This window comes from Kitasatospora sp. NPDC057940, assembly GCF_042887425.1.
In the GTDB taxonomy this organism is placed as follows: Bacteria; Actinomycetota; Actinomycetes; order Streptomycetales; family Streptomycetaceae; genus Kitasatospora.
Genome location: NZ_JBHVPH010000035.1, coordinates 1 through 57,671 on the forward strand (window position 1 = coordinate 1; position 57,671 = coordinate 57,671).

42 protein-coding genes (1 of these 42 running past the window's edge) are annotated in these 57,671 nt (G+C 73.6%); 9 read left to right on the forward strand and 33 right to left on the reverse strand.

Features of this window, described 5'->3' with window-relative positions; all coding sequences use genetic code 11:
- Nucleotides 1-306: 306 nt before the first annotated feature.
- From ACFVTF_RS34065 to eccD, 9 genes are all read right to left on the reverse strand, one after another.
- Nucleotides 307-1,992 (reverse strand): ribonuclease J, encoded by a 1,686-nt coding sequence (locus tag ACFVTF_RS34065; RefSeq protein WP_350887423.1) that lies wholly within the window; start codon nt 1,990-1,992, stop codon nt 307-309.
- Nucleotides 1,993-2,163: 171 nt separating this feature from the next.
- Nucleotides 2,164-3,063, reverse strand: a complete 900-nt coding sequence (dapA, locus tag ACFVTF_RS34070; protein ID WP_387817920.1) for a 4-hydroxy-tetrahydrodipicolinate synthase — start codon at nt 3,061-3,063, stop codon at nt 2,164-2,166.
- 228 nt (nt 3,064-3,291) lie between these two features.
- Nucleotides 3,292-4,023: an FAD-dependent thymidylate synthase gene (gene thyX / locus ACFVTF_RS34075; RefSeq protein WP_363586537.1), complete on the reverse strand. Its 732-nt coding sequence runs from the start codon at nt 4,021-4,023 to the stop codon at nt 3,292-3,294.
- A complete protein-coding gene (locus tag ACFVTF_RS34080; RefSeq protein WP_363586536.1) occupies nt 4,020-4,478 on the reverse strand; it encodes a tetratricopeptide repeat protein in 459 nt (152 codons plus the stop codon). Before ACFVTF_RS34080 ends, thyX begins: the two co-directional genes overlap by 4 nt.
- A 7-nt stretch (nt 4,479-4,485) precedes the next feature.
- The gene (gene dapB / locus ACFVTF_RS34085) at nt 4,486-5,232 is read right to left on the reverse strand and encodes a 4-hydroxy-tetrahydrodipicolinate reductase (RefSeq protein ID WP_387817921.1); all 747 of its coding nucleotides are present in this window, start codon (nt 5,230-5,232) and stop codon (nt 4,486-4,488) included.
- 14 nt (nt 5,233-5,246) lie between these two features.
- Nucleotides 5,247-6,599 (reverse strand): pitrilysin family protein, encoded by a 1,353-nt coding sequence (locus ACFVTF_RS34090; RefSeq protein ID WP_350887436.1) that lies wholly within the window; start codon nt 6,597-6,599, stop codon nt 5,247-5,249.
- A 114-nt stretch (nt 6,600-6,713) separates the two neighbouring features.
- Nucleotides 6,714-8,921 carry a polyribonucleotide nucleotidyltransferase gene (locus ACFVTF_RS34095; RefSeq protein ID WP_363586535.1) on the reverse strand — a complete coding sequence of 736 codons (2,208 nt, stop codon included), beginning with the start codon at nt 8,919-8,921 and terminating at the stop codon, nt 6,714-6,716.
- 456 nt (nt 8,922-9,377) lie between these two features.
- A complete protein-coding gene (rpsO, locus tag ACFVTF_RS34100) occupies nt 9,378-9,668 on the reverse strand; it encodes a 30S ribosomal protein S15 (protein WP_063347607.1) in 291 nt (96 codons plus the stop codon).
- Nucleotides 9,669-9,877: 209 nt separating this feature from the next.
- The gene (gene eccD / locus ACFVTF_RS34105; RefSeq protein ID WP_387817922.1) at nt 9,878-11,335 is read right to left on the reverse strand and encodes a type VII secretion integral membrane protein EccD; all 1,458 of its coding nucleotides are present in this window, start codon (nt 11,333-11,335) and stop codon (nt 9,878-9,880) included.
- Between the two features lie 366 nt (nt 11,336-11,701).
- Here eccD and eccCa point away from each other — a divergent pair, with 366 nt between their 5' ends.
- The gene (gene eccCa / locus ACFVTF_RS34110) at nt 11,702-15,646 is read left to right on the forward strand and encodes a type VII secretion protein EccCa (RefSeq protein WP_387817923.1); all 3,945 of its coding nucleotides are present in this window, start codon (nt 11,702-11,704) and stop codon (nt 15,644-15,646) included.
- 482 nt (nt 15,647-16,128) lie between these two features.
- Entirely contained in the window at nt 16,129-17,541 is a 1,413-nt protein-coding gene (locus tag ACFVTF_RS34115; protein WP_371516966.1) for an APC family permease, read from the forward strand.
- A gap of 69 nt (nt 17,542-17,610) precedes the next feature.
- On the opposite strand, the gene ACFVTF_RS34120 is transcribed toward ACFVTF_RS34115, so the two are convergent.
- The 6 genes from ACFVTF_RS34120 to ACFVTF_RS34145 all read right to left on the reverse strand — a co-directional run bounded on the left by ACFVTF_RS34120 (nt 17,611) and on the right by ACFVTF_RS34145 (nt 23,489).
- Nucleotides 17,611-18,840 (reverse strand): hypothetical protein, encoded by a 1,230-nt coding sequence (locus ACFVTF_RS34120; RefSeq protein WP_387817924.1) that lies wholly within the window; start codon nt 18,838-18,840, stop codon nt 17,611-17,613.
- Nucleotides 18,841-18,882: 42 nt separating this feature from the next.
- Complete coding sequence (locus tag ACFVTF_RS34125) at nt 18,883-19,425, reverse strand: SigE family RNA polymerase sigma factor (protein ID WP_387817925.1); 543 nt, start codon at nt 19,423-19,425, stop codon at nt 18,883-18,885.
- Between the two features lie 129 nt (nt 19,426-19,554).
- On the reverse strand, nt 19,555-20,787 hold the full coding sequence (gene mycP, locus ACFVTF_RS34130) for a type VII secretion-associated serine protease mycosin (protein ID WP_387817926.1): 1,233 nt from the start codon (nt 20,785-20,787) through the stop codon (nt 19,555-19,557).
- A 100-nt stretch (nt 20,788-20,887) separates the two neighbouring features.
- A complete protein-coding gene (locus ACFVTF_RS34135) occupies nt 20,888-21,184 on the reverse strand; it encodes a WXG100 family type VII secretion target (protein ID WP_371516970.1) in 297 nt (98 codons plus the stop codon).
- A 102-nt stretch (nt 21,185-21,286) separates the two neighbouring features.
- Nucleotides 21,287-21,592, reverse strand: a complete 306-nt coding sequence (locus ACFVTF_RS34140; RefSeq protein WP_350885676.1) for a WXG100 family type VII secretion target — start codon at nt 21,590-21,592, stop codon at nt 21,287-21,289.
- 181 nt (nt 21,593-21,773) lie between these two features.
- On the reverse strand, nt 21,774-23,489 hold the full coding sequence (locus tag ACFVTF_RS34145; protein ID WP_387817928.1) for a type VII secretion protein EccB: 1,716 nt from the start codon (nt 23,487-23,489) through the stop codon (nt 21,774-21,776).
- 179 nt (nt 23,490-23,668) lie between these two features.
- Between ACFVTF_RS34145 and eccE the strand changes: the two genes are divergently transcribed.
- The 3 genes from eccE (at nt 23,669) to ACFVTF_RS34160 (ending at nt 28,224) form a co-directional block, all read left to right on the forward strand.
- Nucleotides 23,669-25,099 (forward strand): type VII secretion protein EccE, encoded by a 1,431-nt coding sequence (eccE, locus tag ACFVTF_RS34150; protein WP_387817929.1) that lies wholly within the window; start codon nt 23,669-23,671, stop codon nt 25,097-25,099.
- On the forward strand, nt 25,099-25,866 hold the full coding sequence (locus tag ACFVTF_RS34155; RefSeq protein ID WP_387817930.1) for a hypothetical protein: 768 nt from the start codon (nt 25,099-25,101) through the stop codon (nt 25,864-25,866). The genes eccE and ACFVTF_RS34155 overlap by 1 nt, the downstream gene beginning before the upstream one ends.
- A gap of 129 nt (nt 25,867-25,995) precedes the next feature.
- Complete coding sequence (locus ACFVTF_RS34160) at nt 25,996-28,224, forward strand: MinD/ParA family protein (protein ID WP_387817931.1); 2,229 nt, start codon at nt 25,996-25,998, stop codon at nt 28,222-28,224.
- A 55-nt stretch (nt 28,225-28,279) separates the two neighbouring features.
- Here ACFVTF_RS34160 and ACFVTF_RS34165 read toward each other — a convergent pair whose 3' ends face one another.
- The 10 genes from ACFVTF_RS34165 to rimP all read right to left on the reverse strand — a co-directional run bounded on the left by ACFVTF_RS34165 (nt 28,280) and on the right by rimP (nt 41,772).
- Entirely contained in the window at nt 28,280-29,224 is a 945-nt protein-coding gene (locus ACFVTF_RS34165; protein WP_363586521.1) for a bifunctional riboflavin kinase/FAD synthetase, read from the reverse strand.
- Between the two features lie 65 nt (nt 29,225-29,289).
- On the reverse strand, nt 29,290-32,910 hold the full coding sequence (locus ACFVTF_RS34170) for a serine protease (RefSeq protein WP_387817932.1): 3,621 nt from the start codon (nt 32,908-32,910) through the stop codon (nt 29,290-29,292).
- Nucleotides 32,911-33,205: 295 nt separating this feature from the next.
- Nucleotides 33,206-34,135 (reverse strand): tRNA pseudouridine(55) synthase TruB, encoded by a 930-nt coding sequence (truB, locus tag ACFVTF_RS34175; RefSeq protein WP_387817933.1) that lies wholly within the window; start codon nt 34,133-34,135, stop codon nt 33,206-33,208.
- A gap of 34 nt (nt 34,136-34,169) precedes the next feature.
- Nucleotides 34,170-35,273 (reverse strand): bifunctional oligoribonuclease/PAP phosphatase NrnA, encoded by a 1,104-nt coding sequence (locus ACFVTF_RS34180; protein WP_387817934.1) that lies wholly within the window; start codon nt 35,271-35,273, stop codon nt 34,170-34,172.
- Nucleotides 35,274-35,275: 2 nt separating this feature from the next.
- Nucleotides 35,276-35,716, reverse strand: coding sequence for a 30S ribosome-binding factor RbfA (gene rbfA, locus ACFVTF_RS34185; RefSeq protein WP_350885658.1), 441 nt, complete (start codon nt 35,714-35,716; stop codon nt 35,276-35,278).
- Between the two features lie 153 nt (nt 35,717-35,869).
- The gene (locus tag ACFVTF_RS34190; RefSeq protein ID WP_030062503.1) at nt 35,870-36,166 is read right to left on the reverse strand and encodes a DUF503 domain-containing protein; all 297 of its coding nucleotides are present in this window, start codon (nt 36,164-36,166) and stop codon (nt 35,870-35,872) included.
- Nucleotides 36,167-36,308: 142 nt separating this feature from the next.
- Nucleotides 36,309-39,506, reverse strand: coding sequence for a translation initiation factor IF-2 (infB, locus tag ACFVTF_RS34195; protein WP_387817936.1), 3,198 nt, complete (start codon nt 39,504-39,506; stop codon nt 36,309-36,311).
- A gap of 249 nt (nt 39,507-39,755) precedes the next feature.
- Nucleotides 39,756-40,055: a YlxR family protein gene (locus ACFVTF_RS34200; RefSeq protein ID WP_079135592.1), complete on the reverse strand. Its 300-nt coding sequence runs from the start codon at nt 40,053-40,055 to the stop codon at nt 39,756-39,758.
- Between the two features lie 94 nt (nt 40,056-40,149).
- Nucleotides 40,150-41,160 (reverse strand): transcription termination factor NusA, encoded by a 1,011-nt coding sequence (gene nusA / locus ACFVTF_RS34205; protein WP_063347626.1) that lies wholly within the window; start codon nt 41,158-41,160, stop codon nt 40,150-40,152.
- Nucleotides 41,161-41,217: 57 nt separating this feature from the next.
- A complete protein-coding gene (gene rimP, locus ACFVTF_RS34210; RefSeq protein ID WP_350885651.1) occupies nt 41,218-41,772 on the reverse strand; it encodes a ribosome maturation factor RimP in 555 nt (184 codons plus the stop codon).
- Between the two features lie 305 nt (nt 41,773-42,077).
- On the opposite strand from rimP, the gene ACFVTF_RS34215 reads away from it, so the two are divergent.
- Nucleotides 42,078-43,205, forward strand: coding sequence for a DUF4439 domain-containing protein (locus ACFVTF_RS34215; RefSeq protein WP_387817937.1), 1,128 nt, complete (start codon nt 42,078-42,080; stop codon nt 43,203-43,205).
- Nucleotides 43,206-43,292: 87 nt separating this feature from the next.
- Nucleotides 43,293-44,216, forward strand: a complete 924-nt coding sequence (locus ACFVTF_RS34220) for an aminoglycoside phosphotransferase family protein (protein WP_387817939.1) — start codon at nt 43,293-43,295, stop codon at nt 44,214-44,216.
- A 35-nt stretch (nt 44,217-44,251) separates the two neighbouring features.
- Here the strand turns inward: ACFVTF_RS34220 and ACFVTF_RS34225 are convergent, their stop codons facing one another.
- From ACFVTF_RS34225 to ACFVTF_RS34260, 8 genes are all read right to left on the reverse strand, one after another.
- Nucleotides 44,252-44,803, reverse strand: a complete 552-nt coding sequence (locus tag ACFVTF_RS34225) for a GNAT family N-acetyltransferase (RefSeq protein ID WP_387817940.1) — start codon at nt 44,801-44,803, stop codon at nt 44,252-44,254.
- Between the two features lie 70 nt (nt 44,804-44,873).
- Nucleotides 44,874-45,749 (reverse strand): GNAT family N-acetyltransferase, encoded by an 876-nt coding sequence (locus ACFVTF_RS34230; protein WP_350885688.1) that lies wholly within the window; start codon nt 45,747-45,749, stop codon nt 44,874-44,876.
- Between the two features lie 157 nt (nt 45,750-45,906).
- Nucleotides 45,907-47,067, reverse strand: a complete 1,161-nt coding sequence (gene ispG / locus ACFVTF_RS34235; protein ID WP_063347631.1) for a flavodoxin-dependent (E)-4-hydroxy-3-methylbut-2-enyl-diphosphate synthase — start codon at nt 47,065-47,067, stop codon at nt 45,907-45,909.
- A gap of 143 nt (nt 47,068-47,210) precedes the next feature.
- Nucleotides 47,211-48,515: an RIP metalloprotease gene (locus ACFVTF_RS34240; RefSeq protein WP_107452864.1), complete on the reverse strand. Its 1,305-nt coding sequence runs from the start codon at nt 48,513-48,515 to the stop codon at nt 47,211-47,213.
- Nucleotides 48,516-48,634: 119 nt separating this feature from the next.
- A complete protein-coding gene (dxr, locus tag ACFVTF_RS34245) occupies nt 48,635-49,864 on the reverse strand; it encodes a 1-deoxy-D-xylulose-5-phosphate reductoisomerase (protein ID WP_350885642.1) in 1,230 nt (409 codons plus the stop codon).
- Between the two features lie 198 nt (nt 49,865-50,062).
- Nucleotides 50,063-51,505, reverse strand: a complete 1,443-nt coding sequence (locus tag ACFVTF_RS34250; RefSeq protein ID WP_371516983.1) for an aldehyde dehydrogenase family protein — start codon at nt 51,503-51,505, stop codon at nt 50,063-50,065.
- Nucleotides 51,506-51,713: 208 nt separating this feature from the next.
- Nucleotides 51,714-53,279 carry a PucR family transcriptional regulator gene (locus ACFVTF_RS34255; protein WP_363586511.1) on the reverse strand — a complete coding sequence of 522 codons (1,566 nt, stop codon included), beginning with the start codon at nt 53,277-53,279 and terminating at the stop codon, nt 51,714-51,716.
- 153 nt (nt 53,280-53,432) lie between these two features.
- Nucleotides 53,433-55,535 carry an ATP-binding protein gene (locus ACFVTF_RS34260; RefSeq protein WP_387817941.1) on the reverse strand — a complete coding sequence of 701 codons (2,103 nt, stop codon included), beginning with the start codon at nt 55,533-55,535 and terminating at the stop codon, nt 53,433-53,435.
- A 240-nt stretch (nt 55,536-55,775) separates the two neighbouring features.
- Between ACFVTF_RS34260 and gabT the strand changes: the two genes are divergently transcribed.
- Together gabT and ACFVTF_RS34270 are read left to right on the forward strand one after the other, a co-directional pair.
- Nucleotides 55,776-57,116, forward strand: a complete 1,341-nt coding sequence (gene gabT, locus ACFVTF_RS34265; protein ID WP_371516985.1) for a 4-aminobutyrate--2-oxoglutarate transaminase — start codon at nt 55,776-55,778, stop codon at nt 57,114-57,116.
- Between the two features lie 490 nt (nt 57,117-57,606).
- Nucleotides 57,607-57,671, forward strand: partial view of a phosphatase PAP2 family protein gene (locus ACFVTF_RS34270; protein ID WP_387817942.1) — the 5' portion only. Its footprint extends 604 nt past the window's final position; the window shows 65 of its 669 coding nt (coding positions 1-65); the start codon lies at nt 57,607-57,609; the stop codon falls past the right edge of the window.

Here is a 57,671-nt window from a genome sequence, read left to right on the forward strand (position 1 = left end):
TGGCACGCTGTTGAGTTCTCAAGGAACGGACACTTCCTTCGGACCGCCTTCCAGCGGGCCCTCCGGGCGCTTCGTTCTTTCGTGTTTCAAGCTTACCAGATGTTTTCCGCTCCGTTTTCCGGAGTTTCATTTACCTGAGCGGCTTTCGCCTTTCGGCGCTCCCGAACTCTAGCAGAGTTTCTCGGGCCGTTTTCCGCGGTCATTCTCGAATTCGCATTCGAGAGACTTCCTGCGGGGCCGTCCCGTGGGGCAACCCGGAGAACATTACGCACCGGGCTGCCCCACGTCAAACCAGCCGTCGGAGGCTCAGACCTCGACGACGACCGGCAGGATCATCGGCCGGCGGCGGTAGTTGTCCGCCACCCACTTGCCGACGGTCCGGCGGACCAGCTGCTGGACCTGGCGGGGCTCCAGCACACCGTCGCTCGCCGAGCGGTCCAGGGCCTCCTGGAGCTTGGCGGCGACCGGCACGAACGCGTTGTCGTCGATGCCGGAGCCGCGGGCCTGGAAGGTCGGGCCGCCCACGATCTTGCCGTTGGTCGAGTCGACCGCGACGAAGACCGAGATGAAGCCCTCCTCGCCGAGGATCCTGCGGTCCTTGAGCGAGGCCTCGGTGATGTCGCCGACCGAGGCGCCGTCCACGTAGACGTACCCGGCCTGCACCTTGCCGACGATCCGGGCGACGCCCTTCTCCAGGTCGACGCAGACGCCGTCCTCGGCGATGACCACGCGGTTGCGCGGAATGCCGGTGGCGATGCCCAGGTCGGCGGCGGCCCGCAGGTGGCGCCACTCGCCGTGGACCGGCATCAGGTTGCGCGGCTTGCAGATGTTGAAGAAGTACAGCAGCTCGCCGGCCGAGGCGTGGCCGGAGACGTGCACCTTGGCGTTGCCCTTGTGGACGACCTTGGCGCCCCAGCGGGTCAGGCCGTTGATCACCCGGTAGACGGCGTTCTCGTTGCCCGGGATGAGCGACGAGGCCAGGACGACGGTGTCGCCCTCGACGATGCGGATCTGGTGGTCGCGGTTGGCCATCCGGGACAGCGCCGCCATCGGCTCGCCCTGGGAGCCGGTGCAGATCAGCACGACCTCCTTGTCCGGCAGGTCGTCGAGCTGCTTGACGTCGACGACCATGTTGCCGGGGACCTTCAGGTAGCCGAGGTCGCGGGCGATGCCCATGTTGCGGACCATCGAGCGGCCGACGAAGGCGACCTTGCGCTTGTACTCGTGCGCGGCGTCCAGCACCTGCTGGATGCGGTGCACGTGGCTGGCGAAGGAGGCGACGATGATGCGCTTGTCGGCGTTCGCGAAGACGTTCCGCAGCGCGGCCGAGATGTCCCGCTCGTGCGGGATGAAGCCGGGGACCTCGGCGTTGGTGGAGTCCACCAGCAGCAGGTCCATGCCCTCTTCGGCCAGCTTGGCGAAGGTCGGCAGGTCGGTCAGGCGGCCGTCGAGCGGCAGCTGGTCCATCTTGAAGTCGCCGGTGGCCACGACCATGCCCGCGGGGGTGCGGACGGCGACGGCCAGAGCGTCCGGGATGGAGTGGTTGACCGCGATGAACTCGCAGTCGAAGGGGCCGATGCGCTCGCGCTCGCCCTCCTTGACCTCCAGCACGTACGGCCGGATGCGGTGCTCGGCGAGCTTGGCCTCGATCAGGGCGAGGGTCAGCTTGGAGCCGATCAGCGGGATGTCCGGGTTCTCCCGCAGGAGGAACGGGACGGCGCCGATGTGGTCCTCGTGCCCGTGGGTGAGGACGATGCCGTCGATCTTGTCGAGGCGGTCCCGGATGTAGGTGAAGTCCGGGAGGATCAGGTCCACGCCGGGCTGCTCGTCCTCGGGGAAGAGGACGCCGCAGTCGACGATCAGGATGCGGCCCCCGTATTCGAAGACCGTCATGTTGCGGCCGATCTCGCCGAGACCGCCGAGCGGGGTGATGCGGAGGGCGCCCTCCTTCAGGGCCGGGGGTGCGCCGAGTTCGGGGTGCGGGTGACTCAAAAGACTCTCCTCACGACGCACGCCATATGCCCGGGGTCCTCCCCCTGAAGACATATGGCGTGCGTACTCAGTGTCGTTTTTCCTACTGGGTCGGTGCTCTCGCGCCGTCGGTCCGGTCCAGCGGCGGGCCCGTGAGGGTCCGGCGAGCCGGGGCGCGCACGTCTTCGTCTGTTACAGGTGTACCCCGCCGGCGGCGAGATCCTTCGTCAATCGTGCGATCTCCTCGGGAGTCGCGCCGACCAGCGGCAGCCGCAGCGGGCCGGCCGGCAGTCCCTGGAGCTCCAGCGCGGCCTTGGCGAGGATGACGCCCTGCGTGCGGAACATACCGCTGAACACCGGGAGCAGGCCCTGGTGGATCGCCGTGGCCTTGGCCACATCGCCGGCCAGGTACGCCTCGATCATCGCACGCAGTTCGCCGGCCACGACGTGTCCGACGACGCTGACCACTCCGGCGGCTCCGACCGACAGCAGCGGCAGGTTGAGGATGTCGTCGCCGGAGTACCAGGCGAGGTCGGAGCGGGCGATGGCCCAGGCGGCCGCGCCGAGGTCGCCCTTGGCGTCCTTGTTGGCGACGATCCGCGGGTGCTCGCCGAGGCGGACCAGCGTCTCGTGGCTCAGCGCGACGCCGCTGCGGCCCGGGATGTCGTAGAGCATGACCGGCAGCCCGGTGGTGTCCGCGATGTGCACGGTGTGCTGGTACAGGCCCTCCTGCGGGGGCTTGCTGTAGTACGGCGTGACGACCAGCAGGCCGTGGGCTCCGGCGGCCTCCGCCTGTCGCGCCAGCTCGGCACTGTGGTGGGTGTCGTTGGTGCCGACGCCGGCCACCACGTGGGCGCGATCCCCGACCGCCTCCACCACGGCGCGGACGAGCTGGGCCTTCTCGGCGTCGCTGGTGGTCGGGGACTCACCGGTGGTGCCGTTGACGACGAGGCCGTCGTTGCCGGAGTCCACGAGGTGTGCGGCGAGGCGCTGGGCGCCGTCGAGGTCGAGTCCGCCGTCGGCGGTGAACGGGGTGACCATCGCGGTCAGGACCCGGCCGAACGGCGTCTGGGGGGTGGAGGTCGGAGCCATGCGTCCAAAGCTACTCGTAGGCGGTGGGGCGGTAACCACACCGGTCCAGTGTTCGGACAGGGGCATACCACGCGAAGCGGCGGAAACAGGCGGTGACATGGGATTCCGGTGCTGCCCGCTCGGGGGTTCGGGCAGCACCGGAATCCGTGTTCATGAATGTAGGGAGCGGCTAGAAAAGCCGCAATCCAGACATGCGTGACACTCCGCCCATATGCCTATCGTCCCAGGTCAGGGAGCGACCCGGCCGTGCTTCTCGAAGGCCGCATGGGTGAGCGGCATGAGCCGCGCCCACTCCTGCTCCATCTGCTCGGCGACCATCTCGATCTCGCGCTGCGGGAACGACGGCACCGCCGAGTGCTCCCGCTTGGTCCGCAGCGACAGGAAGTGCATCAGCGAACGGGAGTTGCAGGTCGCGTACATCGAGGAGAACAGGCCGACCGGCAGCACCGCCCGGGCCACCTCGCGGGCCACGCCGGCCGCCAGCATCTCCTGGTAGCGCGCGTAGGACTCGCGGTACGCGGCCTCCATCGCCTCGGTGGTGGTCCGGTGCTGCTCGGGGGTGCCGTCGACGAACTCGTAGCGGCCCGGGCGGCCCTGCTGGACGAGCTTGCGCTCCTCCGCCGGGACGTAGAAGACCGGCTGCAGCTCGCGGTAGCGGCCGGACTCCTCGTTGTAGGACCAGCCGCTGCGGTGCCGGTGGAACTCCCGGAACACGAAGATCGGCGCGCTGATGAAGAAGGTCATCGAGTTGTGCTCGAAGGGGGTGCCGTGCCGGTCCCGCATCAGGAAGTTGATCAGGCCCTTGGACTTCTCCGGGTCCTGCTGGACCGCCTCCAGGGACTGCTCCCCCGCGGTCGAGACGCGGGCCGCCCAGATGACGTCCGAGTCGGCGGCCGCGCTGCGGACCAGCTCGACCGTGACGTCGCTGCGGAAGCTGGGGGCCGTCGGTTGGTCGCTCACGCGTTGCTCCTTGCGGGTTCGGTGCTGTGCAGCTTGATGGCGTGCTGCATGGTCTTGCGGGCGCGCGGGGTGTCGCCGGCGTCGGCGTACGCCACCGCGAGGCGGAACCAGACCCGCCAGTCGGCCGGCGCGGCCTCCGCCTCGGTCTGTCGGCGGGCGAACACCGCGTCGGCCGAGGCCCGGTCGATCCGCCCGCCGGTGGTGCGCTGGAGCTCGTCCACCGGCAGGCCGCCCTCGGCCTCCAGCTCCCGGGCGAGCTGCTCGCTGGCCCGGCCGAACCGGACGGTCTGGCGCAGGAACCAGACGCCGATCACCGGGATGACGAAGGCGCACAGGCCGATGCCGATGCCGAGCGGCTTGCCGGTGGCGACCAGCTGGACGCCCTCCCCGACGCAGAGGAGGGCGACCAGCAGCAGCACGCCGGACAGGACGAAGAATCCGGTACGGGACGTCATGCCGGGCTCACAGGTCCAGGAGGTGTTCGAGGCCCAGGGTGAGCCCGGGCGTCTCCACGACCTTGCGCACACCGAGCAGGATGCCCGGCATGAAGCTGCTGTGGTGCAGCGAGTCGTGCCGGATGGTGAGCGTCTCACCGGTGTCGCCGAACATCACCTGCTGGTGGGCGAGCAGCCCGCGCAGCCGGACGGCGTGCACCGGCACCCCGTCCACGTCGGCGCCGCGCGCGCCGGGCAGGCTGTGGGTGGTCGGGTCCTGCTGCTGCGGGCGGCCGGCCTCGGCGCGGGCGGCCGCGATCAGCTGCGCGGTCCGGGTGGCGGTACCGCTGGGGGCGTCGGCCTTGCGGTCGTGGTGCAGCTCGACCACCTCGACCGACTCGAAGTACTTCGCCGCGGTCTGGGCGAACTTCATGCCGAGCACCGCGCCGATGGAGAAGTTCGGCGCGATCAGCAGGCCCAGCTCGGGGGCCTGGTCGAGCCAGCCGCGGACGGTGGCCAGCCGCTCGTCCGTCCAGCCGGTGGTCCCGGTGACCACGTGGATGCCGTGGTGCAGGCAGTAGTCGAGGTTGCCCATCACCGAGTCCGGGTGGGTGAGTTCGACGGCGACCTGGACGCCGGCCTCGGTCAGCTCCGCCGGCTCGGACCCGCGGCCCAGGGTGGCCACCAGTTCGAGGTCCGGCGCGGCCTCGACGGCCTTGACCGCCTCGGAGCCGATCCGACCGTTGGCACCGATCACGGCGACACGCAGCGTCATAGCGAAATGTCCTCTCACACCAGCAGATCGGCGAGCTTGGCGGCCCGCTTGTCGTTGACCGGTCCGATCAGCGCCAGCGACGGCCGGTACGCGCCCAGCACATCACGGGCCACCGCGTGGACGTCGTCCAGGGTCACGGCCGCGATCCGCGCCAGCATCTCGTCCACCGACAGGTGGTGTCCGTAGCTGAGCTCGGCCTTGCCGATCCGGTTCATCAGCGAGCCGGTGTCCTCCATGCCCAGCACGGTGGAGCCGGAGATCTGGCCGATCGCGCGCCGCAGCTCCTCCTCGGTGATGCCCTCGGCGACCACCTTGGCCAGCTCCGCGCGGCAGATCCGCAGCACCTCCTCGACCCGCTTGGGCTGGCAGCCGGCGTAGATGCCGAACAGGCCGCTGTCCGCGTAGGACGAGGAGTACGAGTACACCGAGTACGCCAGGCCGCGCTTCTCCCGCACCTCCTGGAACAGCCGGGAGCTCATCCCGCCGCCGAGGGCCGCGTTGAGCACGCCCATCGCCCAGCGGCGCTCGTCGTGCCGCGGCACCCCGGGCACGCCCAGCACCAGGTGGGCCTGCTCGGTGGAGCGGTTGAGCACCTCGACCCGGCCGGCCGTGCGCAGCGCCTTGACGCCGCGGCGGGCCTCGGCGGGGGCCGCGTCGGAGCGGGCCAGCACCGCCGCGAAGGCCTGCTCGACCTGCTTGACCACGGTGTGGTGGTCGAGGTTGCCGGCGGCCGAGACGACCAGGTTCTCGGGCCGGTAGCGGCGGCGGTAGAAGCCGGCGATCTGCTCCCGGGTGAGCACCTTGATGGTCTCCTGGGTGCCCAGGATGGGGCGGCCGAGCGGGCCGCTGCCGAAGATCACCTTGGCGAACAGGTCGTGCACCACGTCGCCCGGGTCGTCCTCGGCCATCGCCATCTCCTCGAGGATGACGCCGCGCTCGGCGTCGACGTCCTCGGAGCGGATCAGCGAGCCGGTGACCATGTCGCAGACCACGTCGATGGCCAGCGGCAGGTCGGTGTCCAGGACCCGGGCGTAGTAGCAGGTGTTCTCCTTCGCGGTGAAGGCGTTCATCTCACCGCCGACCGCGTCCAGGGCAGCCGAGATGTCCAGCGCGCTGCGCCGCGCGGTGCCCTTGAAGAGCAGGTGCTCCAGGTAGTGGGTGGCGCCGTTGAGCTGCGGGGTCTCGTCCCGCGAGCCGACGCCGACCCAGATGCCGAAGGTGGCGGAGCGCACCGTCGGCAGGGTCTCGGTGACGACCCGAAGGCCGCCGGGGAGGACGGTGCGGCGCACCGTGCCGGCGCCGTCGGCGCCCTTGAGCAGGGTCCGGGTGGAGCCGGGGCGCTGCTTCGCCGCCGGGGCCTGAGCCACGGGGGGTACCTCCAGAGGAAACGCGCGTGGGAACGCATGGACGAACGCGGGGGCAACAGGGTGCGGCCCGCACGCCGGGAGGCGTACGGGCCGCAAGGGTCAGCTAGCGGCGCTTCACTCGGAAGCGGTCTCGCCGGCTTCCTCGCCCTCGACGACGGGGATGAGGGAGAGCTTGCCGCGCGGGTCGATCTCGGCGATCTCGACCTGCACCTTGGCGCCGACACCGAGGACGTCCTCGACGTTCTCGACGCGCTTGCCGCCGGCCAGCTTGCGGATCTGCGAGATGTGCAGCAGGCCGTCCTTGCCCGGCATGAGCGACACGAACGCGCCGAACGTCGTGGTCTTCACCACGGTGCCCAGGTAGCGCTCGCCGACCTCCGGCATGGTCGGGTTGGCGATCTGGTTGATCGTGGTGCGGGCGGCCTCGGCGGCCGGTCCGTCGGCGGCACCGATGTAGATGGTGCCGTCGTCCTCGATCGTGATCTCGGCGCCGGTGTCCTCCTGGATCTGGTTGATCATCTTGCCCTTGGGGCCGATGACCTCACCGATCTTGTCCACCGGGATCTTGATGGTGATGATCCGCGGGGCGTTCGGGGACATCTCGTCCGGCGTGTCGATGGCCTCGTTCATCACGTCGAGGATGTGCAGACGCGCGTCCTTGGCCTGCTTCAGCGCGGCGGCCAGCACCGACGCCGGGATGCCGTTGAGCTTGGTGTCCAGCTGCAGGGCGGTGATGAAGTTGCGGGTACCGGCGACCTTGAAGTCCATGTCGCCGTACGCGTCCTCGGCACCGAGGATGTCGGTCAGCGCGACGTAGTGGGTCTCGCCGTCGATCTCCTGGGAGATCAGGCCCATGGCGATACCGGCGACGGCGGCCTTCAGCGGCACACCGGCGTTCAGCAGCGACATGGTGGAGGCGCAGACCGAGCCCATCGAGGTGGAGCCGTTGGAGCTCAGCGCCTCGGAGACCTGGCGGATGGCGTACGGGAACTCCTCGCGCGAGGGCAGCACGGGGATGATCGCCCGCTCCGCCAGCGCGCCGTGGCCGATCTCGCGGCGCTTGGGCGCACCCACGCGGCCGGTCTCGCCGACCGAGTACGGCGGGAAGTTGTAGTTGTGCATGTAGCGGCGACGCGTCTCCGGGGAGAGCGTGTCCAGCTGCTGCTCCATGCGCAGCATGTTGAGGGTGGTGACGCCCAGGATCTGGGTCTCGCCACGCTCGAACAGGGCCGAGCCGTGCACGCGCGGGATGGCCTCGACCTCGGCGGCCAGGGTGCGGATGTCGGTGACACCGCGGCCGTCGATGCGGACCTTGTCCTTGATGACGCGCTCGCGGACGACCTTCTTGGTCAGCGCGTTGTAGGCGGCGCTGATCTCCTTCTCGCGGCCCTCGAACTCGGGGAGCAGCTTCTCGGCGGCCAGCGCCTTGACGCGGTCCAGCTCGTTGTTGCGCTCCTGCTTGCCCGGGATGGTGAGGGCCTGGGCGAGCTCGTCCTTGACGGCGGCGGTCAGCGCGGCGAGGACGTCGTCCTGGTAGTCCAGGAAGACCGGGAACACGCCGGTCGGCTTGGCGGCCTGGGCGGCGAGCTGCGACTGGGCGGCGCACAGCACCTTGATGAACGGCTTGGCGGCGTCCAGACCGGCGGCGACGACGTCCTCGGTCGGCGCCTCGGCGCCGCCCTCGACCAGCTTGATGGTCTTGTCGGTGGCCTCGGCCTCGACCATCATGATCGCGACGTCGCCGTCCGGCAGGACGCGACCGGCGACGACCATGTCGAAGACGGCCGACTCCAGCTCGCTGTGGGTCGGGAAGGCCACCCACTGGCCGTTGATCAGCGCGACGCGGACGCCGCCGATCGGGCCGGAGAACGGCAGGCCCGCCAGCTGGGTGGAGGCGGAGGCGGCGTTGATGGCCACCACGTCGTACAGGTGGTCGGGGTTGAGCGCCATGACGGTGCAGACGACCTGGACCTCGTTGCGCAGGCCCTTGACGAAGGACGGGCGCAGCGGGCGGTCGATCAGGCGGCAGGTGAGGATCGCGTCCTCGGAGGGCCGGCCCTCACGACGGAAGAACGAGCCGGGGATGCGGCCCGCGGCGTACATGCGCTCCTCGACGTCCACGGTCAGCGGGAAGAAGTCGAAGTGCTCCTTCGGCTGCTTGGACGCGCTGGTGGCCGACAGCACCATGGTGTCGTCGTCCAGGTAGGCCACGGCGGAGCCGGCGGCCTGACGGGCCAGACGGCCGGTCTCGAAGCGGATGGTACGGGTGCCGAAGGAACCGTTGTCGATCACGGCCTCGGCGTAGAACACGTTCTCTTCCACCTGGAAGATCTCCTCTTTCGTACGTCTCCGGGAGAGCGTCCCCGCGCTGCCTGCCGGCTGGCCCTGGCCCTCCTGACAAGGAGGACGGCAGTCGGGCCGGTCTTCGATCGAAGCCTCCGGGGTGCTCCGCTCGGTCTGCGGGGCTTCCGGGGGCCACTACCGAGGACCGGCGCCTCACGGCTGCCGGGCCGGGACGGGCGGTCCGCGTCTGGACGCTCTCTCGGATGCGGGCGGCTTCCGTTTGAAGCCTTCGGCCCGCGGGGGGTTCGGGTTCGTCTGCCCGGGTGGCGCGCTGGTGCGCCATCACCGGGCATGCCCACAACCCTACGGTGCAATCCTCGGCCACCTGGGGAGGTACGCGCGAGTTGTTATGTCCGGGCGCCGCGGCCCGGGGTGTCCGCGGCATACGCGCGAGGGGCGGCTCCCCGGTGTGGGGAGCCGCCCCGAGCGGCGGTCTTAGCGGGCGCCACCGGCGGCACCGCGGCGGATGCCCAGGCGGTCGACGAGCGTACGGAAGCGCTCGATGTCCTTCTTGGCCAGGTACTGCAGCAGGCGGCGGCGCTGGCCGACCAGGATCAGCAGGCCACGACGCGAGTGGTGGTCGTGCTTGTGGGTCTTGAGGTGCTCGGTCAGGTCCGCGATGCGGCGGGAGAGCATGGCCACCTGGACCTCGGGGGAACCGGTGTCGCCCTCCTTCTGGCCGAACTCGGCGAAGATCTGCTTCTTGACGTCAGAGGCGAGAGCCACTGCAACTCCTTCAGGGTGTACCGAGCGGTCCTGGTCGACAACACAGGACTCATGAGGACTCGGTGTCGTGACGGAGCGCGGCCGGCGGTCTGCGACCCACCGGAGGCGGACACACGGCTGCGCTCGAAGGCCAAGGGTACCAGTGCCGCCCACCCGGCCGGTCTGCGGGCCGGACGGGCCCGACGGGGCGGGCGGCACGGGCCGGCCGGTCAGCCGGTGGCGCCGCGGACCAGCCGGTAGACGTCCAGGACGGCGAGCGCCAGCGGGACGAGCGAGATCAGGGTCAGGCTGTCGACCAGGTCCAGGATGCGCCCCCAGAACGGGGAGACGCCGAGCCGGGGCACCACCAGCGCGATCGCGGCGAGCAGCGCCGCGCCGGACGCGATGGAGGCGGCCAGCCAGACGGTGCGCAGGTCGACCTCGGTGGAGCCGGCGGCGCGCAGGATGAACTGCGGGGTGTGCAGGGACAGGCCGATGATCAGCAGCGCCAGGCCGAGCAGCCCGGCGATGGTGAGGCTGAAGACCTGCGCGGTGTAGCGGAACAGCCGGGCGCGCAGCATCGTGGCCAGGCCCAGGGCGAGCGCGAGCAGCTCGGGGAACGTCCGGTCGGTGAACCCGAGGACGGCGCAGGAGCCGACCACGACCGCGGCGCAGCCGCCGACCAGGCCGACCAGGACCTCGTGGCCGCGGCGGGCCTGGTGGGCGATCCGCTCGTACTGGACGGCCTCGGCGCGCTCGGCCTCCTCGTCGTAGTCGCGGCTGCGGGTGCGGGTCTGGCCCGGGGCGCTGAAGCCGACGGGCAGCCGGGCGAAGCGGGCGGAGAGGCCGGGCAGGAAGCCGACGGCCGCGACGGCGGTGATGCCGGTGACGGCGGCGATGTGCCCGGCGGGGGTGTCGGGCAGCAGGACGGCGGCGAAGGTGGCGAGCGCGCCGGCGGCGGCGACCAGGGCGGCGGCGACGAACACCGCGTCCTTCTCGGGGAGCAGTCCGACCAGCAGCACGGCGACCACCAGGACGGCGACGCAGCCGGCCAGGAACTGGAGCCGGCCGGGGCCGTCCCACGGGTGGGCGACGGCGAGGACGCCGCTGCCGCCGATCATGGCGTGCGGCAGGGCGCCGAGGCCGAGTGCGAGGGCGGCGGGGGCGTCCTGGTAGACCCGGGCGCGGACGCCGGCCAGCGCGGTGAGGACGACGGCGGTGACGCCGGCCAGGACGCCGGGCAGGCCGTGCATGTCGTGGCGCAGGTCGGCGAACCAGAGCGCGAAGCCGAGCAGGACGAGCAGCAGCGCGGCGCCGATCAGGCCGAAGGCCCGCATGAGTTCGGCGTTCCAGAGCCGGCGGTCGGTCTCGACGGCGCTGGCGATCGCGTCGGCGACGTCGTCGTAGACGGCCGGCGGGAGGGACTCGGCGAAGGGGCGCAGCGCGAGCAGGTCGCCGTCGCGGACCTGCTGGGCGGCGAGCGGCAGGCCGCTGTCGAGGACGGTGCCGTCGCGGCGCACCAGGTGGAAGCCGGTGGGCGCGCCGTCGGGCTGGCTCTGGTTGGCCAGGCGCAGCACCTCGGGGTAGACGTCCGCGAGCGGGACGTCCTCGGGCAGGGCGACGTCGATCCGGCGGTCCGGGGCGACGACGGTGACCCGGCAGTAGCCGGTCGCGGCGGCGTTGCTCATCGCCGCACCTCGGTCCTTCGACGCACTGGGCGCTCCCCCTTGTTGACGGTGCCGCGGCACGGCGGCGCTCGGTGTGGCAGTGGAACCGGCCCGACCGGGCCGCGAGTTGGCGCGGCGTTACCCTACCCGCTCGGTTCGTGCCCGGCCCCGGTGCGGACCGGGCCCCCGGCGGGGGTGCGGACGCGGGCCTGGCGGGCGGTGCGGGGGCGACCGTTAGGATCGGCCCCTGCGCGCGGTACGGGGGGCGGCGCCGGGTGGTGCGTCCTCGCCCTGGTGGATCCCGTACGAGCCGTACGAGTCGTACGAGTCCAGTTGCGTGAGGGCTGATGCCGAAGTGATCGATCGACGCCGCGGGGTGGATGACACATGGGTGTGATCACGGTCAAGCGCCCGGGCCGGGCCTATCCGCCGGCGGTGCCGGACGAGCCGGTGGAACTGGTGGCCCCGCCCGAACTGCCCCGGCAGGGCGGCGAGGACTGGCTGATGAGCATCCTCCCGATGCTCGGCATGGGCGGCTCGGCGGTGTTCTTCTTCGCGCCGGGCGCGGCGGCCCCGATGAAGATCATGGGCGGTCTGATGGTCGCCTCGACGGTCGGCATGGTGCTGGCGCAGATCATGCGGGCCCGCAGGGGCGGTTCGACCGCGATGGCGGACGAGCGGCGCGACTACCTCAAGTACCTGCAGCAGATGCGCCGCCAGGTGCGCCGCACGGCGGAGCGCCAGCGCGGCGCGCTGCTGTTCCTGAACCCGGCGCCGGACCAGCTGTGGTCGATCGTGGCGGACGGCCGGCGGCTGTGGGAGCGCCGCACCGGGGACGGCGACTTCGCGCAGATCCGGGTGGGCCTGGGCCCGGTGCAGCTGTCGACGCCGCTGGTGGCGCCGCAGACCGCGCCGATGGACGAGCTGGAGCCGCTGTCGGCGGCCGCGATGCACTCCTTCCTGAAGGCCCACGGCACCTTGCAGGACCTGCCGCTGGCGGTGTCGCTGCGCGCCTTCTACCACGTCACGGTGTGCGGGGACGCGGACTCGGTGTACGGCAACGTGCGCGCGATGATCGCCCAGCTGACCACCCTGCACTCGCCGGACGACCTGCTGGTCGCGGTGGCCGCGGCGCCGGGCGCGGCGGAGGAGTGGGAGTGGACCAAGTGGCTCCCGCACAACCAGCACCGCAAGGAGGCCGACGGCGCGGGCTCGCGCCGGCTGATCGCCACCGACCTGGGCGAGCTGGAGTTCCTGTTGCAGGACGAGCTGGCCGGCCGCCAGCGGTTCGTGCGGGACGCGGCGCCCGCGCCGGACCAGCCGCACCTGGTGGTGGTGATGGACGGCGCCGGGGTGCCGCCGAACTCGCTGCTGGCGAGCCCCGAGGGCGTGCAGGGGGTGACCGTCATCGAGGTGGTGCCGGGCGACCTGGACGAGCCGAGCGGGCACCTGATGGTGACGGTGAGCCCGCAGGAGCTGGTGCTGCGCTCGGCCTCCGGGGCGACGTACACCGGCACGCCGGACCTGCTCTCGGTCTGGCAGTCCGAGGCGCTGGCACGGCAGTTGGCGCCGTACCGGCTCTCGGCCGGCGGGGACGACGAGCCGCTGCTGTCGAACCTGGACTTCACCGACCTGATGAACTCGGGCGACCCGGGCTCCTTCGACGTGACGCGCAGCTGGCGCCCGCGCGCCCAGCACGAGCGGATGCGGGTGCCGATCGGGGTCGGCGCGAACGGCGAGCACGTCTACCTGGACATCAAGGAGGCCGCGCTGGAGGGCATGGGCCCGCACGGCCTGTGCGTGGGCGCGACCGGCTCCGGCAAGTCGGAGCTGCTGCGCACCCTGGTGCTGGCGCTGGCGATGACGCACTCCTCGGAGATCCTGAACTTCGTCCTCGCCGACTTCAAGGGCGGCGCGACCTTCTCCGGCATGGCGGACATGCCGCACACCTCCGCGGTGATCACCAACCTGGAGGGCGAACTCACCCTGGTCGACCGCATGCGCGACGCGATCGAGGGTGAACTGCACCGCCGCCAGGAGCTGCTGCGCTCGGCGGGCAACTACGCCAACATCCACGAGTACGAGCGGGCCCGGGCGGCCGGCGCGGCGCTGGACCCGCTGCCCTCGCTGGTGCTGATCATCGACGAGTTCTCCGAACTCCTCACCGCCAAGCCGGACTTCATCGAGATGTTCATCCAGATCGGCCGGATCGGCCGGTCGCTGGGGGTGCACCTGCTGCTGGCCTCGCAGCGCCTGGAGGAGGGCAAGCTGCGCGGCCTGGACACCTACCTCTCCTACCGGATCGGTCTGCGCACCTTCTCGGCGGCCGAGTCGCGGGCGGCGATCGGGGTGCCGGACGCCTACCACCTGCCGCCGGTGCCGGGCGTCGGGTACCTCAAGTTCGGCGAGGACGTGATGGACCGGTTCAAGGCCGCGTACGTCTCGGGGCCCTACCGGGCGCCGGGGCAGCAGCGGTCGACCGGCGGGCGGCGGGGGAACGCCCGCCCGGTGCTGTTCACCGCGGCCCGGGTGGAGCCGCCGGAGCCGGCGGTGGAGGAGGAGGCGCCGCTCGCCCCGGAGCGGGACGACGCGCTGGTCGACACCGTGCTGGACGTGTTCGTGCAGCGGATGACGGGCCAGGGCCCGGCCGCGCACCAGGTGTGGCTGCCGCCGCTGGAGGAGGCGCCGAGCATGGACCACCTGCTGCCGCCGCTCCAGGTGGTGCCGGAGCGCGGGCTGACCGCGCCCGGCTTCCCGGCGGGCCGGCTGCGGGTGCCGATCGGCATCGTGGACAAGCCGCGCGAGCAGAAGACCGACGTCCTGGAGGTCGACTACGCGGGGGCGGCCGGCCACGGCCTGGTCGTGGGCGGCCCGCGCTCGGGCAAGTCGACGGTGGTGCGCACCACGGTGGCCTCGTTCGCGCTCACCCACACCCCGCGGGAGGTGCAGTTCTACCTGCTGGACTTCGGCGCGGGCAGCTTCCAGTCGCTGGCCGGGCTGCCGCACGTCGGCGGGGTGGCCGGGCGCCTGGACGTCGACAAGGTGCGCCGGATGGTCTCCGAGGTGCACGGGGTGCTGAACCGGCGCGAGGAGCTGTTCCGGGCCGCCGGGATCGACACCATCGGCACCTACCGGGCCCGCCGGGCGGCCGGGCAGCTGCCGGACGAGGCGTTCGGCGACGTGTTCCTGGTGATCGACGGATGGAACACCTTCAAGCAGGAGTTCGAGGTGCTGGAGCCGGTGATCGGCGACATCGCCCAGCGCGGCCTCGGCTACGGCGTCCACCTGGTCATCACCGCGGCCCGGTACGCGGAGGTGCGCCCGGCGCTGAAGGACCTGCTGCAGAACCGGACCGAGCTGAAGCTCGGCGACCCGATGGAGTCCGAGGTGGACCGCCGGGTGGCGCAGAACGTCCCGTCGCTGGCCGGGCGCGGCATCACCCCGGAGCGGCTGCACTTCCTGTCCGGCCTGCCGCGGCTGGACGGCTCCCGCACGGTGGACGACCTCCAGCACGGGGTGGCCGGCCTGGTCGCCGCCGTCGACGGGGCCTGGACCGGGCCGCGCGCGCCGCAGGTGCGGATGCTGCCGGCCGTCCTGGACGGGAACTCGCTGCCGAAGGGCTCCGAGCGCCCGGAGCGCGGGATCGCCTTCGGCGTGGACGAGGCCGAGCTGGCGCCGGCCTTCGTGAACTTCGAGACCGACCCGCTGTTCATCGTCTTCGGCGACACCGAGTCGGGGAAGTCGGCGCTGCTGCGGATGCTGATCAGGCAGATCACCGAGCGGTACACCCCGGACCAGGCGGGCATCGTGGTCGGCGACTACCGGCGCGCGCTGCTGGGGGCCGTGCCGACGGAGTACCTGGTGGAGTACGCGGCCGCGCAGCCGGCCATGGCGGCCATCGTGGACATGCTGCGCGGGGCCTGCGCGCGCCGCCTGCCCGGCCCGGACGTCACCGCCGAGCAGCTGCGCAACCGCAGCTGGTACAGCGGCAAGGACATGTTCGTGATCGTGGACGACTACGAGCTGGTCGCGACGGGCTCGGGCAACCCGCTGGCGCCGCTGGCGGAGTTCCTGCCGTTCGCCCGGGACATCGGCCTGCGGGTGATCGTGGCCCGCAGCGCGGGCGGCGCCGGCCGCTCGCTGTACGAGCCGGTGCTGCAGCGGATGCGCGAGCTGGGCGGGCAGGGCGTGATCCTCTCCGGCAACCGGGACGAGGGCGCGCTGCTGGGGACGGTCAAGCCGATGCCGCTGCCGCCGGGGCGCGGGGTGTACGTGTCACGCCGGGCGACCGGCGGGCAGATGGTCCAGACGGGCTGGCTGCCGCCGGCGTGAGGACGCCGGCGCACCGCGCCGGCGGCTACGGACAGTGATCGAGGGGTCGGGCTCACGGGAGCCCGGCCCCTTTCGCGTCCCAGGTGTCGAAACGTTACCTAGATCTTTCCGGGTCGGGGCTGCGGTTCCCGCACCCCGCCCGGGGGTTGCGGCCGCCCAGGGGGGCGCCTGGGCGTATCGCCGTCCGACTCCACGGACACCTTTGAAAGGTGGCTTGCAACACTCTGTTTACCTTCGATTCAGTTGCAATGTGGCAGAGGTAACAAGTCGGGCAAAGCTCGCAATGACCGTACGTGATCATCGGATCGCATGTCTATGCCCTTCCGCGCAACGGATTCCGAAGCATTTCGGCCATTGACGCAATCAATACGCCCAGGTTCCATTGCCACCCAGGAGCGACCCCACCAGAACCCCGAGCAGACAGCCAGCGGAGGCGATACCGCTCCCACCCACAGGACCGCACAGAGCCGATCGGAAGCCACATGACCGACACGCTTCGCCCGCCACGCGCCGCGACCCCCGCGACGGCCGACACCGCCGACGCCGCCGCGCCCCAGCAACTCAAGCGCTCGATCGGCGTGGTGGGCGGCACCCTGCTCACACTGTCCTGCGTCACCCCGGCCTCCACGCTCTTCGTGATCGTCCCGGAGCTGTTCTCCAGCATCGGCAGCGCCACCGCCCTGGCCATCGCCATCGGCACCGTGCTGTGCGTCGCCGTCGCGTTCTGCTACTCCGAGCTCGGCACCCTGATCCCCAGCGCCGGCGGCGAGTACGCGATGGTCGGCACCCTCGCCGGGCGGCTGGCCGGCTGGCTGGTCTTCGTGCTCTCGCTGATCGTGGTGATGATCGTCCCCTCGGTCATCGCCCTCGGCACCGCCGACTACCTCGCCCCCGTGCTGCACCTCGACAAGGCCATGACCGGCGCCGCCGTGATGCTCGCCGCCACCCTGGCCGGCCTGCTCGACCTGCGCGCCAACGCCTGGATCACCGGTGTCTTCCTGGTCCTGGAGGTCATCGCGGCCGGCGTCGTCTCGGTGCTCGGGTTCTCCCACGCCAACGGCGACGCCCCCAGCCTGCTGCACGGCGTGGTCACCGGGGACGGCGGCGCCACCACCACGGTGAGCATCGGCGCCATCGTCGGCGCGCTCGGCATCGCCCTGTTCATCACCCAGGGCTTCTCCACCGCCGTCTACCTCTCCGAGGAGCTGGAGAACCCCCGCCGCAACGTCTCGCGCACCGTGCTGTGGACGCTCGGCATCTCCTCCGCCGTCATCCTGGTCCCGGTCGTCGCCATCACCATGGGCGCCCCCGACCTGCAGACCCTGAGCTCCGGCGACATCTCCGGCATGGTCACCGCCTGGAGCAACTCCGCGGTCGGCACCTTCATCAGCCTCTGCGTCGCGCTGGCCATCATCAACGCCGGCATCGTCATGGTCATCCAGAACTCCCGGGTCCTGTTCGCCTCCGCCCGCGACAAGGCCTGGCCCGAGCCGGTCAACAAGGCCTTCGGCACCCTCGGCCGGTTCGGCTCCCCGTGGGTCGCCACCCTGGCCGTCGGCCTGCCCGGCGCCGCGCTCTGCTTCGTCAAGGGCGCGCTGCTCAGCAACATCACCGGCGTCGCCGTCACCGGGATGTACCTGCTGGTCGCGATCGCCGCGCTGCTCTCCCGCCGCGCCCACCACAAGCACGCCGCCGCCTGGCGGATGCCGCTGTGGCCGGCCGTCCCGGTGGTGCTGATCGCCGTCCTCGTCTACGTGATGACCCAGCTGGACACCGAGCCCCTGCTGTGGACCGGCGGCATCACCGCCGCCGCCACCCTCTACTGGCTGTTCTACCTGCGCCCCCGCCAGGACACCCGCTGGGTGATCAGCCTCCCCGAGGACCAGCAGCCCTGACCCCCACCCCTCCCCCACACGGCAGTGCCCCGGGCTCCACCCGCCCGGGGCACTGCCGCGTCCGCACCGCTACTTCTTCAGCTTCCACACCGGCGCGGTGGCGATCGCCTTCAGCTGGTCGTTGCTCAGCGCCGGGGTGCTGCGGGTCGCCGGGGTCTGCTGGGTACCGCTGTTGAACGCGCTGATCACCACCCGCAGGCCGTCCGCGTGCAGGGTGTCGACGGTCCACATGCCCGGGTTGGAGCCCCGCTTGCTGACCACCACCCTGGTGCCGTCCGGCTGCGCCTGGGCACTGCCGAACAGCTCCTCCTTGGTCTTGTCGTCGCGGGACCAGTCCTGCACGTTGATCTGCACCATGGACTTGCCCTTGCCGTCGTTGACCACGAAGTTCGCGTAGCCCGGCTGGCCCCCGGTCTCCGTCTCGGTCAGCCCGGACGGCAGCAGCTTGGCGACGATCGCCAGGATCTCGTCCTTGCCGTACTCCTTGCCGTTGTCCGGCGCCGGCTCCGGCCGCGGCTCGGGGAACCTGGCGATGATCCCGTCCCAGGCCTTGTCGGTGACGACCGCCCTCAGCTGCTCCGGCGACAGCGGCGGCGTCCGGCGGCTGTCCGGTGCGCCCTTCTCCGCCGCGGCGTTCCACTCCGTCAGCTCGATCACCCGGCCGTCGGCACCGCCCAGCCAGGCGGACCACCTCTTGGTGCCGGCCTGCTTGTTCGGGTACTCGTAGCCCTGGAACAGGGTCAGCTTGCCGCCGCCCGGCAGGCCCGCGCTGGTGCAGGCGTCGTACGGGACGAGCTTGCGGTCCGGGCAGCCGTTCTCCGTCAGGACCGGGCTGCCGGCCCCGACCCGGTTGACCGAGACCGCCATCGCGGCCCTGCCCCCGCCGTCGTCGTAGACCAGCGTGCCGCCCGGGCGCTGGCCGGCGTTCTCGTCGCTGGTCCGGCCGCCCGGCAGCAGGCCCCGCAGGGTGGCCAGCACCTCCTCGCCGGTGACCTCACCCGGCTCCGCGGAGGAGGCCGGGGCCGCCGAGCCGCTCCCGCTGCCCCCGGCCGTGCTCGGGGCGGCCGCGGGCACCGTGCTCGGGCGCGGCGAGGAGCCGGTGAGGTACACCGCGCCGGTCCCCACCAGGGCCAGCGCGGCCGCGCCGCCCACCACCGCGGCGGTCGAGCGGCGGCGCCAGCGGCGGCGGCCGCGCCGGTACCCGCCCGCGAGCAGGTCGGACGGCTCGGTGCGGAAGCCCTCGCCCGTACGGGTGAGGGCGTAGAGAAGATCGTCCTCGAACTTGTCCGGTTCGGACATGGGTGGTCACCGTCTCCTTGCGTCACGGGTTACGAGAAGTGGTCAGCGGGCGGCGAGCTCGGCCAGCGAGTCGCCGAGCAGGCCGCGCAGCCGGTCCAGCGCACGGGTGGTGCGGGTGCGGACCGCCCCCGGGGAGGAGCGCAGCACCTCGGCGGTCTCCGCGACGCTGCGGTCCTCCCAGTAGCGCAGCACCAGGACGGCGCGGTCCTTGGGCGGCATCCGGCCGAGGGCGTCGAGCAGGGTCATCCGCAGCGCGCCGTCCGCCTCCCGCGCCTCCGACTCGGGCACGGCCCCGACGGGGCGCTCGGTGCTGGAGCGGCGGCGCTGCTGGGCGAGGAAGGTGCGCACCATCACCGTGTGGGTGTAGGCGGCCGGGTTGTCGATCCGGTTCCGGCCGCCGGTCCAGGCGCTGCGCCGCCAGAGCACGTACATCCGGCTGAGGGCCTCCTGGACGAGGTCCTCGGCGTAGTGGGTGTCGCCGCTGGTCAGCAGGCAGGCCGAGCGGTACAGGTGGCCGGTACGGCCGGACACCAACTCCAGGAACTCGGCGTCCTCGGCCTCCCGGCCCACCCCGATCCACCCCATGCCCAACGCTCCCCCGTGTCCGTGCTCCCTGACACTCCTTGGATGCGGTGAGCAGCCCACGACGTTACAGGCGTTGCGGAGGATTCTTCCGCGCACCCCCGGGCACCGGGCGGGTGCTGCGTACCCGGATCAGTCGGCGGAGCTGCGGCGCAGGTCGCGCAGGACGACGCCGCCGCCGATGAGCAGCGCGACCAGCAGCGCCCCGATGCCGAGGACGTACGTCGCGGTGCGGCCGTCGCGGTCGGCCTGGGTCTCGCCGAGGCCGACCGGCCGGGGCACGATCGGGGCGGCGGCCAGTTGGACGGGGGCGTCCGGGGTGGCGGTGAACGGCGCGCTCTCGGGGGCCTTGGTGACGGCCCTGACCGGGTCGACCACGCCCCAGCCGATGAACCGGTCCGGATCGCGCTGGGTGCGCTGGGCGGTCTGCTCGATCCAGGCCCGCACCTGGGCCGGCTTCCAGGTCGGGTGGGCGCCGACCAGCAGCGCGACGAGCCCGGACACGTACGGGGCGGAGAAGCTGGTGCCGTTGTCGACGCACTGGCCGCCCCTGGGGACGGTGGAGAGCATGTCGACGCCGGGTGCGGCGACCTTCACGAAGGAGCCGTACTGGGAGAACGGGGCGCGCTCGTTGTTGCGGTCGGAGGCGCCGACGGCGAGCACGGTCGGGAACGCGCCGGGGTAGGTGTCGCCCTCCTTGCCGTCGTTGCCGGTGGAGGCGACCACCACGGCGCCGCTGTCCTCGGCGGCCTGGACGGCGGCCTTCAGCTCCTGGTACCCGCCGAAGCCGGCGGCGCCGGCGCCGCGGACGTCCTGCGAGATGTTGATGACCCTGGCCTTGGCCCTGACCGCCTCGTTGACGGCCTGGACCAGGGTGGAGACGTCGCCGTTGCCGTCGCTGTCGTTCTGGCGGATCGACAGGATGGTGGCGTCGGGGGCGAGCCCGACGAAGCCCGTCCGGTCGTACCGGCGGGCGGCGATGATGCCGGCCACCTTGGTGCCGTGGCCGACCGGGTCCTCCTTGGAGCTGCCCGGGACCTTCTCCTTGGTCTCCCGGTTGACCAGCAGGTTGCCGCCCTCCAGGACCTTGCCGGCCAGCTGCGGGTTCTGGTCGTCCACGCCGGTGTCGATGACCGCGACGGTCACCCCCGCGCCGGTGGTCCGACCGCCCTGCCACAGCTCGTCCAGCAGCAGGCGCTGCAGCGACCACGGCACGGTCGGCACGTCGGGCGCGTTCTTCGGGCAGTCTCCCGCGGCGGCCAGCCCCGGTCCGCTGTCCGCGTGCGCCGGGGCGGCGAGCGGGCCGCCCAGCACGGCGAGCGCGGCCAGTGCCGCGGCCGCCTTCCGGTACCCGCGTCCGGACACCCTGCCACCCCTCATGTCGTCCACCCGTGCCGCGCGCCGAAGGGCGGGTGCCCGGAGTCCGAGCACCCGCCCCCTCACGTTCCCGCTGGGGAACGCGTGGTCAGTTGTTGCCCCACAGCTTGGCGTTGTTGTTCTCGGTCGTCCGGTAGCTCTGCGCGGCACCGTCCAGCGAGGAGGCGATCTGCGTGCAGACCTTCTGCAGGTCGGCGGCGCGCGCGTCCCACTGGGTCTGGTGGGCCTGGTAGCCCTGCTGGGCCGCGCCCTGCCAGCTGGACGCGATGCGGTTGACGTCGCCCTTGAGGTCGTTCAGCAGGTGGTCGATGCGACCGGCCGAGGCGCGCACTTCCTCGGCCGCGTGGTGGACGGTCTCGAAGTTGACGAGGATGTGGTCGGACACGATGTCTCCCTTGACGAGGATGCGGAGCACCCCGCGCTCAGCCGCGGGCGCCCCACCGAGCGGAAGGTCGGAACAGAACGGTGATCAGCGCGGTGCGGCTGATCAGCCCTGGGCGTTGGAGAACAGCGCCTTCTGCTCTTCCTCGGTGCTCGCGTAGTGCTTGGTGGTCAGCTCGATCGCGTGCTGGATCGCGGTCAGCGACTCCTTCAGCTTCGCGATGTCGGTGTTGACCTGGTCCTGCAAGGCCTTGTAGGCGTTCGCCGCCTGGCCCTGCCAGCCGCCGGTGATGCCATCGACCGTGCTGATGAGCTTCTGCCGCTCAGCCTCGATCTTCCCGATCGCGTCCTCGATCCGCTTGGCGAAAGCCAGCATCTCCTGAGCGGTCATCGTGAACTGACCCTGAGCCATGCTCCACCATCCCCCATGAGACAGACATTGCGTGTACGGAGGGCAGCGCGGCCCGACCGTCCCATCACCCGAGTGATGTCCAGGAGCACTGTAGTCGGCACACGCAGCTCACCCAACACCGAACTCGGCGCAGTTACCGGACCATGACACCGGGGCCAATTCCGTTGCCGGGCTTGGCCGATCAGGCGTTCTGCGGCTGGGCCGCGCTCTTCGCCGTCAGCGGCGGACCGGCCGGGACGAGGTCCGACCACTCGTGCGGCACCGGGAGCGGCTGGAGCTCCTTGTAGCCCAACCGGGCCTGGTTGGCGCCCGATTCGTCCTGCGGCGGCTGCTGGTCGGGCGTGGTGGCGCCCGGCTGCGGGGTGGGCGTCTTCGGGGCGCCGCCCTGGCCCGGCTGCGCGCTCTGACCCGGCTGCGCGCCGGGCGGGGTGGTGGCGCCGGGCGGGGTGGTGGCGCCGCGGCCACCGTCGCCGTTGGCCGGCACCGAGTAGCGCAGACCGGTCTCGGTAATCAGGAAGTCGGTGCCCGAGCCGCCCGCCGCGTTGTCCAGCGCGCGGTAGAAGAGGCCGTGCCCGGGCGTCACGTACGCGGCGCCCGCGCCGTTGTTGTACGGCGCCGGGTAGGACGTCCCGGCCCAGACGCTGCGCCGGGGCGTACGGCCGTCCTCGGCGACGCCGTCGAAGGTGCTGCACACCACCAGGCGCGCGTCCTGCCGCTCCTGCCAGTTGTTGGCCGGCGCACCGGACTTCAGCGGCCAGTCGTCCCCGCTGCCCGGCAGCCGGACGTCGTTGCCGAGCCCGGCGTGGTCGGCCGGGGTCATCTCGTCGCTGCGCGGCCGCTTGTCGCCGTCGTACTTGTAGAGGTCCTGGTAGTCCGGGTTCTGCCGGATCAGCTCCGCCTGGAACGGCGTCACCAGGTAGAGCCGGTCCTTGCCGACCACGTAGTGGCGGTCCTGGTAGTGCACCAGCCGCCCGATCCGGCGGTCGGCCTGGTTGCCCAGCTCCACCGAGGAGTTGGGGCTCGGACTGTCCGCCACCCCGTCGACCTTCGGGAAGGTGATCGGGCTGCCCGTCACCAGGGTGTCCAGCCACTCGCGCTTGACGCGCTGCGGCACCGCGTTGGGCCCGAAGACCGCGGTGATCAGCGACTTGCGCTCCTTGTCGTCCGCCTGCGGCGAGCCGATGCCGTGCTTGCGGCCCTGCGCGTCGACCAGGAACACCTTCGCGTCACCCGGCCTGGCCGCGGGCTGGCCCGGCGCCGGCTGCGCGGAGACCTGCTGCTCGTCCGCCTGCTGCACCAGCAGCAGTTGGTCCTGGCCGAGCATCCGGTCCTTGGCCGCCAGCGCCGCCGCGTCCGGGCCGGCCGCCACGAACACCGCCTGGTTGACGGTCTCCTGCTTGTCGTCCGAGCCCGGGCGGTCGCAGACCGACCACTTCATCGGCTTGTCCGCGTTGTCCCTCGCCGGCAGCTTGTCCGGCGCGTACGGGATGCCGATCGTCGGGCCGTGGTTGGGGTAGCTGTCGAGCACCCCGTCGTCGACCACCACCACCTTGGCGTCGGCCGGCAGCACCAGCCGCGCCGAGGACATGTTGAGCACCTGGTGCAGCCGCTTGGTCCGGCCGTCCGGGTCGGTCAGCACCACGTACCGGGTGGTCGACTTCTTGCCCTGGACGACGTTCTTTCCGTCGTCCCAGTGCAGCGGCGCACTCGGCTTGAACACCCCCCACAGCCCGAACCCGGCGACGATCACCGCCCCCGCCAGCACGCTCGGCAGCACCGCCTTCACCGGGCGCGGCGCGTCCTCGTCGCTGCCGCCGCCACCGGGCAGCAGGAACGCCCCCACCGTGCGCTTGCGGGCGAAGGTGTACGCGTTCAGCTCGTCCCGGCGCGATGCCATCCTCGTCGTCCCCCTCGTCAGACCTTGTCGGACCGGCCTGCACCACCCCCCGCACCCGCCGGGCGGGAACCCGTACGAACCCTCTACGATGCGGCACCAGACGGTGAGTACGGTACGGGTACGGTCCGCGCACCGGCCAGCCGGGCCGCGGCAACTGATCAGAGAGGGTCACCCGGGGGATGCCAAGCCAGACCGCTCCAGGACGCCGCGGACCGGCCACGGGCGGGAGGTCGCGCCGCTCCGGCCGGGCGCAGCACGGCGGCCCCGCGACCGGGAGCACGCCCGGGCAGCCGCTGCCGCCCGCCGGCGGGAGCGGCGGCCGTGACGAAGGCGGTCGCGGGCCCGTCCAGCTCCGGATCAACCCCCGGCCCGGGCTGCTCGGCGGGCGGCTGAGGCTCCAACAGCTCGTCCTGGTCGAGGTCGCGGCCGCGCTGGTCGCGGTGGGCTGGACGATCAGCCGGCCGGTCGCCGCCGGCTTCGGCGCGGTCGCGCTGGTCCTGGTGGTGCTCGCCGTGGTCCCGCTGCGCGGCCGGACCATCCCCGAACTGCTGCGGGTGCGCGCCGCCCTCAAGTCCCGCCGCCGGCAGGCCCGCAACACGCTGCCGCCGGCCGGCACCGACCCGGCGCTGGCCCCCGCCCTGGAACTCGAACCGGCGCTGCGCACCTGCACCCACGCCACCGAGGCCGACCTCGGCGGCCGCCCGGTCCGCCGGGAGACGGGCATGGTCGGCGACGGCACCTTCCTCAGCTCGGTGCTGCTCGTCCAGGCCAAGGACCAGCCGCTGCGCCCGGTGCGCACCGCGCTGCCGCTGCCCCTGGACGTGATCTGCTCGGCGCTCCAGGTCGACGACATCACCCTGGAGTCGGTGCAACTCGTCCAGCACACCCAGCCGGCCCCGGCCCCGCACCTGCCCGAGCAGTCGCTGGCCGCCCGCGCCTACCGGGAGCTGCCGGACGGCACCGCCACCCCCGGGCTGCGGCTGACCTGGGTGGCGCTCAAGCTCGACCCGGAGCGCGCCGCGGCCGCCGTCCGGGCCCGCGGCGGCGGCGAGGAGGGCGCCCGTAAGGCGCTGCAACGGGTGACCGACCAGCTGGCCGGGCGGCTCAACAGCGCCGGGTTCAACGCGACCGTGCTGGACGAGCGCGAGCTGATCGCCGCGCTGGCCATCTCCACCTGCGCCAACCCGCTCGCGGTGGCCGGGCGCCAGGGCACCGGCAGCGGCGCCGGCACCACCCGCCGCACCCAGGAGGGCAGCCGGTCCTGGCGGATCGACGACCGCTGGCACAGCACCTACTGGATCTCCCGCTGGCCGCAGCTCAGCCGCCCCGGCGGCTCGCCCGGCCGGATCGCCGCACCCGACCTGGTCAACCTGGTCACCGGCACTCCCGCGCTGGCCAGCACCTTCAGCCTGACCGCCGGGCGCGGCACCGGCGGCTCGGTGACCGTCAGCGGACACCTGCGGGTGACCGGGCGCAGCGAGAGCGAGGTGACGCAGGTCGGCCGCCAGGTGGAGGCGCGGGCGCAGGGCGCCGGACTCGGCCTGGTCCGGCTCGACCTGGAGCAGGCCCCCGGGGTGCTCGCCACCCTGCCGCTGGGAGGAGCGTCCTGATGGCGTACCAGACCTATCCGGCCCCCGGCCCGCAGCACGGCGCCGAACGGCCCCGGGCGCGGTCCCGGATCCTGCCCGGCTTCGGGCTGCGCGGCCCGCGCCGGGAGAGGCACGTGCTGGACGCCGCGGACCTCGGGGCGCTGGCCTTCCCGGTCGGCGACGACGGCGTGGTGATCGGCGTCGACCCGCAGGGGCTGCCCGCGGTGCTCGGCCTGTTCCGGCCCAGCGCGTACGACCTGGTGCTGGTCGGCGGCGTGTGGACGGCTCAGGTCATCGCGCTGCGGGCGGCCGCGATCGGCGCCCGGGTCGCGGTGGAGACCGCGCGCGGGCAGCTGTGGGGCCCGCTGGCGCAGGCCGCGGGCGGCGGGCAGCCGTGCGTGACGGTCCACCAGGTCGGCCGACTCGGCCCGCAGGGAGCCTCGGTGGCCTCGCCGGTCCTGGTGGTGCGCGACCTCGGCGCCCGCCCGCCGCGCAGCCGGCTCTCCGCCGCGCCCTGGCAGACCACCCTGACCCTGCTGCCGTACCTGGGCCCGAACGCGGCCCGGGTGCTCAACTCGGCCGACCTGGTGGGCGTGCAGCGGATCTCCCCGCAGGAGGCGGAGCTGACCGGCCGGGTGCTGTCGCTCCCGCCGGAGGACGTCGCCGCGCTGCCCACCCTCGGCGACGACCTCACGCTGTGGGCCACCCGGATGCGGCGCCAGTACGTGCGGGCCGTGGCCGGGCAGGCCGAGCAGCAGGTTCTCGGCGGTCCGCGCCGGATGGACTGAGCGGCGGCGCCGGGCCCGGAGGGCCGCTCCGGATCCGACGCCGCCTTCAACGGGGGTTGCCGCACGGCCTAGTCTTTGATGCGGCAACGGCACCGCTGAACAAGCGGCGGCGAACACGAGGGAGCCCTAGTGAGCAGCGATCGGGACGGCGTCTACGTCGGCGACAACGCGGCAGAGGACGACGACGACTGGTCCGACGCGCCCGACTACACTCCCCCGTCCTGGTACGTGCAGACGGACGCCTCGGCGGCCCCGGCCCCGACCCCGGCGGTGCAGGCACCGGCCGCCCCGGCCCCGGCAGTTCAGGATCCGCCGGCGGTGCAGGCTCCGCAGGCCACCGCTCCGGCGCCGGTGCCCGCCCAGGCTCCGGCCCCGACGCCGGCTCAGGAGCCCGTGCCCGCACAGCCCGTACCCGCACAGCCCGTGTCCGCGCAGCCCGTGCCGCCCGCACAGCCCGTCCAGGCCGAGGCGCAGCACGTCCCGTTCCCGGCGTCCGCTCCTGCCCAGGCCGCCGTCCCTGCCCAGGCGTTCGAGCAGCCACCGGCCGTCGCCCCGGGCTGGCCGGCGGAGGCCCCGGCGCAGCCGCAGCCCGCCCCGGCCGCACAGCCGCCGTACCCGGCCCCGGCCCCGGCCGCGCCGCCGGTGCAGCCCGCCCAGCCGGTCCCGCCGCAGACGTACCCGCAGCCGTACCCGCAGCCGCCCGCGCAGCACCTGCCCCCGCAGCAGCCGCTGCCGCCGCACGACCCGCAGTCCGCCGCCGCGTGGGCCGCCCAGCAGGCCGCCGCCCAGCCGCAGCCCGCACAGCCGCAGCAGCCGGCCCCGCAGCCCGCGCCGGTGGATCCGCGCCAGGGCGGCTGGCCGCAGGCCCCCGCCTACCCGCAGTCGGCCCAGCCCCAGCCCCAGCCGCACGAGTACCAGCAGTTGCGGCCGGGCTCGACGCACGAGCAGTCCGGCGGGGTGCAGCCGTGGCCGCCGCAGGGCGCCGTCGCACCGCCGCCGGTCGCGTTCCCGCACGCCGCCGCCCCGCAGCCGCCCGTGGCGCACGGTGCGCCGCTCGGCTACACCGCCGCGGTCGAGCTGTCCTCGGACCGGCTGCTGCGCAGCCAGCCCAAGCAGCAGCGCCAGCAGCCGCGGTTCCAGTTCGGCGGCAAGGCGGCGGCCGCCGAGAAGGCGCGCAAGCTGGAGATCATCCGCACCCCGGTGCTGAGCTGCTACCGGATCGCCGTGATCAGCCTCAAGGGCGGGGTCGGCAAGACCACGACCACCACCGCGCTCGGCGCGACCCTGGCCAGCGAGCGCCAGGACAAGGTGATCGCGATCGACGCCAACCCGGACGCCGGCACCCTGGGCCGCCGGGTCAAGCGCCAGACCGGCGCGACCATCCGCGACCTGGTGACGGCCATCCCGCACCTGCGCAGCTACATGGACATCCGTCAGTTCACCTCGCAGGACCTCAACTCCGGCCTGGAGATCCTGGCGAACGACGTCGACCCGGCGGTCTCGACGACGTTCAACGACTCGGACTACCGCCAGGTCATCGACGTGCTGGGCCGCCAGTACCCGATCATCCTGACCGACTCCGGCACCGGCCTGCTGTACAGCGCGATGCGCGGGGTGCTGGACCTCGCCGACCAGCTGATCATCGTCTCCACCCCCAGCGTGGACGGCGCCTCCAGTGCCTCGACCACCCTGGACTGGCTCTCCGCGCACGGCTACGCGGACCTGGTGCAGCGCAGCATCACGGTGGTCTCCGGGGTGCGCGAGACCAGCAAGCTGATCAAGGTCGAGGACATCGTCGCGCACTTCCAGACCCGCTGCCGCGGGGTGATCGTGGTGCCGTTCGACGAGAGCCTGGCGGCCGGCGCCGAGGTCAACCTCGACATGATGCGGCCCAAGGTCCGTGAGGCCTACTTCGAGCTGGCCACCCTGGTCGGCGAGGACATCGTCCGGGCCCAGCAGGCCGCCGCCCAGCAGTCCGGGTGGCAGCAGCAGGTGCAGGCCACGCCGTACCCGCCGCAGCCGCAGCCACAGCCGTATCCGGGTCAGGCGGGCCAGGCGGGTCAGGCGGGCCAGGCCGCTCAGCCCGCCCCCGGGGCGCCGTGGGCGCCGCAGCCCGGCCAGGCCCCGCCGCCGCCCCCCGGCTACGGCTACCCGCAGCAGCCGCCCGCCCCCACGGCCTGGCCGCAGCCGGGCGCCCAGCAGCAGGCGGCCCCGCAGCCGGGCCCGGGCTACGGCTACCCGCCCGTCCAGGGCCAGCCGCCGCAGCCCGTCCCGCCGTCCCAGCCCGCCCCGCCGTCCCCGCCGGACGGCTACCAGCCGCCGCCCGGCTACGGCCACCCGCAGCAGCCCCCGCAGTGACGCCGAAGGGCCCGCCGACCAGGTCGGCGGGCCCTTCCCCGTGCTGCGGCGGTGCTCAGACGCCGTCGGTCAGCTCGCGGGCCTGCTTGACGTCGTCGGCCATCCGGTCGAGCAGCGCGTCGATGGAGTCGAACTTCTCCATCCCGCGCAGGTAGGCCAGGAAGTCCACGGCCACGTGCAGCCCGTACAGGTCCAGGCCGACCCGGTCGATGGCGTACGCCTCGACGGTGCGGGCGGTGCCGTCGAAGGTCGGGTTGGTGCCGACCGAGATGGCGGCGGGCATGCGCTCGCCGTCGGCGGTCAGCCAGCCCGCGTACACGCCGTCGGCCGGGATCGCGCTGTGCGGCACGGTCTCGACGTTGGCGGTGGGGTAGCCGAGCTCGCGGCCGCGCTGCGCGCCGCGCACCACCACGCCCTCGACCCGGTGCGGGCGGCCCAGCACCTCGCCGGCGCCGGCCATGTCGCCGGTCTCGACCAGCCGCCGGGTCAGGGTGGACGAGAACGGCTCGCCGGCCCCGGCGGCGCCGCTCACCTGGAGGTCGACCACCTCGACGTCGAAGCCGGCCGAGCGGCCCAGCTCGGTGAGCAGCGCGACGTCCCCGGCGGCCCGGTGCCCGAAGCGGAAGTTGGGGCCCTCGATGACGGCCCGGGCGTGCAGGGCGTCGACCAGGACCTGCTGGACGAAGGTCTCCGGCGACTCCTGGGACAGCTCCGGGGTGAACGGCAGCACCAGCACCGCGTCCACGCCGAGGCCCGCGATCAGCTCGGCGCGGCGCGCCTGCGGGGCGAGCAGCGGCGGGTGGCTGCCCGGGCGGATGACCTCGCGCGGGTGTGGGTCGAAGGTCACCACCACCGCGGGGAGGCCGAGTTCGCGGGCCCGCTCGACCGCCCGACCGATGATCAGCTGATGCCCGCGGTGCACCCCGTCGAACGAGCCGATGGTGACGACGCTGCGTCCCCAGTCAGCGGGGATCTCCTCCAGGCCACGCCAGCGCTGCACCCTGACCGCTCCTTGTTCCGTACGGCGCGTACCCTCTGTACGCTCAAACGCTCAAACCCGAACCCCTATAGCGTGCCATGCGCCTGCTCCTGCTCCGGCACCGGAATACGGGTTGGGCGCACCGGCGGGTGCGCGACGCGCCCGGGCACGGCCCGCTCCGCCTCGGCGGCCGCGTACTGCGGGTCGCGGCCGGCCGCCGCCAGGGCCCGCATCCGGGCCAGCCGGGGCCCGTCCGGCGCGGTCGGGGCGGCGTCCCGCGGCCACTGGGCGAGCAGCTGCGCGAACGCCGCCGAGCGGCCGGCCCAGCGCACCAGCAGTTCGTCCGCGTCCGGCAGGCCTGGCGTCGCCCGGGCCAGCACCGCGCGGGCCCGGGCCGGGTTCTCGGCCGCGCAGTGCTCGGCCAGCCGCTCCACGGCCGCGGTCAGCACCCCCGGGTCGGTCTCGATGGCGAGCAGGGTGTCCAGCAGTTCGCAGCGCAGCGCTTCCGCCGCCGGGTCGGCCACCGGGACGGACAGCACCTGGGCGAACGGCCGCCGCACCCCGGCCGTCCGGGCGGCCAGCGCGCCGCCGAGCAGTACCCGCAGCTCCAGCCGGGCGGCCGGGCCGCCGGTCGCGGCGCGCTCCAGGCGGCGGCCCAGGTAGTCGACGGCGACCGGGCCGGCCAGGGCCGGGTGCTCGCGCAGCAGCCGGGCGGCCAGTTCGGCGCCCCGCCGGGTGGCCACCGGGGTGCGGGCGTCGGCGAGCATCCGCAGGGTCTCGGCGGCGGCCGCGCCGGGGGCCGCCAGCCGGTCGGCGAGCGCGGCCAGGACGGGTTCCGGGTCGCTCTCCAGGGCGGGGGCCAGCGCCCTGGGGGTGAGGAAGGCGTCGCCGCCCGCCCGGTGCAGGGCCAGCGCGGCGGGGAGGTGCTCGGCCCTGGTCGCCGGGTCGCCGACCAGCAGGGCGAGGGCGGCGCCGTGCAGGCCCGGTTCGTCCTCGCGGGCGAGCAGGGTCAGCGCGGTGAACCGCAGCAGTCCGGCGGCGGCGCCGACGGCGTGCGGGGCGGCGTGCAGGGCGTGCACGGCGGCGGCGACGTGCCGCTCGGGCCGCCCGTCGTGGCTCCAGCGGTCCACCGCCCGGCAGAGCGCGGAGGGCTCCTCGGTGGCGAGCACGGTGAGCAGCGCGTCCGCCCTCGGGTGCGCGGCGTCGGCCAGGGCGTCGGCCAACTCGTCCAGGGCGAGCCGGCGGTGGGCGTGCAGCAGGTCGTGGGCGAGGTCGGCGACGGTGTGCCCGGGGCGGCCGGGCAGGCCGCGCGGATCGTCGAACCAGGCGCAGAGCAGCGGGAACACCGCGACGGGGTCGGCGCGCAGCCGTTCGGCCACCGCGCCGAGGAACGGCTGCCCGGGCCCGTCGGCGGTCACCAGGCGGCGCAGCAGCGCGAGTTCGGCCTCGGCGGGCAGGCCGAGGCCGGTCCAGAACGCCGGGCCGAACGCGCCGAGCCCGTCCGCCGGGAGCGCGTCCAACCCGCCTTCGGCGGCGGCCCGTTCGGCGATCCGACCGGCCAACTGGTCGAGCAGCGCCCGGTGTTCGGTCGGATCCGGGCTGGCGGCCAGCCCGGCGGTGAGCAGCCGGCCCGCCCACCAGGCCGGTTCGCTGCCGGGCGGGCGCAGGTCCAGGGCGCGCCAGAGCCGGTGCAGCCACGGGTCCAGGGCGGGTGCGCCCCAGGTCTCGGCCAGTCGGCGCAGCGCGGCGGCGACCGGGCCGATCCGGTGCCGGGGGACGCCGCGCGGGGGGCCCTGCGCAGGCGCGCCCTCCGGCCCGTTCGCGGGTGCGGAGGGCGTGTCCGCGGCCTCGCCGAGCAGCAGCCGCAGCGCGGCGTCCAGGTCCAGGTGCAGGCCCTGCAGCCAGTCCGCGAACTCCCCGTGCGCGAACCGGAATCCGGGCCCGGCCGGGACGAACAGGCCCTCGGCGAGGACGGCCGTGGCCCAGCCACCGGCCGCCGGGAACAGCTCCTCGAAGGCGGCCCGGCCCAGGCCGCCCGGCCCGGCGCCGAGCATCCGCCGGGCCGCCTCGTGCACCCGTCCGGCCACCGCGGCCGCCAGCCGCCGCACCCGCCCGTGGGAGGGCCCGGCCGGGCGGGCGGAGCTGCGGCGGTGGGCGCCCGGGCGGCGCTGCCGGCCGTCCTCGACCAGCCGCCCGGCCACCCGCAGGCAGCGCAGGTCCAGGTAGGCGGCGAACAGTTCGCCCCGGCGGGCCGGCTCCCCGCGCAGGCCCTCCGCCCACAGCTCGCCGGCCAGCCGGACGGCCAGCGGGTGCCGCGCGTCGGCGTCGGCCGGCCAGCCCGGCGGCAGCCCGTAGCGGCGGCGCACCCGCTCGGCCGCCTCGGCGGGAAGCGGGCCGAGCCGGTGCCCGGCGAGGCTGGGGGCACCGGGGCCGCCGCCGTCCATCCGGACGGTGGGGGCGCTGGCGAGGTCGCCGCCCGGCTCCGGCTGGTCCGGGTAGCGGGCGTGGCCGGTGCCGCTGCCCCACTTCTCGGCCGCCAGCCGCACCCAGGCCTCCTCGCCGCAGGCGGTCAGCAGCCGCGCCCCGCAGCCGGTCAGCCAGTCCCCGGCGCCGCGCAGCCAGCGCGGGTCCAGCGGCGCCGGGGCCTCCTCGGGGCCGTCCAGGACCACCAGCAGCGGCCGCCCGGCCGCCGCGCACAGCGCCGCCACCGGTTCCGGCGCGGGCGCCGGGATGCCCAGCTCGGCCGCGACGGCGGCCAGGGCCCGTTCCACCGGGGCGGCGAGCGAGCGGTCCTCGGCGCGCAGGTCGGCGCCGCGCAGCCAGAGGGTGGGCAGCGGCCGGGCGCCACCGGCGCGGCGGGCGGCGAGGGCGGCGAGTTCGGTGGAGCGCCCGCTGCCGGGGGCGCCGACCAGGGCGGTGACGGTGGCCCGCGGTTCGTCCCCGGCCAGTCCGTCGGGCCGGTCGACCCGGTCGGCGGCGAGCCCGGCGACGCGGTCCGGGCCGGCCCCGGCGGCGGCCAGCTGGGCGGCGGTCAGCCGCAGCACGCCGGCCAGGTTGAGCGCGGGCCCGTAGCCGGGTACGGCCGCGCCGTTGCGCGCCAGCAGTTCGGCCAGCGCCGGGGCGACCGCGACCGCGCCGCCGCCGGCCGGCACCGCCGGGAGCGCGCCGTCGTGCTGCGGCCCGCGCAGCGCGGGCACGGCCAGGGCCACCACGGCGCCGCTGCGGGCGTCCAGCACCGGCGAACCCGCCGGCACCGCGACGCCGGCGACCACCGGCGGGTCGAGCAGCAGCACCCCGCCGGCCCCACCGGCCCCGGACCCGGCGGCACCGAGCAGACCGCAGCGCAGCGCCACCACCCGCCCGTCCTCGCCGGCCAGCGCGGGCAGCAGCACCTCGCGCCCGGCCCCGAGGGCCGCGACGGGCAGCGGCGGCACGGGCAGCCCGCCGACCGCGTCGGTGCGCAGCAGGGCGAGCCCGTGCTCGGGCAGCGGCAGTACGGCGTCCGGGCCCAGCACCCTGGTCTGCCCGCCGGGGGTGTGCAGGACGATCCGGTCCAGGCCGGTGACGCTCTCGTGGGCGGTCAGGACGGTGCCCTGCGAGTCGGCGACGAACCCTAAGCCGTGCAGTCGCCCGTTGAGGTCGCGGACCCGCAGCAGGTACCGCCCCGGATCTCCCGCCACGCCGTTGCCGTCCAGGAATCCCGGCATTCGCACTGCCCTCCCCGCAGGCCGGACGGCCCGGGGGCGGGCTTGTCTCGGCGACCTGCTCGCCGCCGGGGAGCCTGCCCGCCAGGGAGGCGGCCCCACCGCGCCTGCGCCGCTCACCACGGGCGTTCACCTCGCGCGCTCCCCCGGGCGGGTGACCCCTCCCTCGCCGGAACGAGCCCCCGGACCTCGCCGGAACACCCCCCGAACGAGCGAAGCCCCTCCTGGGACGACTCCCGAACGAGCGAAACCCCCGCCGGAAGACTCCCGGCGGGGGTGACGCGTGCGCTGCGGGGCGTCAGCCGACGAAGACCGCGACCGGCTTCGCCTGCCCGCCCGTCTCCTCGACCAGCGCGAGGAAGCGCCCGTCCGGCCCGAACACCGCGATCGGCCCGTCCACGCCCAACCCGGGCGCCTTGAGTCGGGCACCGTGCGACAGCTTCTCCGCCGCCGACTCGTCCAGGTCCCAGCGCGGGAAGGCGGCGGCCGCGGCCTCCCCGATCGGCAGCACCTGCAGCCCCGTCGGGGACTCGCCGGTGACCGCGGCCTCCAGCTGCTCCAGGGTGTGCGCCGACTCCACCGAGTACGGCCCGACCCTGGTGCGCCGCAGCGCGGTGAGGTGGCCGCCGACGCCGAGCCCGGCGCCCAGGTCGCGGGCCAGCGCCCGGATGTAGGTACCGGAGGAGCACTCGACGGTCACGTCCAGGTCGATCACCGGCGTGCCGTCCTCGGCGATCGCCGCGCGCTGCCCGTGCACGGTGAAGGAGTGGATCGTGGTGGGCCGGGCCGCGAGCTCGAAGTCCTCGCCCTCGCGCACCCGCGCGTACGACCGCTTGCCGTCGATCTTGATCGCGCTGACCTTGGAGGGCACCTGCATGATCTCGCCGGTGAGCGCTGCGATCCCGGCGTCGATCGCCTCCCTGGTCACCCCGTCGGCCGGGGCGGACGCGGTGACCTCGCCCTCCCGGTCGTCGGTGACGGTGGTCTGGCCGAGCCGGATGGTCGCCTCGTACGTCTTGGCGGTGAGCATCAGGTGGCCGAGCAGCCGGGTGGCCCGCTCGACGCCGATCACCAGCACGCCGGTGGCCATCGGGTCGAGCGTGCCGGCGTGCCCGACCTTCCGCGTCCCGGCCAGCCATCGCAGCTTGGCGACGACCCCGTGGGAGGTGATGCCCTCGGGCTTGTCGACGATCACCAGGCCGTCCGGGCCGGTGCCTTTGCGCTTCATCAAGTTCTTTCTCTAAAAAGCGGTCAAGAGATGATCAACGTACCGGTCGCAGCGCGCCCCGGAACCGTTCGACCACCGCGGCCACGTCCTCCCGGGCGCTGAACCCGGCCGCGAAGACGTGCCCGCCGCCACCCAGCTCCCCACAGGCGGCGGCGACGTCCACCGCGCCCTTGGAACGCGAGGAGCCCCGCAGCGTGCCGTCCGGGTCCTGCTTGAGCACCAGCGCCACCTCGGCCTCGGCCGGGCGGCGCAGGATGTCGATCAGCCCCTCGATCTCCTCGACCGTGACGCTGAACAGCACCAGGTCCTGGTACGGCACCCAGGTCCACACCAGGCCCAGCCCGCCGGCCGCGTCCGGCTCGTAGACGGCCCGGTCGAGCGCGCCCGCGAGCACCTTGAGGTAGCCGAAGGAGGAGGTGTCCCACAGCTGCCGGGAGATCAGGTCGTGCCGGATGCCGGTGGCCAGCAGCCGCCCGGCGAGTTCGTGGGTGGCGGGCGTGGTGGCCCGGTACTTGAACGAACCGGTGTCGGTGGCGACGCCGGTGTACAGGCAGGTGGCCAGGTCCTGGTCGAGTTCGACGCCGAGCCGGCGCAGCAGTTCGTCGACCAGGACGGCGGTGGCCGGCGCGGTCGGGTCGATCAGCTGGTGGGTGCCGAAGCCCGGATTGGAGGCGTGGTGGTCGATCACCACCAGCACCGGCGCGGCGAAGGCCTTGCCGTGCAGCAGGCCGAGCCGGCTCTCCGCGGCCACGTCGAAGCAGAGCACCAGCTCGGGGACGTCCGGCACCTCGGCGGCCGGCACGATCAGCTCCTGGCCGGGCAGGAAGGCCAGCGACTCGGGCACGATCTGCGGGTCGTCGCCGAAGGAGACCCGCACCCGCTTGCCGAGCCCGCGCAGCGCCAGCGCGGCCGCCAGCGAGGAGCCCAGGGCGTCGCCGTCCGGGCAGATGTGGCAGATCAGGTCGATCGAACGGGCCCGCCCGATCTCCGCCACCACCTGCTGCCAGATCAGCTCGAAACCGCTCTCCTCGGTGCGCGGCCCCGGGAGCGCCACGAGGGCGTCCTCCACCGTGCTGGTGGAAGACGCCCCCGTGGTCGAACCGGCTCGCGAGGCGGCCTTCGCCGGCTCACCCGCCATGACTACTCGTCCTCGTCGTCACGCTCGGCCGCCGGAACCTTGTACGGGTCCGCCTCGCCGGCGTAGGTCGCGCCCGCGGCGGTGGTGCGCACCGCCGCGTCGATGGCCTTGGCCCGGTCGAGCAGGTCGTCGATGTTCCGGGCGTTGTCCGGCAGCGCGTCCGCGACGAAGGTCAGCGTCGGGGTGAAGCGCACCCCGATCTTGCCGACCTCGGAGCGGATCACGCCCTTGGCGCTCTCCAGCGCGGCGGCCGTGGCCTCGCGCTCGGTCTCGTCGCCGAAGACGGTGTAGAAGACGGTGGCCTCGCGCAGGTCCCCGGTCACCCGGGTGTCGGTGATGGTCACGAACCCCAGTCGCGGGTCCTTGATCCGCCGCTCCAGGGTCTGGGCGACGACCACCTGGATGCGGTCGGCGAGCTTGCGCGCCCTTGCGGTGTCGGTCACGTTGCCTCCTCGTGCAGTGGGTCCGGCATTCGGGTGAGCTACGCACCCTTCGGGGCCCACGCCCCAAAGTACCGGCCCGCGCCCGGCCTTGCGGGCGCTCTGGGTCCTGATCCGTGTGAGAACGGCGACTTCCGCCGACCGTCTCCACGGCTCTCATTCGTCGTCGTCGTTGTGGTACCTCCTCCTCGCGGAGAGGAGCTGCACCTCGGGGCGGCCGGCGACCAACCGCTCACAGCTGTCCAGGATCTCGGTGACGTACCCGGCTTCGCCGGCCACCACCGCGAGGCCGATCTCGGCCCTGCGGTGCAGATCCTGGTTCCCGGTCTCGGCAGCGCACACGCTGTACTTGCGCTGCAGTTCGGCCACGATGGGCCGCACGATCGAACGCTTCTCCTTGAGCGAGTGGACGTCGCCCAGCAGCAGGTCGAAGGTGAGTGTTCCCACGAACATGTATGACAGGTCTCGCCGACCTGGAAGGCCTCGGGGGGCAGCCCGGAACCGGGCTGCGGGTGAACTACCCCGGACCCTACACAGCGAGACCGGGGCCGGTCGACGGAAATACCACCCGTCGACCGGCCCCGGCTTTCACCGACTACGAGCGCGGCTTCTCGCGCATCTCGTAGGTCTCGATGATGTCCTCGACCTTGATGTCGTTGAACGACCCCAGGGTGACACCGGCCTCGAAGCCCTCGCGGACCTCGGTCGCGTCGTCCTTGAAGCGGCGCAGACCCTCGATGGTGAGGCTCTCCGCCACGACCTTGCCGTCGCGGATGAGGCGGGCCTTGGCGTTGCGGCGCAGCAGGCCCTCGCGGACGATGACACCCGCGATGTTGCCGAACTTGGAGGAGCGGAACACCTCGCGGATCTCCGCGGAGCCGAGGCGCACCTCCTCGTACTCGGGCTTGAGCATGCCCTTGAGGGCGTTCTCGATCTCCTCGATCGCCTGGTAGATGACCGAGTAGTACCGGACATCCACGCCTTCCTTGTCGGCCGCGGTACGCGCACGGCCTTCGGCGCGCACGTTGAAGCCGATGATGATGGCGTCCGAACCCATCGCCAGGTTGACGTCGGACTCGGTGATCGCACCCACACCGCGGTGCAGGATGCGGAGCTCGACCTCCTCGCCCACGTCCAGCTTGACGAGGGCGTCCTCGAGGGCCTCGACCGAACCGGAGACGTCACCCTTGATGATGAGGTTGAGCTGCTCGATCTCGCCGGCGGCGATGGCCTTGTCCAGGTCCTCCAGGGACACCCGGACCCGACGCTGCGCGAAGGCGGCGTTGCGGTCGCGGGCCGAGCGCTTCTCGGCGATCTGACGGGCGGTGCGGTCCTCGTCAACGACGATGAAGCTGTCGCCGGCGCGGGGCACCGAGGTCAGACCGAGCAGCAGCACCGGGCGGGACGGGCCGGCCTCGGCGAGGCTGTTGCCGTTCTCGTCCAGCATCGCGCGGACGCGGCCGTAGGCGTCGCCGACCACGATCGAGTCGCCGACGCGGAGGGTACCGCGCTGCACGAGCACGGTCGCCATGGCGCCGCGGCCCTTGTCGAGGTGGGCCTCGATGGCGATACCCTGCGCGTCCTGCTCCGGGTTGGCCCGCAGGTCGAGCGAGGCGTCCGCGGTGAGGACCACGGCCTCCAGCAGCTGCTCGATGTTGAGGCCCTGGCGCGCGGAGATGTCGACGAACATGGTGTCGCCGCCGTACTCCTCGGCCACCAGACCGAACTCGGTCAGCTGACCGCGGACCTTGGTCGGGTCGGCGCCCTCGACGTCGATCTTGTTGACGGCGACCACGATCGGCACACCCGCGGCCTTGGCGTGGTTGAGCGCCTCGACCGTCTGCGGCATGACACCGTCGTTGGCCGCGACCACCAGGATCGCGATGTCGGTGGACTTGGCACCACGGGCACGCATGGCGGAGAACGCCTCGTGACCCGGGGTGTCGAGGAAGGTGATCGGGCGCTGCTCGCCGTTCACCTCGGTGACGACCTGGTAGGCACCGATGTGCTGGGTGATGCCACCGGCCTCGCCGGCCACCACGTTGGACTTGCGGATCGCGTCCAGCAGGCGGGTCTTACCGTGGTCGACGTGACCCATGACGGTGACGACCGGCGGGCGCGGGGCCAGCTGGTCCTCGTCGCCCTCGTTCGCACCGAAGTCGATGTCGAACGACTCCAGCAGCTCGCGGTCCTCGTCGTCGCGGCTGACGATCTCCAGGATGAAGCCCATCTCGCCGGCCAGCAGCTCGAGGGTCGCGTCGGAGACCGACTGCGTCGCGGTGACCATCTCACCGAGGTTGAACATGACGGAGACGAGCGCGGCCGGGTTGGCGTTGATCTTCTCCGCGAAGTCCATCAGCGAGGCGCCGCTCGACAGGCGAACGGTCTGGCCGTTGCCGCGAGGCAGCATCACACCGCCGACGGACGGGGCCTGCATGGCCTCGTACTCCTGGCGCTTCGCCCGCTTCGACTTGCGGCCACGCGCCGGGCGACCGCCCGGGCCACGACCGAAGGCGCCCTGCGTGCCACCACGGGCACCCGGGCCGCCGGGACGACCACCGAAACCACCGGGACGCGGGCCGAAGCCGCCGCCGCCACCGGGGGCACCGCCACCGGGACGCGGACCGCCGAAGCCGCCGCCACCGGCCGGACGCGAGCCCGGACCGGCCGGACGACCCTGGAAGCCCGGACGGGCGCCACCGGCACCACCCGGACCACCCGGACGGCCACCGGGGCCACCGGGGCCACGGCCGCCGGGGCCCGGACGCGGGCCCGGAGCCGGACGCTGCGGCATCATGCCCGGGTTCGGGCGCGGCATGCCGGACGGGGACGGGGCGCCGGGGCGCGGGCCGGCCGGACGCGGCATGCCGTCGGGACGCGGACGGTCGCCACCGGGACGCGGGGCGCCACGGTCAGCACCGGGAGCACCGGCGGGACGCGGACGGTCGCCGCCCGGACGCGGGGCGCCACGGTCGGCACCGGGAGCACCGGCGGGACGCGGACGGTCGCCACCGGGACGCGGGGCGCCACGGTCAGCACCGGGAGCACCGGCGGGACGCGGACGGTCGCCGCCCGGACGCGGGCGGTCGCCACCCGGGGCGCCCTGACCGGCCGGACGCGCACCCGGCGCGCCCTGACGGCGGTCGCCGGGGCGGGCCATGCCGGTCGCGCTGCCCGAGGTGAACGGGTTGTTGCCCGGACGCGGGCCGGCCGGACGCGGGCCCGGACGGGCACCGCCGGCGGCGGGACCGGCCGGACGCGAGGCCTGCGGGGCCTGCGGAGCCGACGGGGCCTGACGCGGGGTGTCACCGGCCGGAGCCGGCGAGGAGAACTCGGCCGCGGGCGCGGCCGGGGCCGCCGGAGCGGCGGGACGCGCCGCCGGGCGCGGGCCCGGGGTCGGGCCACCCGCCGGCTTCGCGGCGGCGGGGGCCGCCGGGGCGGCGGGCGCGGCCTGGGCCGCAGGGGCCGCGGGAGCCGCGGCCGGGGTGGGACGGGGACCAGGGGTCGCGCTGGGGCGCGGACCCGGGGTCGGAGCACCCGGCTTGGGTGCACCCGCGGCGGCGGAGCCACCCGCGGGCTGGGGCGCCGCGCTCTTGCGCGGGCCCGGCTTGGCAGCGGAACCACCACCGGTGGGGGCCACACCAAGCGCGTCAGTCAGCTTACGTACGACCGGCGCCTCAATCGTCGAGGACGCCGAACGGACGAACTCACCGAGCTCGGTGAGCTTGGCCATGACGGCCTTGCTCTCCAAGCCAAGTTCCTTGGCGAGTTCATAAACCCGGACCTTAGCCACTTCACTCCTGTCTATGAGTCCGGGGTGTCTCGTCCGCCGGACCGTCGCTACTTCATGGGCGTACCCATCGCGTACTCATCGCGTACTCATCGAGAGCTCATCGCAATCTCGACCTACTTCCACATCGCGAGGTACCTGACTGGTGGCACGGCACGCGGCTGCCCGCGAACCGTGCTTGTTGCGGTGGTTCTCCCGCCGCACTGAGCGGCGGCCGTAGCGGGTGTCGCCCCACCGGGCGGCCTGAGGGACTCAGGGCGCCGGGGTGTCGACGGTCCGCTCCCCGATGAACTCGCGGAGCCGCTCCGTGTCGAGCGTCCCCTGGAGGCGGAAGGCCCGGGGAAACGCCCGACGGCGGACCGCGAGGTCGAGGCAGGCCGGATCGGGGTGCAGGTGAGCGCCCCGGCCCGGCAGTGCGCCACGGGGGTCAGGGACGCAGACGCCCTCGACCGCCGTGACACGCAACAGCTGGTGCTTGGCCGCTCGCTTGCGGCAGCCCACGCAGGTGCGTTCCGGGCGTGCTCGGACGTGCGTCCGGCCAGACGAAGGCAAGTCTACCCCTCCGAAGGGACATGGCGCCGCCCCGCCGATCCCGGGCGGAACGGCGGGGGGCTTTGACGGGGCGAACGGCCGGTCAGCGCCGCGCTCAGCGGTCGGTGTCCCGACCGCCGTCCTCGGGCTGGCCCTCGGTGTCCGGCCGGATGTCGATCCGCCAGCCGGTGAGGCGGGCGGCGAGGCGGGCGTTCTGCCCCTCCTTGCCGATCGCCAGCGACAGCTGGTAGTCCGGCACGATCACCCGGGCGGAGCGTTGGGCCAGGTCGACGATCTCCACGCTGGTCACCCGTGCGGGGGACAGCGCCGCGGCGACCATCTCCCGGGGGTCCTCCGACCAGTCGACGATGTCGATCTTCTCGCCGTGCAGCTCGCCCATCACCGCGCGCACCCGGCTGCCCATCGGGCCGATGCAGGCGCCCTTGGCGTTCAGCCCGGCCCGGCGCGACCAGACCGCGATCTTGGTGCGGTGGCCGGCCTCACGGGCGATCGCGGCGATCTCGACGCTGCCGTCCGCGATCTCCGGGACCTCCAGCGCGAACAGCTTCTTCACCAGGCTCGGGTGCGTCCGCGACAGCGTCACCGAGGCCCCGCGCACACCGCGGCGCACCGCCACGACGTAGCACTTCAGCCGGGTGCCGTGCCGGTAGTCCTCGCCCGGGACCTGCTCCTGCGGCGGCAGGATGGCCTCCAGCTTGCCGATGTCGACCAGCACGTTCTTCGGGTCGTTGCCCTGCTGGACGACACCGGTGACGATGTCGCCCTCCTTGCCCGCGTACTCGCCGAAGGTCTGGTCGTCGGCGGCGTCGCGCAGGCGCTGCATCATCACCTGGATGCCGATGCTGGACGCGATCCGGCCGAAGCCGTTCGGGGTGTCGTCGAACTCCTTGGGCTCGACGCCCTCGTCCAGCTCGGCCGGGTCCTCCGTCGCCCACACGGTGACGTGGCCGGACTTGCGGTCCAGGTGCACCCGGGCGCGGCGGCGCGAGCCCTCGGTGCGGTGGTACGCGGTGAGGAGGGCGGACTCGATGGACTCGACCAGCAGGTCGAAGGGGATGTTCTTCTCGTTGACCAGCGTGCGCAGGGCACTCATGTCGATGTCCACGGCTACGCCTCCTCGTCTTTTTTCGTCACGTTCGTCATGGTCCGGGCGGTGCGCAGGTCACAGCGCACCGTCGTCCCCCTCCTCGGAGGCGTCGTCGTCCGCGTAGTCCGCGGCCTCGTCGAGGAGCTTGTCGTCCTTGCGGTTGAACTCGACCTGCACGCGCGCCCGATCCACCTCGGCGTACGCCAGCCGGCGCTCCTTCGGACGGCCACGGCCCTTCACCGGCTGCACCTCGACCAGCGCGCCGTCCTCGTCCGCCTCCAGCACCCGGGCGACGATCTCCCCGCCGTCGACCAGGTGGATCTTGGCCAGTCGGCCTTCCGCGCGACGCCAGTGCCGGGGCAGGTCCAGCGAACGCTCGGCGCCCGGCGAACCGACCTCCAGCAGGTAGGGCTCGTCGCCCATCAGGTCCGACTCGTCCAGAGCCTCACCGACCACCCGGCTGAACTCGGCGATGGCGTCCATGTCCACGCCGCCGTCGGTGTCGACGTCGATCTGCACCTGGCGGCGGCTGCCGGCCTTGGTGACCTTGACGTCCTCCAGGTCCAGACCGGCCTGCACGGCCAGCGGCTCCAGCAACGCGCGCAGCCGGTCGGTGTGGGTGGTGCTCATCCGGGTGGACTCCTCGGCCGCGTCTGCTGTTGTCAGAAGGTCGCTCCGCACCCTCCGGCGCCGGTCCGGCGCACACCGGGTCACGGCAGCTCGGCCCAAAGCCTAGCCGGTGAAGCCGCGAACCACCGATTCCGGACCACCCCCGACCGGGCGCACGCCACCCACTGCGAGCAAGCTCACACCCGCTCCCGGGGCGTCCCTGGATCCGAATCCCCGCCCGGAATCGTGGGGATTCTGTAATCATTCACGCCTACGAAGGGCAGGCGGGGAGGCCGCCCTCCCGCACACGCCCCGGAGTGACACCCATGCAGCCGCCCAGCCGACGGACGTACCTGGCTCTCGGGCTGCTCGCCCTCACCGCACTCACCGCCTGCACCGGCTCCCACGGCGGCGACGGCGCGCCCGGCAACCGCGGCCCGCTGCCGAACCCGGACGAACCGGTCATCCTGCGCTCGATCGCCGCCACCGACACCCTGCTGGCCGGCTACGACGCGCTGCTCGCCGGCCCGGGCGGCGCCCAGGCCGCCGTGCTGCAGCCGCTGCGGGCCGAGGTGGCCCAGCACCGCGCCGCCCTCGCCTACGGGCTGCCGGCCGCCTCCGTCCCCCCGGCATCCCCGGCCACGCCCTCCACCACGCCCCCGGCCGGCCCGGGCGGGACACCGAGCGCGCCGCCGAGCGGCACAGCGACCGGGGCGGCGAGCGGGGCGCCGAGCGGAACGCCGGTCGGCACCCCCGCCGCGCTCGCCGCACTCGAACGGCAGACCGCCCAGGCCCGCCTCGCCGACCTGGCCGCGGCCCGGCCGCCGCTGGCCCAGTTGCTCGCCTCGGTCGCCGCCTCCGACGTGCTGCACGCCGTCGCCCTCGGCGACACCACCCCGCTGGTCGCCCCGCCCCCGGCCGCCGCCACCCCCACCGAGGCGCCGACCGCGCCCCCGAGCGACCAGCCCACCGCGTCCCCCTCCGCCGGCCCGTCGGCCGACCCCGCCGCCGCAGCAGCGGTGACCGCCCTCCAGGGCGCCCTCGGCGCCGAACACGCCGCCGTCTACGGCTACGGCGTGGTCGGCGCCCGGCTCCCCGAGGACCAGCAGCGCACCGACGCCCGCACCGCCTACGCCGCCCACGAGGCCCGGCGGGACGCCTGGCAGCGGCTGATCGGCTCCCTCGGCGCCACCCCGGCCGCCGCGGCCGCCGGCTACCAGCTCCCGTTCGCCGTCACCGACGCGGCCGGCGCCACCAAGCTCGCCGCCCACCTCGAAACCCGGCTCACCACCGTCTACGCCGACCTGGTCGCCGCCGTCCCCGGCCCCCAACGGGGCACCGCCGCCGACGCCCTGCGCGACAGCGCCCTGCGCGCCCACCGCTGGGGCGCGGCCGACCCCGCCTTCCCCGGCATCCCCGAGCCCCTCCCCACCCCCACCGCCACCACTCCCTAGGGCCCGCGGCGCTGACCTGCGGTTTCCCGTTCATGGCCGACAATGGACGGGTAACACCAACGGGGGAGCGTCAACCGGAAGGTCGGCATGTCGGGAGCAGCACCGCAGATCACCGTCCCCGCCTGGCTGGCGCGCGGCGTCGCGGCGAGCGAGGGCGAACCGGGCCGGCAGTGGCTGGCCGGGCTGCCCGCGCGGGTGGCCGCCCACCTGGCGCGCTGGGACCTCACCCTGGAGCGGGTGCTCGACCCCGGCGGCAGCCTGAGCCTGGTCGCCTACGTCCACCGCGACGACCTCTCCCCCGCCGTCCTCAAGACCGGCCTGCGGACCCCCGAGACCGCGCTGGAGCACGCGGCGCTCGCCCACTGGGCCGGGCGCGGGGCCGTCCTGCTGCTGGACGCCGACCCCGCCGAGGGCGTCCAGCTGCTGGAGCGGCTGCACGGGGACATCCCGCTGCGCTCGCTCGCCGAGGCGAAGGCGATGCTGGAGGCGACCAGCCTGCTGCACCGGCTCTGGAACACCCTGCCCGAGGACCACCCGTTCCCGACCCTCGCGGCCCGGACCGCCGACACGGCGGAACGGCTGCGCGGGCACCGCGCCCTGCCCGGCGCCGCCGAGGCCGAGCCGCTGATCGCCGAGGCGCTGGACACCGCCGACGGCCTGGCCGGCTCCGCCGCCGAGACCTTCCTGCTCCACGGGGACTTCCACCACGGCAACGTGCTCGCCGCCGACCGGGCGCCCTGGCTGGCGATCGACCCGCGCCCGCTGGCCGGCGAGCGCGCCTTCGACCTGGCCCGGCTGGCGCTGGACCGGGCGGACACCCTGGTCGGCTCCCCCGGCGTGGCCGCGGCCGTCCGCCGCCGGCTGCACCAGCTCGCGGACGCGCTGGAGGTGGACCGGGAACGGCTGCGCGGCTGGACGCTGTTCCGGGCCGTCGACCTCGCCCTGCGGGCCCTGGCGGCCGGCCGCCGGGAGGACGCCGAGCTCTACCTGGAGTTCGCCGGAGCGCTGTAGGGCGAGCCCTACGAGCCCTACGCGCCCTACGCGCCCTACACCTCGCCCGGCCCGCGCAGCGGAAGCCGGGCCCCCATCACCGCGTACAGCCGGTCCGTGGCGGGGAAGCGCACCGCACGGGCGAGGTCCTGGTAGCCGAGCGCCCGGTAGAGCCGCCGGGCGGGGGTCTCCGCGTCGATCGCGGAGAGGATGCTGCGCTCCAGCCCGGAACGCTCGCAGAGGGTGCGGATCAGCCGGGAGCCGACGCCCTGGCCCTGGTACTCGGGCAGCACGTGCAGCTCGGTGACGGCGAACACGTCGTCCAGCCAGGCGTCGTGGCCGCGCGCGTCCAGGTAGGGCTCGATCACCGTGCTCCACCAGTGGTCGCGCTGGTTGGGCATCCCGTAGCCGAAGCCGACCAGCCGGCCGCCGCTCATCGCGCCGAGCGCGATCACCCCGGGCTGGTGCGCGTGCCGGCCGACGATGTGCAGCCGGACGGCGACCTCCTCGGCCGTCAGGCCGAACGCCACCGCCTGGACCTCCAGCGCCTGCGGCGCCCAGGCCGCAAGGTCGATGGCCTCGATCGTCACCCCGGTCAGCTGATCCATGCCTCGGACGTTACTACCCGTGGGCCGCCGGCGCGGGCGAAGATCGGAACAGAACTCCCGGGGAGCGGACTCAGAACAGCACGCTCATGAACGCGCCGACCTCACGGAAGCCGACCCGCCGGTAGGCGGCCCGGGCCCGCAGGTTGAAGTCGTTGACGTAGAGCGAGACCACCGGGGCGATCTCGCGCAGCGCGAGGTCGAGGACGGCGGCCATGCCGGTCTCGGAGAGGCCCCGGCCCCGGTACCCGGGGGCGACCCAGACGCCCTGGACCTGGCAGGCGCCCTCGGTGACGGCGCCGATCTCGGCCTTGAAGACGACCTCGCCGTCCTCGGTGAAACGCGCGAACGACCGCCCTGCGGAGACGAGTTCGGCGACCCGGGCCTGGTAGAGCAGGCCGCCGTCGCCGGCCAGCGGGGAGACCCCGACCTCCTCGGTGAACATCGCCACGCAGGCGGGCATCAGCGCGTCGATCTCCTCCCGCCGCACCCGCCGCACCAGCGGGTCGGGCGCGATCTCGGCGGAGGGCACGGCGGTGGCCAACAGCGGCTGGTGGGCGCGGACTTCGCGGGCCGGGCCCCAACTGCGTTCCAGCAGCGCCCAGAAGGCGGCGGTCGCCCCGGCCGGGCCGACGATCGAGGAGCAGCGGCGGCCCTGCCGGCGGGCCCGCTCGGCGAAGGCGGCAACGGCCTCCGGCCCGGCGTCGACCAGGACGAGGTTGGCCCCGGCGTAGCAGAGCGCGGCGAGGGCGCCGTCCCCGTCGTACCAGCCCCACATCTCGCCGCCGAGCCGCCAGGGGTCCAGGCCGACGGCCTCGACCCGGGTGGCGACGAAGGAGTTGGCGACCGGGTCGCGGTGGAGGATCTCCAAGGCGTCCGCGAGGTCGGGGGGCTCCAACACGCGGGTGGTGGCCAGGGCACGGGCGGCCTGGAACGAGCCGGGGAGCATCACACCTCGATCGAGCATCGAGACAGCACCTCACTGAGACGAATCTGGCCGCACCCTACTCCGTGGCCCCACCCGGCTACGGCCGCGGGGCCGTCCGCGAACGGACGGCCCCGCTTCCGGAAGACTGCGCGCGGCGCACCGCGCGGACCCTGCGTGGTCAGTCGGCCGCGACGACGGTCGGCGTACCGGCCTCGACGCCCGCCTCCTGCATCTGCTCGGCGAGCTTGAGCGCCTCCTCGATCAGGGTCTCGACGATCTTCGACTCGGGGACGGTCTTGATGACCTCGCCCTTGACGAAGATCTGGCCCTTGCCGTTGCCGGAGGCGACGCCGAGGTCGGCCTCGCGGGCCTCGCCCGGGCCGTTCACCACGCAGCCCATGACGGCGACGCGCAGCGGCACCTCCATGCCCTCCAGGCCGGCGGTGACCTCCTCGGCCAGCTTGTAGACGTCGACCTGGGCGCGGCCGCAGGACGGGCAGGAGACGATCTCCAGGCCGCGCTGGCGCAGGCCGAGCGACTCCAGGATCTGGTTGCCGACCTTGATCTCCTCGGCCGGCGGGGCCGAGAGGGAGACCCGGATGGTGTCGCCGATGCCCTCGGCGAGCAGCGCGCCGAAGGCCACCGCGGACTTGATGGTGCCCTGGAAGGCCGGGCCGGCCTCGGTGACACCGAGGTGCAGCGGGTAGTCGCAGGCGGCGGCCAGCTGGCGGTAGGCGTTGATCATCACGACCGGGTCGTTGTGCTTGACCGAGATCTTGATGTCGCGGAAGTCGTGCTCCTCGAACAGCGAGCACTCCCAGAGCGCGGACTCGACCAGCGCCTCGGGGGTGGCACGGCCGTACTTCTCCAGCAGGCGCTTGTCGAGCGAGCCGGCGTTGACGCCGATCCGGATCGGCACGCCGGCGCCCCGGGCGGCCTTGGCGATCTCGCCGACCTTGTCGTCGAAGGCCTTGATGTTGCCCGGGTTGACGCGGACCGCGGCGCAGCCGGCGTCGATCGCGGCGAAGACGTACTTCGGCTGGAAGTGGATGTCGGCGATCACCGGGATGTGGGACTTCTTGGCGATGATCGGCAGCGCGTCGGCGTCGTCCTGGGTGGGGACGGCGACCCGGACGATCTGGCACCCGGACGCGGTGAGCTCAGCGATCTGCTGCAGCGTGGCGTTGATGTCCGCGGTCACGGTGGTGGTCATCGACTGCACCGAGACGGGAGCGTCACCGCCGACCGGTACGTTGCCGACCATGATCTGCCGGGATACACGGCGCTTGGCGAGCGGCTTGAGCGGCAGGGACGGAATACCGAGCGAGATCGCGGTCATGTGCGCAGGGTTCCCCGGGGTTGAGGTGTGGTCGACCGCCCGGCCAGTGGGACGGCCGAGGCCGGGCGCGCCTCGATCGCGCACCCGGCCTCAACGGTACGGCACGGCGCCGGACCCCAGCACACCCGCCGTACCCGAACGCTCTAGCTGATCTTCACCGGGTTCACCAGGTCGGCGACCATCACCAGCAGGGTGAAACCGATGAAGACGCTGGCCACGACGTACGCCACCGGCATCAGCTTGGCGACGTCGAAGGGCCCGGGATCGGGCCGCTTGAACAGCTGAGCGAATCGGCGGCGGACCGATTCCCACACCGCGCCCGCGATGTGGCCGCCGTCCAGCGGGAGCAGCGGCAGCATGTTGAACAGGAAGAGCGAGAGGTTGATCCCGGCCAGCAGGTTGACGAACATCGCCACCCGCTGGCTGGCGGGCAGGTCCATGCTCACCAGTTCACCGCTGACCCGGGCGGCGCCGACCATGCCGATCGGCGAGTCCGGGTCACGCGGGGAGTCCCCGACGACGGCGTTCCACAGACCGGGGATCTTGCCGGGCAGCGCGGCCAGCGACTTCACCCCGTTCTCGGCCATGCCGACCATCCGGTCCAGGGACTGCCCGAAGCTCTGCTGGACGACCCCCTGCTTGGGGGTGAAGCCGAGGAAGCCGGCCTGCACGGTCTGGCCCTTGAGCGGCACGCCGTTGCCGTCGTACTTCTGCACGTCGTTGACGGCGATGACGGGCTTGAGGACGAGCTGCTGCCCGCCCCGGTCGACCAGGATCTCGACCTGCTGGCCGGCCGACTTCCGGATGTCCGCCTGGAGCTGGTCGTAGTCGCGGATCCGGTCCCCGCCGAAGGAGAGGACCTTGTCCCCCTGCCGCAGCCCGACCTCGTTGGCGGGGGTCTTGGGCGCGTCCGCGGGGCACACGTCGGTCGGCGAACCGGCCTTGACCACGCACTGGGCGACCGAGCCGATGGTCGGCACCGCCGTCGAGACGCCGAAGCCCATCATGACCGTCAGGAACAGCCCGAAGGCCAGGACCAGGTTCATGAACGGCCCGGCGAACATGACGATGACGCGCTTCCACGGCTTGCGGGTGTAGAACAGCCGGTGCTCGTCGCCCTCCTGGAGCTCCTCGTAGGAGGCCTCCCGGGCGTCCTCGATCATGGTGCGCCAGGGGGAACTGCTGCGCTTGGTGATCCGGCCGTCCGCACCCGGCGGGAACATCCCGATCATCCGGATGTAGCCGCCCAGCGGGATCGCCTTGAAGCCGTACTCGGTCTCGCCCTTCTTCCGCGACCAGACGGTCGGGCCGAAGCCGACCATGTACTGCGGCACCCGGATGCCGAACAGCTTGGCCGTCGAGAGGTGGCCGAGCTCGTGCCAGGCGATCGAGACGAGCAACCCGACCGCGAAGACCAGGATGCCGACCACCGTCAAAACCATTGCCACCGCTGGCCCTCCGTCATGCCGCTCCGCTCGTCGTCTTGTCTTACCGCAGTCACGCCCGGCCGGACACCCGGTACGGGTACACCCGGCCGGAAACGGCCCACGCCGTCAACCCGCCGCCGTCAGCCCGCCGCCAGCTCGCGGGCCCGGGCGCGGGCCCAGTCCTCCGCGTGCAGGACGTCCTCGACCGTCAGGGAAGTTCCCGGCACGGGCGTGCCGTGCTCGGCGACGACCTTGGCAACAGTGTCCACGATTCCCGTGAAAGCGAGGCGCCCCTTCAGGAACGCCTCCACGCACTCCTCGTTGGCCGCGTTGAAGACCGCCGGCGCGGTGCCGCCCAGGGTGCCCACCTCGCGGGCCAGCTCCACCGCCGGGAAGGCCTCGTCGTCCAGCGGGAAGAACTCCCAGGTCGCGGCCTTGGTCCAGTCGCAGCCGGGGGCGGCGTCCGGCACCCGCTCCGGCCAGCCCAGACCCAGCGCGATCGGCATCCGCATGTCCGGCGGGCTGGCCTGCGCCAGCGTCGAACCGTCGGTGAACTCCACCATCGAGTGCACCACCGACTGCGGATGGACCACGACCTCGATCCGGTCGAAGGGCACGTCGTACAGCAGGTGCGCCTCGATCACCTCCAGGCCCTTGTTCACCAGGGTCGCCGAGTTGATCGTGACCACCGGGCCCATCGCCCAGGTCGGGTGCGCCAGCGCGTCCTGCGGCGTCACCCCGGCCAGCTGCTCACGCGTCCGGTTGCGGAACGGACCGCCGCTGGCCGTCACCACCAGCTTGCGGACCTCGGCCCGGGTGCCGCCCGCCAGCGCCTGGAACAGCGCCGCGTGCTCGGAGTCCACCGGCACGATCTGCCCCGGCCGCGCCACCGCCTTCACCAGCGGGCCGCCGACGATCAGCGACTCCTTGTTGGCCAGCACCAGCACCCGGCCCGCCCTCAGCGCGGCCAGCGTCGGCCGCAGCCCGATCGACCCGGTGATGCCGTTGAGCACCGAGTGGCACTCCATCGCGGCCAGCTCGGTCGCCGCGTCCGGCCCCGCCAGCACCGCCGGCAGCGCGGCGCCCGCCGCCTTCGCCGCCAGCGCCGCGCGCAGCGCCGGCTCGGCCGCCGGGTCCGCCACCGCCACCGTGTGCACGCCCAGCCGCAGCGCCTGCTCGGCGAGCAGCTCCACCCGGCCGCCGGCCGCCGACAGGGCGACCACCCGGAACCGGTCCGGGTTGCGGAGCACCACGTCGATGGCCTGGGTGCCGATCGACCCGGTCGAACCGAGGATCACCAGCTCCCGGGGGCCGGAAGGGTCCTGCACGGTGGGCGTGAACCGCAGCTGCGGGTGGGCGAGCGAAGTCATGCGCCCATTGTGTCCTGCCCGGGGCCCTGCGCAGGACGCCTCCCGACAGGTCGCGGGCGGCACCACGGCCGAGGAGGCCGTCTCCGGCGCGGGCGGGCACAACGGCTGACACGGGCCGACACGACGGCCGAGCCGACCGGGCCCCGGAACGGGCGAAGGGCCCGGTCACCGGACCGGGCCCTTCACTCACGGGTTCGCTCAGAGGTCGAGGCCGCTGAGGACTAGGACCTTCTCGACCGTGTAGTCGTCCATCGCGTACCGGACGCCCTCACGGCCGACACCGGAGTCCTTGACGCCGCCGTACGGCATCTGGTCGGCGCGGTAGGACGGCGCGTCGCCGATGATCACACCGCCGACCTCCAGCTCCCGGTGGGCGCGGAAGGCGGTCTGCAGGTCGTGCGTGAACACGCCCGCCTGAAGGCCGAACGCCGAGTCGTTGACGGCCGCGAAGGCCTCGTCCACGCCGTCCACCCGGTGCAGCGACAGGACCGGGCCGAACACCTCGGCCTTGGCCAGGATCGCGTCCGCGGGCAGCTCGGCCAGCACGGTCGGCGCGTAGGTCGCACCCTCGCGGCCCCCGCCGACGAGCACCTTGGCGCCCTTGGCGACCGCGTCGTCCACCCAGGACTCCACCCGCTTCGCGGCGTTCTCGTCGACCAGCGGGCCGACGTCCGTCGCGTCGTCGTTCGGGTCACCGGTGACCTGGGCCTTGACCTTGGCCACGACCTTCTCCACCAGCGCGTCGTACACCGACGCGTCGGCGATCACCCGCTGCACCGAGATGCAGGACTGGCCGCCCTGGTAGTTGGCGAACATCGCGATCCGGGTGGCCGCCCAGTCCAGGTCGGCCTCCGAGGACCAGTCGGCGAGCACCACGGCCGCGGCGTTGCCGCCCAACTCCAGGGTGCAGTGCTTGCGCGGCACCGAGTCCATGATCTGGTAGCCGACCTTGTCCGAACCGGTGAACGAGATCACCGGCAGGCGCTCGTCCTGCACCAGCGCCGGCATCCGGTCGTTCGGCACCGTCAGGATGCTCCACGAACCGGCCGGCAGGTCGGTCTCGGCCAGGATCTCGCCCAGCACCATCGCCGACAGCGGCGTCGCCGGGGCCGGCTTCAGGATGATCGGGGCACCGACCGCGATCGCCGGGGCGACCTTGTGGGCGACCAGGTTCAGCGGGAAGTTGAACGGGGCGATCCCCAGCACCACACCGCGCGGGAAGCGGCGCACCACCGCGAAACGGCCCACGCCGCCCGGGTCGGTGTCCAGCCGCATCGTCTCGCCGTTGGTCCGGCGGGCCTCCTCGGCCGCCCAGCGGAAGACCGACACCGCGCGGCCGACCTCACCACGGGCCCACTTGATCGGCTTGCCGTTCTCCGCGGTGATGAGCTGGGCGAGCTCCTCGGTGCGCTCGGTCAGGCGCTTGGCCACGTGGTCCAGCGCGGCCGAGCGGACGTGCGCCGGGGTGGCGGCGAACACCGGCAGCGCGGCGACGGCGGCGTCCAGCGCCTCCTCGACCTGGGCCTCGGTCGGGATGCTCACCTTGCCGACCAGACGGCCGTCCCAGCTGTTGTGCACCTCGAAGTCGGCGTCGCCGCTCGCCCGTCGGCCGGCCAGCCAGAAATCGTACGTGGTGGTCACCGTGGTACCGGCCCTCTCCTCGTCGTCAGCGGGCCCACGGGTGTGGGACCCGAATCCGAGGGTAGGTGGGGCGGCGCACCGACCGGATTGGCCGACTCGGAGCGTTCGCCCCCCACGCTGCTCCATCCCGTCCAGAGCCTCCCGGGCCGGTACGCGCCGGGGCACGGCCCGGGCGGCCCGGTACGGCTCGGTGCGGCTCGGGTGCGGCCTACTCCTCGCCGGAGCGCAGCGCCAGCCACAGCTCCATCCGCACGTCGGTGTCGTCCAGCGAACGCCCCAGCAGTTCCTCGACCCGCCGCATCCGGTAGCGCAGCGTGTGCCGGTGCACCCCGAGATCGGCCGCCGCCGCGTCCCACTGCCCGTGCCGGGACAGCCACGCCCGCAGCGAGGCCACCAGATCGCCGCGGGCCGTCCGGTCGTGCTCGCGCAGCGGCCGCAGCAGCCCCTCGGCGAACGCCGTCACCGCGTCCTCGCCGAGCAGCGGCAGCAGCGACCCCGCGCCGACCTCCTCGTGGTCCACCGACCGCCGGCCACCGCGCAGCGCCACCGCCAGCGCCCGCTCGGCCTGCGCGTGCGCCGTCCCCGCGTCCTCCAGCGCGGCCGGCGCCGACACGCCCAGCGACAGGCCCTCGTGCTCCTCCACCGCGCCCAGACAGGCCCGGTGCACCGCCCCGTTGTCCAGCGCGAGCACCATCAGCCGCGCCCCGTGCGCGCCGTCCTCCCGCGCCACCAGCAGCTTCTCGCCCACCCGGGCACCCGCCTGCTCGGCCCGGTCCCCCAGCTCCCCGAGCGCCTCCGCGGCCTCCGCGTTCGGCCCGGCCCCGGCCACCAGAACCCGTATCGTCCCCTCCGGCATACCGCCGAACAGCCCCACCGCCACCTGGCGGGCCGTCGCCACCTCGCCCGCCAGCACCATCCGCAGCAGCGCCGCGCCCATCCGCTCCTCGGCCTGGCGCAGCTCGCGCGAGCGCTCCAGCGTCAGGGTCAGCAGCGCCACCGCCGCGTTCAGCACGTACCGCTCGGTCGGGGTGATCCGGTCCTCGGTGCCCACCGCCAGGAAGCCCCGGGCCCGCCGGTCCGCCCCCAGCGACTGGACCACCACGTAGTCCTCGTCCGCCGTGTCGATCCCCGGCGCCCGCCCCTGCAACGCGGCGCTCGACGGCGCCGGACGCCGGCGCAGCCGGTCCACCTCCGCCGCCAGCCGCCCCGCCCGGCGCGCCGCCCAGTCCGGCGCCACCACCGACAGCGCCCCCGACCCGTCGTACAGCGCCGCCCAGCCGCCCAGCCGGGCCGCCAGCCGGCGCACCACCGCCGTCGTGCCGTCCTTGCCCAGCGCGGCCCGGGTCAGCTCCTCCTGCGCCTCGAAGGAGGTCGTCACCGCCTCGTACTGCTCCGCGGCCAGCGCCGCGGACACCACCTTGCTGATCGCGATGAACGGCGTCGGCTCCGGCACCCGCAGCAGCGGCAGCCCCCGCTGCGCGGCCGCGTCCACCAGTGGCTGCGGCACCTCCGTGTGCGACAGCCCCACCCCCAGGCCCAGCCCCACCACCCCGGCATCGGCCAGCCGGTGCACGTACGCCTGCAGCTGGGCCGCCGTACGGCCCAGCTTGATCCCGGTGGTGAGCAGCAGCTCGCCACCCTCCAGGAACGGCGTCGGGTCGTCCAGCTCGCTGGTGTGCACCCAGCGGACCGGCCGCTCCAGGTGGTCCGCGCCGGCGAGGACCGTCAGATGGAGCGAACTGTTGCGGACAACGGAGGCGAGTGTGGGGGGCATGGCACCTTCGGGGGATCGACCTGACCGCGCCGTTGCGGCCGGGCGAGGAGAGGGCAATGGGACAAGTGAGGGTCTCTCCCCCTCATTATGGACGCTCCGGACAACCGGCACTGCCGAATCCACCGTGAAGGCGAGCTTCCGCCCCGCGCCCCGTCAGCCCCGAAGATCCACCAGCAACGGCGGCACCTGCTCCCCCGACACCGCGGTCAACGACACCACCGCGTGCCCCGCCGGCAGCGCGTGCGCCAGATCCGACGGCGACCAGCGCAAGCGCTCCACGTCCCGCGTCGTCACCGACTCCGTCTGCGCCGCCGTCCCCGACAGCGCCCGCCGCCCCAACCGCCCGGCCCGCCGCACCACACCGCCCGAGGTGTCGGGCGTGTGGGTCACCGCGGTCTCCTGCACCAGGTGCGTCCCCCAGGCCTCCGAGAACAGCCGACCGTCCCACGGCGCGATCCCCGGGAACGCCATCCGGCAGCCGACCGCGCCGAACAACGGCGCCCGCAGCGCCTCCGGCAGATCCACCAGCGTGCGCAGCAGCAGCACCACGCCCGCGTTCGCCCCCCGCATCCGCTGCACCCCGCGCACGGCGGTCGCGTCCAGCGCCGCCGAGGCGTCGTCCACCACCAGGCCGGCGAACAACGAACGGTCCGTACGGGCCCCCGCCGCCTGCACGAACTGACCCACCACCAACCGGGACAGCATCCGCGCGGCCTCCGGATGGCTGCGCTCCGGCAGCTTCACCCGCACCCGCAACGGATGGTCCAGCACCCGCATCGCGAACGGGGGCCGCCCGGTGCCGTCCGTTGCGAAGGCGCCCTCGAAGGCCGGCCGGTCCAGCAGCGCCAGCCGGTCCGCGAGCAGCGCCCCGGGATCGTCCGCCCGGCCGCGCTGACGCTCCCGGTGCTCCAGGTCCCGCTCGAACACGGCCAGCCGGCCCGCCACCCCGAGCGCCTTCACCAGGGCCGCCAGCACGTCCGGCTCACCGGCCAGCAGCGCCCGCAGCTCCCGCACCCCCGGATAGCGCGCGTACGCGGCGTGGAACGGGCCCACCACCTGCTGCAGCGCCGTCCGGGCGTTCTCCGCGCGCGCCGTCAACTCGTCCGGCAGCAGCGCCTCGGCCAGCCGGGCCGCCGCCTCGTCCGGATCCTGCGCCGCACCGTACAGGTCCAGTCCGTACGCCGACGCCGGATCACCGGGCGCGATCACCACGTCGTACCAGGCGTCCGGGCCGAGATCCGCGTCCGCCGCCCCCACCACCACCACGCACGCGGTGCCGGCCAGCGCCTGCAGACACAGCGCCTCCGCCACCGGCCGCGCCAGCCGCGCCGTCTTCCCCGTCCCCGCCGGACCCACCGCCAGCAGCGACGTGCCCAGCAGCGCCGGATCCAGCGCGAACCCGGCCGCCCGATGACTCAGCGGGTTCTTCGGCACGTCCTGGGCGGTCCCGAGGCAGACCTGGCCCAGCAGCAGATCGTGCCGCTCACCCCGGTCCGCCAGCTCCCGCGACTCCGAGGGGTGCGCGAAGGCCGCCCCACCGCGCGCCACCACCTGCTCGACGAACGCCGGCACGAACGCCGGATCCGCCTGCGCCGACTCCCACGCCCGCTGGATCCGCACGTAGTCGACGTCCCCGACCGCCTCCCGCTCCAGCCGCCCCGCCGCCTCGGCCGCCCCGCCCTGCCGCAGCCCGCCCCACGGGTCCAGCCGCCCCGCCACCTGGGCCACCGCCACGCCCTCCTCCGCCTGCGCGGGCTGCTCCTGCGTCACCGCCCGCGACAGCAACGGCGACACGTACCGCCGCCACACCTCGGGCCAACGGCCCATCCGGCCGAAGAGCTTGACGACGACACCGATCACGAGCGCGTTGGCCACCAGCAGCGTGAACATGGCCTCGGACTCGGACGGCGACGCGAGCGGGCCGATGCCGGCCTGTCCGCCGAACCACACGAGCACGTACATCAGGAGCTGCGTGCCGTAGAGATAGGCGAACCACCCCACCACCGCGTTGAGTCCCGCCCGCAGGAGCAGCGGCCAGGCCGCGACCTGGGCCGCCTCCGCCCGTTCCGGGTCGATCGGGCGGTAGCCCAGCCGGTAGACGCCGGGTTCGGCTTCCGGGCGCGGGGCCGCGGCCCAGGTGGGGAGGTCGAAGGCCGGGGCCCCGTCGGTGCGGGTGCCGGGCCGCTGGTGCGGCATGGGGGCCGGGGGTCTGGTGGTGGTCCGATCGGTGTGGTGGTGTGCCCCGTCGTGCGCCATGTACGGCCCCGCTCCCTCGCCCGCCCGGCCCGATCGCCGTCGGTGCCGCCATACCCATGCCGCCGTACCGGCGACACGCCCGCGCTCAATGTAGTGGAGCGGGGCATGCTGGTAGTCGCACCACCCGCGCTGGCCGTGCCGGACAAGTCGGACGGCTCAGTGCTACCGAGTGGCGCATGCCCGGCCGGGGAGGGCGGCCGTAGCCTGCGAAGCACCGAGCCGAGAAGTCTGGAGAACCCCATGAGCGCCGCAACGCCGCTCCCGCAGGAGCGCCGCCTGGTCACCGCGATCCCCGGTCCGAAGTCGCAGGAGCTGCAGGCCCGCAAGCTGGGTGCGGTGGCGGCCGGTGTCGGCACCACCCTGCCGGTGTACGTGTCCCGTGCCAGCGGCGGCGTGCTGGAGGACGTGGACGGCAACTCGCTGATCGACTTCGGCTCCGGCATCGCCGTGACGAACGTCGGCAACAGCGCCGAGGCCGTGGTGGCGAAGGCGAGCGAGCAGCTCGCCGCCTTCACCCACACCTGTTTCATGGTGACCCCGTACGAGGGTTACGTGGCGGTCGCCGAGCAGCTGAACGAGCTGACCCCGGGTGACCACGACAAGCGCACCGCGCTGTTCAACTCGGGTGCCGAGGCGGTCGAGAACGCGGTGAAGGTGGCCCGCGCCTACACCAAGCGCACCGCCGTCGTGGTGTTCGACCACGGCTACCACGGCCGTACGAACCTGACCATGGGCCTGACGGCGAAGAACATGCCGTACAAGCAGGGCTTCGGCCCGTTCGCCCCGGAGATCTACCGGGTGCCGGTGGCGTACCCGTACCGCTGGCTGACGGGTGCGGAGAACTGCGCCGCCGAGGCCGCCGCGCAGGCGATCGAGATCATCAACAAGCAGATCGGCGCCGAGAACGTCGCCGCGATCATCATCGAGCCGATCCAGGGCGAGGGCGGCTTCATCGAGCCGGCCAAGGGCTTCCTGCCGGCGATCGTGGAGTACGCGAAGGCGAACGGCATCGTGTTCGTCGCGGACGAGATCCAGACCGGTTTCTGCCGTACCGGCCAGTGGTTCGCCTGTGACGACGAGGGCATCGTCCCGGACCTGATCACCACCGCGAAGGGCATCGCCGGTGGTCTGCCGCTGGCCGCGGTGACCGGTCGCGCCGAGATCATGGACGCCGCGCACGCGGGCGGCCTGGGCGGCACCTACGGCGGCAACCCGGTGGCCTGCGCGGCCGCGCTGGGCGCCATCGAGACGATGAAGGAGCAGGACCTCAACGGCAAGGCGCAGCGGATCGGCGAGATCATGCTGGGCCGCCTGCGGGCGATGCAGGAGAAGTTCGACATCATCGGCGAGGTCCGCGGCCGCGGCGCGATGATCGCCGTCGAGCTGGTGAAGCCGGGCGGCAAGGAGCCGAACGCGGAGGCCACCGCGGCCATCGCGAAGGCGTGCCACGCCGAGGGCCTGGTGGTGCTGACCGCCGGCACCTACGGCAACGTGCTGCGCTTCCTGCCGCCGCTGGTCATCGAGGAGCACCTCCTGGCCGAGGGCCTGGACATCCTGGAGGGCGCTTTCGCCGCCGTCTGAGCGGTGTCGCCCGTCAGGTCGTGAACCCCCTCCGGAGGGTTGTCCGGACAGCGCTGAACGGCCCGTGGGGACCTCTGGTCCTCGCGGGCCGTTCGGTTGTCACCGGCCGGTTGGACGGGCCCGCGGCCCGGTCTGACCAGGTCGTCGGGGCTCCCGGAGGGCCGCCCGGGGCGGGGTGAAGATGATGTGGGGAATCGCTGAAGGCGCTCGGCGCGGAAGGGCTGTTGACGTAGTGTCATCGCAGATGGACAGCGAGCCGCAGCCATGGGCGGAGTCGCCTGAGGGGTCGCCCCCGACGGCGGGTCCGCATGCGTGCCGCGAGGACGACCAGGCCGCCCCGGGAGGGGTGGCGCCCACCGAAGACCGATCGACCGACCGTCCGACCCACACCCCCCGGGGCGCACGGAACGGCGATCATCAGAGCCGCCCCGGAGCTCTCCCCCCTGCTCCGGGGCGGCTGTCCGCCGTTCCGGGCCGGGTGGCCCGTTCGGTGGCCGTGCCGCTGACGGCGGCGGTCGTCCTGCTGCTGGTGTCGTGGCAGGTGGCGGTGGACGG

What these genes read in the sequence shown, in the direction of transcription:
- dapA (WP_387817920.1), bottom strand. Translation starts at nt 3,063, where the DNA reads ATGGCTCCGACCTCCACCCCCCAGACGCCGTTCGGCCGGGTCCTGACC.
- ACFVTF_RS34080 (WP_363586536.1), bottom strand. Translation starts at nt 4,478, where the DNA reads ATGACGTCCCGTACCGGATTCTTCGTCCTGTCCGGCGTGCTGCTGCTG.
- dapB (WP_387817921.1), bottom strand. Translation starts at nt 5,232, where the DNA reads ATGACGCTGCGTGTCGCCGTGATCGGTGCCAACGGTCGGATCGGCTCC.
- eccD (WP_387817922.1), bottom strand. Translation starts at nt 11,335, where the DNA reads ATGAGCAACGCCGCCGCGACCGGCTACTGCCGGGTCACCGTCGTCGCC.
- eccCa (WP_387817923.1), top strand. Translation starts at nt 11,702, where the DNA reads ATGGGTGTGATCACGGTCAAGCGCCCGGGCCGGGCCTATCCGCCGGCG.
- ACFVTF_RS34115 (WP_371516966.1), top strand. Translation starts at nt 16,129, where the DNA reads ATGACCGACACGCTTCGCCCGCCACGCGCCGCGACCCCCGCGACGGCC.
- ACFVTF_RS34120 (WP_387817924.1), bottom strand. Translation starts at nt 18,840, where the DNA reads ATGTCCGAACCGGACAAGTTCGAGGACGATCTTCTCTACGCCCTCACC.
- ACFVTF_RS34125 (WP_387817925.1), bottom strand. Translation starts at nt 19,425, where the DNA reads ATGGGGTGGATCGGGGTGGGCCGGGAGGCCGAGGACGCCGAGTTCCTG.
- ACFVTF_RS34140 (WP_350885676.1), bottom strand. Translation starts at nt 21,592, where the DNA reads ATGGCTCAGGGTCAGTTCACGATGACCGCTCAGGAGATGCTGGCTTTC.
- ACFVTF_RS34145 (WP_387817928.1), bottom strand. Translation starts at nt 23,489, where the DNA reads ATGGCATCGCGCCGGGACGAGCTGAACGCGTACACCTTCGCCCGCAAG.
- eccE (WP_387817929.1), top strand. Translation starts at nt 23,669, where the DNA reads ATGCCAAGCCAGACCGCTCCAGGACGCCGCGGACCGGCCACGGGCGGG.
- ACFVTF_RS34155 (WP_387817930.1), top strand. Translation starts at nt 25,099, where the DNA reads ATGGCGTACCAGACCTATCCGGCCCCCGGCCCGCAGCACGGCGCCGAA.
- ACFVTF_RS34170 (WP_387817932.1), bottom strand. Translation starts at nt 32,910, where the DNA reads ATGCCGGGATTCCTGGACGGCAACGGCGTGGCGGGAGATCCGGGGCGG.
- truB (WP_387817933.1), bottom strand. Translation starts at nt 34,135, where the DNA reads ATGAAGCGCAAAGGCACCGGCCCGGACGGCCTGGTGATCGTCGACAAG.
- ACFVTF_RS34180 (WP_387817934.1), bottom strand. Translation starts at nt 35,273, where the DNA reads ATGGCGGGTGAGCCGGCGAAGGCCGCCTCGCGAGCCGGTTCGACCACG.
- ACFVTF_RS34190 (WP_030062503.1), bottom strand. Translation starts at nt 36,166, where the DNA reads ATGTTCGTGGGAACACTCACCTTCGACCTGCTGCTGGGCGACGTCCAC.
- rimP (WP_350885651.1), bottom strand. Translation starts at nt 41,772, where the DNA reads ATGAGCACCACCCACACCGACCGGCTGCGCGCGTTGCTGGAGCCGCTG.
- ACFVTF_RS34215 (WP_387817937.1), top strand. Translation starts at nt 42,078, where the DNA reads ATGCAGCCGCCCAGCCGACGGACGTACCTGGCTCTCGGGCTGCTCGCC.
- ACFVTF_RS34220 (WP_387817939.1), top strand. Translation starts at nt 43,293, where the DNA reads ATGTCGGGAGCAGCACCGCAGATCACCGTCCCCGCCTGGCTGGCGCGC.
- ACFVTF_RS34225 (WP_387817940.1), bottom strand. Translation starts at nt 44,803, where the DNA reads ATGGATCAGCTGACCGGGGTGACGATCGAGGCCATCGACCTTGCGGCC.
- ACFVTF_RS34230 (WP_350885688.1), bottom strand. Translation starts at nt 45,749, where the DNA reads ATGCTCCCCGGCTCGTTCCAGGCCGCCCGTGCCCTGGCCACCACCCGC.
- ispG (WP_063347631.1), bottom strand. Translation starts at nt 47,067, where the DNA reads ATGACCGCGATCTCGCTCGGTATTCCGTCCCTGCCGCTCAAGCCGCTC.
- dxr (WP_350885642.1), bottom strand. Translation starts at nt 49,864, where the DNA reads ATGACTTCGCTCGCCCACCCGCAGCTGCGGTTCACGCCCACCGTGCAG.
- ACFVTF_RS34255 (WP_363586511.1), bottom strand. Translation starts at nt 53,279, where the DNA reads ATGCCCCCCACACTCGCCTCCGTTGTCCGCAACAGTTCGCTCCATCTG.
- ACFVTF_RS34260 (WP_387817941.1), bottom strand. Translation starts at nt 55,535, where the DNA reads ATGGCGCACGACGGGGCACACCACCACACCGATCGGACCACCACCAGA.
- gabT (WP_371516985.1), top strand. Translation starts at nt 55,776, where the DNA reads ATGAGCGCCGCAACGCCGCTCCCGCAGGAGCGCCGCCTGGTCACCGCG.